This window comes from Chlorogloeopsis fritschii PCC 6912, from assembly GCF_000317285.1.
GTDB classification, from domain to species: domain Bacteria; phylum Cyanobacteriota; class Cyanobacteriia; order Cyanobacteriales; family Nostocaceae; genus Chlorogloeopsis; species Chlorogloeopsis fritschii.
Map to the genome: position 1 here is coordinate 1 of NZ_AJLN01000143.1, position 57101 is coordinate 57101.

A 57101-nucleotide genomic window follows, 5' to 3' on the forward strand; every position below is an offset into this window, starting at 1 on the left:
ACTATGCATAAATATTTAGCCATTTTGCAACACGACTGAAATCGCTGTATTCCTTAATTTTTCCCTGTTTCCCGTTAAGAGTTCTCCTCTTGCCTAAATAGATAATTTATTTTGCACGACTACTTATGCGATCGCTCAACCTTTTTTAGATTATTCTATAAATAGTTGGTATTTAGTTGGTATGAACGAATGGGATGGAGTATGAGAGAGTGGGGGAGTAAAGCAGAAGGGCTTCAGGGGAGAATTCTTCTCCTTGTCCCCGTGTCCCACCTTCCTCTTCAAGTGTCCCCAGTCCCTCATCCCTAGATTTTGCAACAAATTCTCATTTTCTGTCTGTAAAGGTTGCTTGAAGTGCTTTAAATAAAGGCTTCTCTCATTCCAAGTTCTATTTAACTCTCCAAAAATTAAAAAAAATTAAATTGCATTTTCTATCAAAAAAAAAGTGATATGTTGGATACAGAATTGAATTTCGCAATTTTCTGGGGTAGAGTCCGTAACCTACTCCAGATTTCCAAAAGTAAAAAGCGCTCCAAAATTATTAATCTAGGCGGTTTGAGAGGGGTCTTTGAGTACAACGCTTTGCAAGCTAAAAAAAATGTAAATTGATTTAAAAGCCTTACCAGAACTGGCTTGAATCTGAGTACAAAAACACTTGCCCCCTTCTCCATAAATACTTGTACTTCTACCCCAAAATACTAGTGCCCCTACCCAAAAAAAAATTTCCAATTCTTTTAATCCTTTAGGAATCTGGATTTCATATTTTGAGTACAAACTTAATAAATCTAATAAATCTTATCCTGGTTGCACGTTAAGGTTTATTTCCTACGACTGATATAAAACATATATCGCCAATCACTTGACGCACCAATCAAGGAGCGATGAGTGAGTGGAGGGATGAGATAGCACCATGCCCCTGTGAAATCGGAGTCGCGGCTGTAGGCGTTGTCTTCCACCCACATCTTGTGCAGACACACACCAGCCGAGAAAACTTGGGTTTATAGCCTACCCCGAACCCCGGTAGGCAGCGCTCAAAACAGACGCGGCTTCCATTCCTAGCTCATTAAACAGTAGTATTCCCATCACCGACCCCTTGCAAAGCGAAATTCAATGACACCACCTTCTACAGGAATTGTCAACTCCCCAGTTACGGAAATCAGATCTGAAGTAAAATCTAAAGGTTGCGGCCCATGCAGCAGTGGTTCCACCGTGGAAGTGGACGAAAGACTACAAGAACGTATAGCCAAGCATCCCTGCTATAGTGAAGAAGCCCATCATCATTATGCGAGGATGCACGTTGCGGTAGCTCCTGCCTGCAACATTCAATGTAACTACTGCAATCGCAAATATGACTGTGCCAACGAAAGTCGTCCAGGGGTAGTTAGCGAGTTGCTAACACCGGAAGAAGCCGCACACAAAGTACTAGTGATTGCAGGCAAAATTCCCCAAATGACAGTTTTGGGGATAGCAGGGCCAGGCGATCCATTAGCAAATCCAGAAAAGACTTTTCGTACCTTTGAGTTGATTGCAGACAAAGCACCTGACATTAAGCTTTGTTTATCAACCAACGGTTTAATGCTTCCCGAATATATCGATCGCATTAAACAACTAAATATAGATCACGTCACCATCACTATTAACATGGTTGACCCGGAAATCGGGGCAATGATCTATCCTTGGGTTCACTACAAGCGCAAGCGTTACAGAGGCATTGAAGGAGTAAAAATTCTGCACGAAAAGCAGATGGAAGGATTGCAAGCCCTTCAAGAAGCCGATATTTTGTGCAAAGTGAACTCCGTGATGATTCCGGGGATTAACGACCAACACCTCGCAGAAGTGAACAAGGTAATTCGCTCCAAAGGCGCATTTTTGCACAACATCATGCCGCTGATTTCTGCTCCAGAACACGGTACCCACTTCGGACTTACTGGTCAGCGCGGGCCTACCCCCAGAGAACTGAAAGCAGTACAAGACAAATGCTCTGGTAACATGAAGATGATGCGCCACTGTCGTCAGTGTCGTGCCGATGCGGTAGGATTATTGGGAGAAGACCGCAGCCAAGAATTTACTAAAGATAAATTCTTGGAAATGGCTCCAGAGTATGACTTGCAAAAGCGTCAAGAAGTTCACGCAGGTATTGAGAAATTTAGAGAAGAACTCAAAGCAGCCAAAGAGTCTGTAGAGACAAGCCATAGCGTGTCTGTACAAAACAACGTGAAAATTATGGTTGCAGTAGCTACAAAAGGCGGCGGATTAGTAAATCAGCACTTCGGTCATGCCAAAGAATTCCAGGTATACGAAGTGGATGGCAAACAAGTGCAGTATGTTGGTCATCGCAGAATAGACCACTATTGCCAAGGTGGCTATGGAGAGACAGCTACTCTTGAAAACATCATCGAAGCGATCGCCGATTGCAAAGCCGTATTAGTTGCCAAGATTGGCGAATGCCCCAAGGAAAAATTGCACGCTGCTGGCATACAAACAGTGGAAACCTACGATGCGATAGAAAAAGTCGCTCTGGAATATTACCAGCAATACGTGCAGGAAGTAGTTAGTTGTTAGTAGTTATTAGTTAGTAGTTATTAGATAGTTGTTGGTAATTAGTCAAATTTCCACTAACCACTATCCACTAACTACTATCATTACCAAATAATTATCTAGCACTCATTACCCAATACCCTATCCTCAATTTGCTCTCTTTTATGGAGGATCATCATGGTTTACCAAATAACCAGCGAGTGCATTTCCTGTAAGCTTTGTCAGTCTGTATGTCCAACCGGCGCAATCAAAATGGTTGACAATCGTCTTTGGATTGACCCCGATCTTTGTACAAACTGCGTTGATAGCATCTATACCGTGCCTCAGTGTAAAGCTAGTTGTCCAACAGGTAATGGCTGCGTTAAAGTCACAACTGATTACTGGGAAAACTGGTTCAACACTTATAATCGCCTAGTCGCAAAATTAAATAAAAAACCAGATTATTGGGAGAATTGGTATAAACTATATTCCCAAAAATTTTCCGAACAATTACAAAAGCATCAGCAACAAATGGCGTAAATGTAGGGGCTAGGGACTAGGGACTAGGGGCTAGGAAATACTTATGAATTGTTCCCTCACTCTCCCCTTCCCTATTCTTCTTCGCCTTGATCGCACTGTTAGCTAAAAGAAAAATCTAAAGTTTTTGGCTCTTGTTATAGAGAATTGGAGCAATGCAAAAGAATTGTATTTATCTCGACAATAATGCCACCACTAAAGTAGATCCAGAAGTTGTAGAGGCAATGCTGCCATACTTGACGGATTATTATGGCAATCCTTCTAGTATGCACAGCTTTGGTGGACAAGTTGGCAAAGTAGTCAACCAAGCAAGAGAACAAGTAGCAGCCCTACTTGGTGCCGACGAATCAGAAGTGATTTTTACAAGTGGTGGTACGGAGGGAGATAACGCCGCGATTCGAGCCGCACTGTTGGCACAACCGCAAAAGCGACACATCATCACCACTCAAGTCGAACACCCTGCGGTACTGACTTTATGCAAGCAACTGGAAAATCAAGGTTACACCGTTACTTATTTATCGGTAAATAGTCAGGGACAGTTGGATCTCAATGAACTTGAAGCATCGCTGACTGGTAACACCGCCCTGGTGTCGATTATGTATGCGAACAACGAAACTGGTGTGGTATTCCCAATTGAACAAATTGGGATGCGAGTGAAAGAGCATGGTGCTCTCTTCCACGTCGATGCGGTGCAAGCAGTCGGTAAAATACCGATGAATATGAAGGCTAGCACCATTGATATGTTAACCATGTCCGGTCATAAAATTCATGCACCTAAAGGCATTGGTGCCTTATATGTGCGACGTGGTGTTAGATTCCGTCCCCTGCTCATCGGTGGCGGACAAGAACGCGGACGCCGTTCGGGAACACCAAATGTACCGGGAATTGTCGGTTTAGGTAAAGCAGCAGAATTAGAATTGCTACATATAGAAGAAGCAACTGCTAGAGAAAAGAAACTGCGCGATCGCCTAGAGCAAACTATCATCGCCACAATTCCCGACTGTGAAGTTAACGGTCATTCTACGCAGAGATTGCCCAACACCACCAATATCGGTTTCAAGTATATCGAAGGTGAAGCAATTCTCCTCCACCTGAACAAACACGGCATCTGTGCTTCGTCTGGTTCTGCTTGTAGCTCTGGCTCTCTAGAACCTTCCCACGTGCTGCGGTCAATGGGTATACCTTACACAATTTTGCACGGCTCGATTCGCTTCAGCCTTTCTCGCTACACTACAAACGCTGAAATAGATACTGTGCTGGAGGTAATGCCCGGTATTGTCGAGCATCTGCGTGCCCTCTCACCCTTTAAGAGTGATGAAGCTGCTTGGCTGCAAGAGCAAGAGCAAGCAGTAATAGGGGCTAGGGGCTAGGGACTAGGGGTTAGAAAGAGGAGGGGGAGACAAGGGGAATGTAAATGAAAATTTCTCCCAATCCCCCGATACCCGATCCCCAATACCCAATACCCAATCCAAAATCCAAAACTTGTACTGAGCTTGTCGAAGTATCTAAAATCCAAAATAGGCTATGTGGGACTACACAGATAAGGTATTGGACTTGTTCTACAATCCCAAACATCAGGGAGTAATAGAAGACAAGGATGAACCAGGAGTTAAAGTTGCTGTTGGTGACGTAGGTAGCATTGCTTGCGGAGATGCTCTCAGACTGCACCTCAAAGTTGAGCAAGACACCGAAACAATCCTCGACGCTCGCTTTCAAACCTTTGGTTGTACCAGTGCGATCGCTTCTTCTGAAGCTCTAATCGAGCTAATTCAGGGTAAAACCTTAGATGAAGCTCTAAAAGTTACTAATAAAGATATTGCCAGCCATCTTGGCGGACTGCCAGAAGCAAAGATGCACTGCTCGGTAATGGGACAAGAAGCGCTCTTATCAGCTATTTATAATTACCGGGGTATCAAGCGAGAAGCTCATGACGATGATGACGAAGGAGCGCTAGTTTGCACCTGCTTTGGCATCAGCGAGTCAAAAATCCGGCGCGTAATTATTGAAAATAACCTTACTACTGCCGAAGATGTAACAAACTACGTCAAAGCAGGTGGCGGATGCGGTTCTTGTTTGGCAAATATCGATGATATTATTGCATCCGTGCAACAACAAGCAGTTACCCCTGTCAGTGCTTCCCCCAATACCAATGGGCAGACATCAGTAAACAAATTGACATCAGTGCAAAAAATTGCTCTTATTCAAAGAGTACTAGATGAAGAAGTCAGACCCGTTTTGATTGCCGACGGGGGAGATGTAGAACTGTACGACGTAGAAGGCGATCGCGTCAAGGTTATTCTCCAAGGTGCTTGTGGTTCTTGTTCAAGCAGCACCGCCACACTCAAGATTGCGATCGAATCCAGATTGCGCGATCGCGTCAGCCAAGACATTGTCGTTGAAGCGGTTTAGTTAATAGTTACTAGTCATTGGTTATTGGTCATTAGCAAATAACAAAGGACAAATATGCTGAACATTCCAACTATTTTTGTGGTAGAGCGATCGCCACCATAACCACTGGCGACGTTCTATCAAGCGGTCACTGCTGACCCAATCAACGTGAACCTCTAAAACAAATTCTCGATTACCCACTAAACCAATAGCAGGAGAAAAATTAATCATGACTGAGAATATCAGACAGATCGCATTCTACGGTAAAGGCGGTATCGGTAAATCTACCACCTCCCAAAATACCCTAGCTGCGATGGCAGAAATGGGTCAGCGCATTATGATCGTAGGTTGTGACCCCAAAGCTGACTCTACCCGTTTGATGCTGCACAGCAAAGCTCAAACCACCGTGTTACACCTCGCCGCAGAGCGCGGCGCAGTAGAAGACTTAGAACTAGAAGAAGTAATGCTCACCGGTTTCCGTGGCGTGAAATGCGTGGAGTCTGGTGGCCCTGAGCCTGGTGTAGGTTGCGCTGGTCGTGGTATCATCACCGCTATCAACTTCTTGGAAGAAAACGGTGCTTACCAAGACTTAGACTTCGTATCCTACGACGTATTGGGTGACGTTGTCTGCGGTGGTTTCGCTATGCCTATCCGTGAAGGTAAAGCACAAGAAATCTACATCGTTACCTCCGGTGAAATGATGGCGATGTACGCTGCTAACAACATCGCTCGCGGTATTCTCAAGTATGCTCACTCTGGTGGTGTGCGCTTGGGTGGTTTGATTTGTAACAGCCGTAAAGTTGACCGTGAAGCCGAATTGATCGAAAACCTGGCTGAAAGACTCAACACCCAGATGATTCACTTCGTACCTCGTGACAACATCGTTCAACACGCAGAATTGCGTCGTATGACCGTTAACGAGTACGCACCCGACAGCAACCAATCTCAAGAATACCGCGCACTAGCTAAGAAGATCATCAACAACGATAAACTCACCATTCCCACACCAATGGAAATGGACGACCTAGAAGCATTGTTGATTGAGTACGGTATCCTCGACGACGATACCAAGCACGCAGAAATCATCGGTAAGCCTGCTGAAGCTACCAGCAAATAACTGATGCCGTAATCAGGAGATAAGGAAAGTGTGAAGTGTGAAGTATGAAGTATGAAATTCTCCCTTCATTTCAGCCTTCAGCCTTCAACCTTCATCCTTCTCCTCCCCCTCCTCTTCTCTATCCTTCTATTTCCCGATCCGTTAAGAGTAATCGAGGCAGACTATGACACCTCCAGAAAACAAGAATATTGTAGAAGAACACAAAGAACTAATTAAAGAAGTTCTCCAAGCCTATCCCGAAAAATCTCGCAAAAAGCGCGAAAAACACCTCAACGTCCACGAAGAAGGTAAGGCTGATTGCGGCGTTAAGTCTAACATCAAATCTGTTCCTGGTGTAATGACCGCTCGTGGTTGTGCCTACGCAGGTTCTAAGGGTGTGGTTTGGGGCCCGATTAAGGACATGATCCACATCAGCCACGGGCCTGTTGGTTGTGGTTACTGGTCTTGGTCTGGTCGTCGTAACTACTACGTTGGTGTAACTGGTGTCGATTCCTTCGGTACTATGCACTTCACCTCCGACTTCCAAGAGCGGGATATCGTCTTTGGTGGTGACAAAAAACTCACCAAACTCATCGAAGAAATTGAAGAACTCTTCCCCCTCAACCGTGGTATCTCAATTCAATCTGAATGTCCCATTGGTTTAATCGGGGATGACATCGAAGCTGTTGCGAAGAAGAGTGCCAAACAGATTGGTAAACCCGTAGTACCTCTGCGTTGTGAAGGTTTCCGTGGCGTTTCCCAGTCTCTTGGTCACCACATCGCTAACGACGCTATCCGTGACTGGATCTTCCCCCAATTTGACAAAGCTAAGAAAGAAAACAAAATTGACTTCGAGCCAGGCCCTTATGATGTAGCACTGATCGGTGACTACAACATCGGTGGTGACGCTTGGGCAAGCCGGATGTTGTTAGAAGAAATGGGCTTGCGTGTTGTTGCCCAGTGGTCTGGTGATGGTACTCTTAACGAGTTGATCCAAGGGCCAGCAGCTAAGTTAGTTCTCATCCACTGCTACCGCTCGATGAACTACATCTGCCGTAGCTTGGAAGAAGCCTATGGTATGCCTTGGATGGAATTCAACTTCTTTGGCCCGACCAAGATTGCTGCATCTCTGCGTGAGATTGCTGCTAAATTTGACTCCAAGATCCAAGAAAATGCCGAGAAGGTGATCGCTAAGTACACATCGGCAATGAATGCGATCGTCGAGAAGTATCGTCCTCGCCTTGAAGGCAATACAGTTATGCTGTATGTTGGCGGTCTGCGTCCTCGTCACGTTGTTCCCGCTTTTGAAGACCTGGGGATCAAAGTTATTGGTACTGGCTACGAATTCGCTCACAACGACGACTATAAGCGCACAACCCACTACATCGACAACGCCACTATCATCTACGACGACGTTACCGCATACGAATTTGAAGAGTTCGTGAAAGCGAAGAAACCCGATTTGATCGCCTCTGGTATCAAAGAGAAGTACGTGTTCCAGAAGATGGGCTTGCCCTTCCGTCAAATGCACTCTTGGGATTACTCCGGACTTGGCGATAGTGTGCAGATGTCCAGTAGGATAAGGTTTTTTAGCAGTGGGAGAAAAATGAGTCTACTTTTAGCCTAAATACAGGTTGTAGGGTTATTTAGGAACAATATATTTTTTATCTTTAAGAGAATATAACTCTTATCTGGTCTGGTTTTTGGGATTTGGTTAAATTTTAGTGAAATTAAAATTGTTAATTAAAAAACTATTTTAAATGACGTTTTTTAGATTAAATGGGGCGATCGCATAAATTCCAAAAAAACAATTATTTAGGTTATTTGAAATAAATGTACGTTGTTATATTACTGGAGAGATACGATAGATAAGCTCGCCTCCCAAGATGAAGTTAAAAAAATTTAGTAACGTGGATCGTAGTCATCCCTCCAATCTCCGCCCAGATACAGGCCACCATACTCTAATGAGTTGCCATGATCAGTTAATGAAGATATATCATTAGAGTACTTAAATCCAAGCTTTTCCCGCCATGCTTGAAGTACTTCATATTCCATATTGCCATCGAAGTATAAAATCCTAGCTGCTTCAAGAAAAGAATCCACAAGTTGTTTATGAGTCGCTAATAATCTTTCATCTGGTTGGTTTAACAAGTGAAGAATAGTGTCTGGAACTTGTATCAGTTTGTTAAACTGTGACTGATTTAACTTAAAGACTTGGCTATTGACCTCTACATCATATTCATTATTGGAATTAGCAATTAATTTTCCTATTACACCTGTCCTTGGAGATGCGAAATGATTGCCAACTGTAGCTGAGTTCATAGTATTTGCTTAAAAATAGAGCATGGTAAGTTTAATTGCGCTAAAAAGTGAATATCTGCCAAATATTCATTAATACTAGATGCTGTTTGCTTTTGCAGTTCTAAAACTTTTTAAGTTTCAGTGTAGTTCAGCAAATGTATGCTTATGAAGAGAATACCCAGAAACTGCTGCTGTACAATCACCAAATTATACTGAAACTTTCTAGATAACCTTATCAATTGTTCATGTGATGGAATAAAATTACCACTGTAGGCGATCGCACTTAGCACTCAAAAACTAATTAAACTGCCCAATCCTCAATTAACAATCCCTGTGCTTTGCTGAAATCTTGATGATTGCGTGTTAATAAAATTAATTTACGGGATAGAGCGATCGCAATTAAATAAAGCTTGGCTTCAAGCAATACCCTCTAAATGTAGATTTAGCGATGGCTAAGTTTTTTACCGTGTCTGCAACAGCAAGTAGATGAAGGCGATCGCTTAAAGAAAACTATTCTCTCTAACCAAATTGCCGCGACCGCAAAGCCAGTTGATTTTCCGGCTGCACAAGGGCCTAGTAAATGTTCTTTGCCATTCAAACGCAGTTCGTTTGCTTTTTTGAGTCCTGATTTTGTGACCTTATGCAGACCATTCAGTGCATCCTGTACGCGATGTACCCAATTGCCGCCAATTTTTTGATCCAATTCTTCTGCAATGCTAATTAAATCATTAAAAGGGATGGCGATCGCTCTAGCAGAAATTCTCTGCCGTAATGTCAGATCAATGTTGTGTAATGAACGCAACCCACATTCTGCTAATTGTTCATTAATTCGGACTGAGCGTGGTTTATTATTGCTGTCAATAATGATATAGTCGCCTGCGGGTGCAGGTCTATACTCAGTGCGTCTTTTGAGCGGAGCGGGATTTTGGAGAAAATTTCCATAGGCATTAAATCTATCAGGCGCACATGAAACACCCCTATGAATTGGTCTATCTTGTTGATCAAGGTCGTATCCACGTACTCTATAAAAAGCTGGAGCGTTTAGATATTTGTCTAAAAAATCTTGCCATACTGCCTGACTGCGAATATGCCGAAGATATCCCCGCAATCGGCTAATCAGTTTTTTCTTTGGCTGTAGGGAGTTGACAGGGATTCCTTGAAGCAAGTATCCAAAATCCTTTGCAGATATGCCTGGAAATTTTGTTTCAATAGCATAAAGAGCTAATTCGATACGTACAAAATCCGCAAACCTCAACCAAACATCTTGCGGCTGATCTCGCTGAAGTTGCTGCCATGTCTCCTTAAATTGGTCTTGATAAAGTTGTGAGTACCACCCTGAATCCTTCATTTAGCAATGTCTCCTTTGATACGAGTTAGCAACTCTGTTGCCCATAAAACTGGCACATTAGGCTTTAGGTTGACTTGCAACACATGACGGTAGTGTTGAGAATCTCGCCAAGGTGGTAAAACAAAATAGGCTTCATCCCAAGCTGGTTCAGACGGAATAGTATCGGTATTTAATCTGCGTGCCAGTTGTTTTGCACTACGAGCATCTTTTACATCTATCGCTAAAACTTTACCTGCAACTTCAATGCGCAAATCATAAGCATCATCACCAGGCCGCAACTGGGGCTGCAATCCCAACTTTATCAATTCATCAAACAGCCACAGTTCCGCCAGCCCCGGTCGCACAATATACATTGCTGCACCGTGATTAACTCGATAAATCTCTTTAGCATTTTCTGGTGGTGTCCAAGGACTACACATAGAACGACCACATTTTTCCGGCTCATATTGACGACCACACTTTTTACATAAATTAAGACTATGAGCCACAGGGCAAATTTCATAAAACTTTTCTAGATGAAGAAAATGATTTATTTGCAAATATTGAACCTGTACCTATAAGTGATAAACTAACAACTACTTTAGAAGAAACAACAGAGTTAGCATTGGCAATTAACACAGAAAAAGCTCGCTCTGAAATGATTATTACGCCTATATTGCAGGAGGTAAGGCGTAAGGCTAATTATCAAATTAGTTTATTTTATGGTATGGATTTTAATGTTGATGCTGAGAGAGGATTGAATGGTTATTGTGATTTTGTAATCAGTCGTTCTAAAGAACAGTTAACCATTAATGCGCCTGTCATGATTATTGTTGAAGCTAAAAATGAAAATATTAAAGGTGGCTTAGGTCAATATATGGCAGCTATGTTGGCAGCGCAAATATTTCATGAACAAGAAGAAAATGAAATTAAAACTATTTATGGTGCGGTTACTACTGGAGATATTTGGAAATTTTTGAAGTTGGAAGGTACTTATTTATTTATTGATTTAAATAATTATTACATCAAAGAATTAAATAAGATTATAGGGATTTTATATCAAGGAATCCAAGGTTGAAATCAAGCGATCACCTGTATAATTCCTTAATTATATACTTATCTGCTTTCTTTGAGGATAAGGTTTTAAATAAGTATACCTACGCTTACTTAAATGTTCCGCTAGTTCAACTAGCCTACTTTGTACGTTATTAGGAAATGAGTCAAATGGATTTGGACATTCTACTAAAGCAAGAAACTGCTCACAAAGTTTTATACTTTGCCGACATTGATACTTAATTTCTTTTGCCTCCACTAATTTTTCAAATGTTAATGCTTCGCTAAGAATCAGTGTACTTATATAAACTGCAAAAAATGTAGATTGTAAAGTATTCGAGGCTTGCCAGTATGAGTAATAAATATCATCTTTACGATAGCTACCAGAGGCAATCATATTGGGATGAGTATGCTCACTCAAAAATGGGAATATAACTGTATGTACTTCTTTATCAAACTTATAATTACTTCCGTTCACTAAAGTTGACATACCTATACCATAATTTGATATCTCACCAGTTTCAGAATTTATGACTTGGTTAGACATCTTATTTCTTTTTTTAGAAACAGGATGTTTAAATCGTCCTGTATAAAGACCAATCTTTTTTTGTACAAAGTCATCTATCCTTTCAGGATTTTTAAGCACATATACAATGTGTAAATAGCTTTCATAAACGCTGCGTAAAAGAATCATCGCATCTTCAGGCAATCTATTATCAAGTAGTAATGAGACAGCCATCAATGATTTACACGCCTTTGTAAAACAGTAGAAAACGTAATCATGTACAACTATCTCTTGCGAAAAATCATTTTCAACGATCGCATCTACTGTACCATATTCAAATACTATTTCTTGAAAGAGACAAATTTGCAAACTAAGTCGTCGTTTAAAGGCTGTTAATAATCTAGTCAAAGCTTGTTGTTCTTGTTCAGTCATTATATTTTTTTACGATTATGGAATTTCATCCAAAATTCATTGCAATAAGATGAATATAATCGCTAATAGCTGGATTAATCCTAAGAGGATTAATTTTTTGATGACGAATACTTGCACCACCTATTGAAAGCCGACGTGAAAGATAATAAAGATAGATTGTGTCTGAGAAAAGAATCGATTTCAGTTTCACTAGCATTTTTACAAATTAGAAAATCAGCTTTGCTAGATCGTCTTCTGTAAAGTTATGGGGATCAACTTTGTATTCCTTTGGTGGATAATCACCTTCAAGAGCATTAGCGAAGCGCATAATATCTGAAATAGTTGATTATTTCAGTATTAGTACATTTGTATTTAATTGAATTAATCGCTAAACTGTTTTTTATAAGTGTTCATAATTTTATATAATTGTATACTACAGTTTATATTGCGTTACGCTCCTTACTAGAGCGATCGCCTCTGGAAGGACTTTTTTTACTCCAGCAACTTTATCTTTGTTCTATTAAGGCGATCGCATTGCTTTTACTCTAATAACCAAGCAAAGACAGACTCCACACTCAAATTTAAATTATTAGCAAATGATAGAACTGGAAGTTTTTGCTGTGGTTGGTCAAAAACTTCTGGTTGCTGCTTTGGTAGATAGACAAAAATTGTTTGTTCATCTGGGTCAATTAACCAGCCCATTTGAGTACCATGATTCAAACAATGAAGAATATTTTTCGTCACTTTTGTCTGACTTTGTTCAGGAGATAAAATTTCAATTGTCCAGTCTGGAGCTACCAGAAAAGTGTTGGAAACTTCTCCGTTTTCGTCACGTGCTATTCTTTCCCATGTAAACACAGACACATCTGGAACTATTGAGCGTCCACCAAATGTACAACGCAATTCTGAAAATGCCCGTGCAATCCGTTGAGGTTTAAGAATTACGTTGACGGTAGTAGAAAACTCAGTTTGAATTGCGCTATGCTTCCCTTTTGGCATTGGTTTTTGAATAATTTTACCGTCAATATATTCGCTAGCAGGTTTAGTTTCTGGTAGTTTTAGAAACTCTTCCAACGTTATGGGTTTAGATGGAGTTTGTACCATTAGGACTTCCTCATTAAAGGGAGTTAGATTGGCTTTGTGCCCATTCTATATTGATAGTAATAGTATTGATAATTATATCAAATTGTCGCGCTAATACTTTCACTGCGCGATCGCCTCGTAATTGCTGCTATAATTTCCACACCAGTTATTGCAGCAATAAATACCTCATTTTTGAGAGTCGGATCAAATAAACCCAAGATCCAAGCTGATCCAGTTTCACTGATATAACGCTGGGAGCATCCCAGTTTTTTGCAAAGAGGGCGAAAATCAGTCAGGATAAGTAAGACGAGTGTATTTACTTACCGATGACTCCAGAACAAAAGCAAGCTCTTCAAGAACATATTCAGGCGATCGCTTTTTTTCAACCTCATCATTCTCTACTTAATATCAAATCTTGATCAATTTCACCAATATAATCTAGCCAATCAGAGTTTAAACATATTTCACTCTAATTACCTATATTATATTTTTAGCTTTTCAGGGCAAACATTCATGTTTACCATTATTAGGTTTTTAGTTTTAATACAGGTTGATTAAATGGTTTAGGATTTTTGTTTTGTTTGTATTGTTGTGTAAATTCTATGAAATCATTTTCCAGTAGTAACATAATACATATAACAAACTGGATTTTCTTCCATATACAAACTTAAAGAATAAATATGTTTTTTTAATTCTATCAAGTCTTTAATTTCCTGACCTGTAGCTCTAGATGGCTTATCTTTGAAAAAGTCTCTTACCCCATGAATAAACTTACTTATATGTCCCAAATCAAATTTGCTAGATGTTTTTGTCTGTATAAAAACAAATTTTGTATCTAATCTGTTTAATACTTTTTTTAAATCATTTATTTCTTCAGTAGAAGAAGCTAAATTATCATTAACCATGATAGCTAGACCATCGATACTGTTATCCCCTCCGCCACCAATGCTTATATCCTCGCAGTGGCTTCTGCTTTTGTTTTAGCATCCATATTTTGTTCAATTATTATCTATTTTAAACAATGATATTTAGCATTACTACAAAATTAACACCGTAAATTTACTTAATTTGCGGTGAGTTTACTGAATTGAGAATTTGGATACACGCATTTTTTCTATAAGCTAGGCTCTTGAATCTTATCTAGCTTCTCAAAAGATAGATTTGATTTTCTATAATAAAAAATACTCGTAACCATCTATTAATTACGCATTATAATTATTAACTATGCTTATAAAGTAACTCCATTTTTAACTTTTCAATCTCTAATTTCAATTTTTCATTCTCCATCCTCAACCTAGCATTCTCCTCTCTAATCACCTCAATTTCATTCCTCTTAGTTAAAGCCTGATTAATCGCTAACTTCCGCATATCCAAAGAGAACCAACGCTGATAAGTTTGCGTGTGAACTTGTACACTATGCCCTAAATTATCAGCCGCCGCTTTAATTGGTATTCCTAAAATATGGGCTCGAATTGCCCAGGCGTGACGTAAATCATAAGGTTTAAAATCTAATCCAATTTTACGGAACCACCAACTAACTCGTTGTGTTAATGCTGTTATGTCTGCATGATTACTTTTATCTTTTTTACTAATTGCTGTTGCCAACATTTCTAAATATTTAGGGTTTCTTAAATCAAACTCATCAATCCATTCTTTATGTAACGGTAATGCTTGTCTTTCCCCGGTTTTACAATCTTTATGTACCTTCCATGTCAAGTCTGCATTCTCTGGACTTAACCACCAATCAATGTCAGGATTAATAAAAATTTCCCTTGGACGTAAACCAAAAACTGCTAACATTCCATACGTCCAGCGCCAAAGCTGCCAGCTATCTTTCACATCTTGATTGACTTGACTGCCTCTGGTATTGAGATATTCTTCAAATTTGTTAATTCCTGATAATATTTCTGCATCTGTCGGGATGTTGCGAGAATTACGATCAGGCATTCTAGAATATTTAGACAAATCAATTGCTATATTGAATGTCTGGCAAAATGCAGATATGGCTCTGGCTGCATTATATCTAGCCCATTCTTTATCAATTCGTTCAATGGAACTGATCAAATTTTCCGCAGTTGCTAAATCTTGAGGATTAGTATATCGCTGGGTACGAGAAAAATAATAGAAAAAAGTATGTTCACTTTTAGTCGTACGTTTATGGGTTTTAAAATACTCTTCTGCAAATGTTTCTAATAACTCACCTATTGTTTTTAAATCTTTTTTAATTGCTTCCTTCGCTAAATATTTATCGTTCCATTCAAAGGTTTTACGAGCAATTAACTTACCTAATTCGTAAGCTTCCTCCTCTGCTGTCTTGAGTCCATCTAGATTAGCAGGAATATTCAAACTGAGATTGTATTGCTTCCTCCCAGTTCGTCTTGTGTCCTTATCTCCCGGTTTAATTGGTAACGTCGCCCGTAATTGCAGACTTCCGTTCGATTCCCTAATTGTTACTTTTGTCTTTGCAGACTTCAAACGCAGATTTACCTTCTCTAATTCTTGCAGTACTTTTGCTCTCATATGCTCCCTTTGTTGCTTTGCTTGCAGACTTGAGCCAAGAAAACTGCCGTCGGTAGATGACAGTAGCTCTAAGTCTGCAAAGGCTTGCTGATACTTGTCTTTATCCTGATTTTGCATCGCTGTGGTATTAGCCTATATTTAGCCTAAAAATTTATTTGTCATCAGCAAACAATGTTTATGATTAACACTGCTTACTACAAACATTAAGCTCTTGAAAGCCATTAAACCACAAAAAGGATTACTCCGGCCCTTACCACGGTTATGACGGCTTCGCCATCTTCGCTCGCGACATGGATTTGGCTCTCAACAGCCCCACTTGGAGCTTAGTTGGCGCTCCTTGGAAAAAGTCCGTAGCTAAGGCTAACGCTGCCTAATTCAAAGGGAAATAGATGGATAGCCTGGGGTTTATACCCCAGCTACAAAGGGAAGAATGATGAATGCTGAATGCTGGATGGAATAATTTGTTTCATTCATTATTCATCATTCACCACTCGTAACTCCCTGCGGGATTCAACCCCTCGGCTATCCCTACACCGCTTACCCACCATCACCCATTCAGCAAGCAACAGAGAGATACACAAATGCCACAGAATCCCGAAAAAATCGTAGATCACGTACAACTATTTCAACAGCCAGAGTACCAAGAACTCTTCAAGAACAAGCACGAGCAGTTTGAAGGCGCACACTCACCAGAAGAAGTTCAACGGGTTTCTGAATGGACAAAAGGCTGGGAGTACCGTGAAAAGAACTTTGCCCGTCAAGCATTAACTGTCAACCCTGCTAAAGGTTGCCAACCCGTAGGCGCTATCTTTGCTGCTGTCGGTTTTGAAGGCACCTTACCTTTTGTTCAAGGTTCTCAAGGTTGCGTTGCTTACTTCCGTACTCACCTCAGCCGCCACTACAAAGAGCCATTCTCAGCTGTATCTTCCTCTATGACTGAAGATGCAGCCGTGTTCGGTGGTTTGAACAACATGATCGAAGGCTTGCAAGTTTCTTACCAACTTTATAAGCCCAAGATGATTGCTGTCTGCACCACTTGTATGGCAGAAGTTATCGGTGATGACTTGGGTGCTTTTATCACCAATGCTAAAAATGCTGGTTCTATTCCCCAAGACTTCCCCGTACCCTTTGCTCACACCCCTAGCTTCGTTGGCTCCCACACCACTGGCTATGACAACATGATGAAGGGGATTCTGTCCAATTTGACAGAAGGCAAGAAGAAGGACAAAACCAACGGGAAAATTAACTTTATCCCTGGTTTTGATACTTATGTTGGTAACAACCGCGAATTAAAGCGGATGTTAGGCTTAATGGGTATTGATTACACTATTTTAGCGGACAACAGTGACTACTTAGATGCTCCCAACACTGGTGAGTATGATATGTACCCAGGTGGTACAAAGCTGGAAGACGCAGCTGATTCTTGCAACGCTGAAGCAACTGTTGCTCTACAACGCTATACCACCACTAAGACTCGTGAATACATCGAGACTAAGTGGAAACAACAAACCAAAGTCCTGCGCCCATTTGGTGTCAAGGGTACTGACGAGTTCTTAATGACTCTGTCTGAAATGACTGGTAAGCCCATTCCTCAAGAATTAGAAGATGAGCGCGGTCGTTTAGTTGACGCCATGACTGATTCCTACGCGTGGATTCATGGCAAGAAGTTCGCTATCTACGGTGACCCAGATTTAATCTATAGCGTCACCAGTTTCTTGTTAGAATTGGGTGCTGAACCAGTACACATCCTCTGCAACAACGGTGACGAGGAATTCAAGAAAGAAATGGAAGCAATCCTCAGCGCTAGCCCCTTCGGTAAGCAAGCAACTGTCTGGATTCAAAAAGACTTATGGCATCTACGCAGCTTACTGTTCACTGAGCCTGTAGATTTCTTCGTCGGTAACTCCTACGGTAAGTACCTGTGGCGCGATACCAAGATTCCAATGGTACGGATTGGTTATCCTCTCTTCGATCGCCACCACTTACACCGCTATCCCACCCTTGGCTACCAAGGTGGTCTGAACCTACTCAACTGGGTTGTTAACACCATCCTTGATGAGTTGGATCGCAGCAGCAATATTGCAGGTAAGACCGATATCTCCTTCGACTTGATTCGTTAAAAATCTCATCAACTTGCAGCGTGCTAATGAAGGAATAGGGACTGGGGACTAGGGGCTAGGAGCTAGGGAATAGGGCAAGGGGCATAGGAAAAATACAATTCCCAATGCCCAATCCCCGATCCCCGATACCCAATTCCTTCTTTCTTTGAAATTATTACCCAATTTGCTAAAGATGGCTTCTGTAAATCACACTCACAATCACCCTAATTTTCATCCACCAAACTATCAAAAATCTGGTGGTTTTGATATTCTATATCCATTGCGTCGATTCGTGGATAATATTCAGGTAAAAAACTATCGTCTTGCTCATCTAATTTGCCAGATAATTCCTTGCTGTTGCCCCTTTGAACGGAGTATTAAAATGTTTGGGTATACATTTGATATTCCTGCGCTGTGCAAGCTCAATCCGTTATATGACAATTTTGTAGGATTACGTTTTCGTGCCTTATCTTACCTCAGCGATGAATGTGGAGAAGATGTCACGAAATACATTTGCTAGTAGTTACATATTACTCATTATTCAATACTCATTATCGATTACTAATTAGTTATTAGTCATTAGTTATTAGTTATTAGTCATTAGCAAATTACAAATGACCAATAACAAAAACAAATGACCAATGACAAATGACCAAGGACAAATAACAAATTTCATCCAGCGCGAGGAAACAGATGAGAATCACCCAAGGCAAAATCAATGAGCTGCTCTCTGAATCAGGATGTGAGCACAATCAGCATACACATGGAGATAAGAAAAATAAAACTTGCAAACAACAAGCTCAACCTGGGGCTGCTCAAGGGGGCTGTTCCTTTGATGGTGCAATGATTGCCCTAGTACCGATTACTGATGCTGCTCATTTAGTCCACGGGCCGATCGCCTGCGCTGGCAATTCCTGGGGTAGTCGTGGTAGTCTCTCTTCTGGCCCTCAACTTTACAAGTTTGGCTTTACTACCGATTTAAGTGAAAATGATGTAATTTTTGGGGGTGAAAAAAAGCTCTACAAAGCTATCCTAGATATTCACCAACGCTATCAACCAGCAGCAGTATTTGTTTATTCCACCTGTGTCACCGCTTTAATTGGTGAAGATATGGATGCAGTTTGCCAAGCTGCTGCCAAAAAAATTGGCGTCCCTGTTATTCCCGTCAATTCTCCTGGTTTTGTAGGTAGTAAAAATCTTGGTAACCGCATTGCTGGTGAAGTATTGTTGGAACACGTTGTCGGTACTGCTGAACCTGAATACACTACGCCCTATGATATCAACCTCATCGGTGAATATAATATCGCCGGTGAAATGTGGAATGTGCTACCACTGTTCAAGAAATTAGGCATCCGTGTTTTGGCAAAAATGACAGGTGATTCTCGCTACGAAGAAATCTGTTATGCCCACCGCGCCAAGCTCAACGTTATGATTTGCTCCAAAGCCTTGATTAACATGGCGAGAAAAATGAAGGAGCGTTACGGCATTCCCTACATTGAGGAGTCTTTCTACGGTGTGGAGGACATGAACCGTTGCCTGCGGAACATTGCCGCGCAATTAGGTGACCCAGATCTACAGGAACGCACGGAAAAGCTAATTGCTGAAGAAACTGCGGCACTGCAAGAAAAACTAGCTCCCTATCGCGCCCGTCTGAAAGGCAAGCGCGTTGTTCTTTATACCGGGGGCGTGAAGAGCTGGTCAATTATCTCAGCAGCGAAAGACTTAGGAATGGAAGTTGTTGCTACCAGTACTAAAAAAAGTACGGAAGAAGATAAAGCCCGCATCAAAGAGTTGCTGGGTCAAGATGGCATTACGCTGGAAAAGGGCAACCCCCAAGAAATACTGCGGGTAATTAATGAAACAAAAGCTGAGATGTTAGTTGCTGGTGGTCGTAATCAATACACTGCTCTCAAAGCTCGGATTCCTTTTTTGGATATCAATCAGGAACGCCATCACGCCTATGCAGGTTATGTGGGGATGGTAGAAATGGCACGTGAGTTAGATGAAGCCCTTTACAGTCCCGTGTGGGAGCAAGTACGTAAACCTGCACCTTGGGAAGAGGACGCAGCAAATAAGGACACGGGGACACGGGGACACTGGGACACGGGGAATATCTCCGCGTCTCCGTTTCTGCGCGTCTCCGTGTCGCCTGAAATTCACCTCCCCCTCTCCGCTTCTTTCGAGGAGGAAGTTTAATGGCGACTGTTGTTGTTCCCAATAAACCAGTTGTAGTTAATCCTCTCAAACAAAGTCAAACTTTGGGTGCAGCCCTTGCCTTTTTGGGGCTGAAAGGAATGATGCCTTTACTCCACGGTTCCCAAGGGTGTACTGCTTTCGCTAAAGTGATATTGGTGCGGCATTTTAGGGAGGCTATTCCCCTCTCGACCACAGCAATGACCGAAGTCACCACAATTTTAGGTGGTGAGGAGAATGTTGAAGAGGCAATCTTAACTCTGGTGCAAAAGTCACAGCCAGAAATTATCGGTTTGTGTACGACCGGACTGACGGAAACCAGAGGGGATGATATGGAAGGTATTCTCAAGGATTTTCGCAAACGTCATCCAGAATTGGATGAATTGCCAATTATCTTGGTTTCCTCTCCAGATTTTAAAGGTGCATTACAAGATGGCTTTGCCGCTGCGGTGGAAAGCACAGTCAAAGAGATTCCCCTACCAGGTGAGAAAAAGACACAGCAAATCACTATTTTGATGAGTTCTGCCTTTGCACCAGGGGATGTGCAACAGGTGAAAGAGATTGTCACCGCCTTTGGATTTACACCAATTATCGTACCTGACCTTTCCGCTTCTTTGGATGGTCACTTAGATGATTCTTACAGTCCGATTACAGGCGGTGGCACAACTCTGGTACAACTGCATAAAGTTGGCAGTTCTGTTTTCACCTTGGCATTGGGCGAAAGTATGCGGAATGCAGCGAAAATTCTGCAACATCGCTTCGGCACGCCCTTTGAGGTATTTACAGAACTGACAGGGTTAGAACCAACAGATAGATTTTTGCAATTTCTGGCGGAATTGAGCGGTAGTAGCGTACCAGAAAAATATCGCCGCCAACGTCGCCAGTTACAAGATGCCATGCTAGACACTCACTTTTATTTTGGACGCAAACGAGTGTCTCTAGCGTTGGAACCAGATTTATTATGGTCAACAGTTTGTTTCTTGCAATCGATGGGGGCAGAAATACAAGCAGCTGTGACGACAACGCGATCGCCTTTACTAGAAAAACTCCCCATTGATAAAGTCACTATCGGTGATTTGGAAGATTTTGAGCAACTTGCAGCAGGATCTGACTTACTAATTGGCAACTCTCACATCGCAGCGATCGCCAAACGACTTGGCATCCCTCTTTATCGCCAGGGAATTCCCATTTTTGACCGTTTAGGTAATGGTCAATTTACCAAAGTGGGTTATAAAGGCACGATCCAAATGTTATTTGACATTGGCAACCTCTTTTTAGAAGCAGAGGAAGCAAGTATCAAAGATACTAACATCTACGGTGATTGGTAATGGGGGCTAGGGACTAGGGGCTAGGGACTAGGGATTAGGGACTAGGGGCTAGGGATTAGGGATTAGGGGCTAGGGACTGGAGACTAGGAATAAAGAGAAGAGATCCTAATACCCAATCCCCAGTACCTAATACCCAATCCCCAATACCCAGTACCCAATCACCAAAGGCTAGCCCCTAATGTAGGAGAAAGAAAATGAAAATAGCCTTCACAACTAACGACCGAGTTCATATTAATGCTCATTTTGGCTGGGCTAAAACTATTGATATTTATGAGATATCATCAGAGGGATTTCAGTTTGTAGAAACTTTAAACTTTGGTGGAAATCTCAAAGAAGATGGGAACGAAGATAAATTAGTTCCTAAATTGAATGCACTTGTTGACTGCACAATTGTTTATGTATCAGCAATTGGCGGAAATGCTGCTGCACGTTTAATTAAGAAAGGTGTTACTCCAGTTAAAGCACGAACTGAGCAAGAAAAAATTACTGATGTTCTGGAAAACCTAGTCAGAACTTTGCAGGGGAGTCCTCCACCTTGGTTGCGTAAAGCCCTACAGCAAAAATCTCGCAGCTTTGAAGATGAATTAGAGGAGGAAGCAACGGTATGAGCGCAACTAATAGTGTAAATGGAACAGCGACAACAGAAGTTTTAAAATCACCTTTCTTGAAAGCGATCGTGCAACAAATCCGCGGACAAGATAGCTATGGAGTATATCGCAATTGGTCGGATGAGTTGATACTCAAACCTTTTGTTGTTACTAAACAAAAGAAACGCGAAATTTCTGTTGAGGGTGAAGTAGATCCGATTACTGTAGCAAGAATTATGGCATTTTATCGAGCTGTTGCAGCCCGGATTGAACAAGAAACTGGTCTTTTATCTCAGGTTGTAGTTGATTTAAGCCATGAGGGTTTTGGCTGGGCATTAGTTTTTTCTGGTCGTTTATTACTGGCTGTAAAAACATTGCGAGATGCTCATCGCTTTGGTTTTGAATCGCTAGAAAAAGTGGCAGAAGAAGGAGAAAAGTTAGTACAAAAAGGTATGGAATTAGCTCAACGTTTTCCGGAAGTAGGAAGATTGTAATTAATTAGTCATTAGTCATTGGTCATTAGTCATTAGTAATTAATGGCGAATGACAAATGACGAATTTGACTATTGTATTCACAATGCTTAGTAAATATCAAATGACAATTGAAGAACTCAAAACTCAAATCAAACGCCTCAATAGCAAGGCAGGGCAAATGAAAATGGATCTGCACGATTTAGCAGAGGGACTGCCAACAGATTACGAAAAACTTATGGATGTTGCTACTGCAACTTATAAAATTTATTGTCAGCTAGATGAATTAAAGCAACAACTGAAACAAATGGAGCAAAAAAAATGAGCGAAGATTGGAATAAGTTCCAAAAGCTCACAGAAGCAGAGGAATATTTTGATTTTTTTCAATTACCTTATGACCAAAAGGTTGTGAATGTAAATCGCCTGCATATTCTCAAAAAATTCTCCCAATATATTCAAGAAATTGATGAGAATTATACTGACCTTAGTCTCGAAGATAAGTTAAGTAAATATTGTGAGGCGCTGCAAAAGGCTTATCAGGTTTTTATCGAATCTACACCTCAAGAACAAAAGCTGTTCAAAGTGTTTAACCAGAAGCCTAAAAATGTAATTACGCTGACAGAAATCACTTCTGATTAGGAGGTAAAAAGTGATAGACCTAACGCCTACCGAGTTAGAACGTTACCGTCGCCAAATAATGCTCCCCAATTTTGGCGAAGTTGCACAAAAGCGCCTGAAGTCAGCGACTGTTCTGGTGACAGGTGTGGGGGGATTAGGCGGTACGGCAGCGCTCTACCTAGCAGTAGCAGGCGTTGGGCGGCTGATCCTAGTTCGGGGTGGCGATCTGCGACTTGATGATATGAATCGTCAAATTTTGATGACGCATGATTGGGTTGGTAAGCCAAGGGTTTTTAAGGCAAAGCAAACTTTAGAAGCAATCAATCCTGATGTCAAGGTAGAAGCAGTTCATGAATATGTCACCCCGGAGAATGTGGATGTTTTGGTGCAATCTGCAGATATGGCGCTTGACTGCGCCCATAATTTTACGGAGCGCGATTTGTTGAATGAAGCTTGCGTGCGCTGGCGTAAACCAATGGTGGAAGCAGCGATGGATGGGATGGAAGCTTATCTAACTACGATTATTCCCGGTGTGACACCTTGTTTATCTTGCCTATTTCCCGAAAAACCAGATTGGGATCGGCGCGGATTTTCAGTGTTAGGTGCCGTATCTGGAACTCTCGCTTGTCTGTCAGCATTGGAAGCAATCAAGCTGATCACTGGATTTAGTCAACCTCTCCTATCGCAACTGTTGACAATAGATCTTGCTCGCATGGAATTTGCCAAGCGCCATTCTTATCGCGATCGCTCTTGCCCGGTGTGTGGTAATAATGCACCTTGGAGATACTTGCAATCAAAATCTACAGTCATTAGTCAGTAGGGGCGGGTTTAGCCCTCACTCTCTGCGAGCTAAAACCGCCCGTACATTAGTCATTGGTTATTAGTTATTAGTTAATAGTTGATAGTTGATTGGAAAAACCTATAGACAACTACTAACAAAGGACAAATGACGAATGACAAAGGACAAATTTTCAATAGTCAGGAGGTCAAATGTCTGTTACTTTGACAGAAAAAGCAGAATTTCGATTGCGAGCATTCTTAGCAGGTTCTGCTCCCGATGCCAATGACGCAACTAAAGGCATCCGCATCTCTGTTAAAGATGGTGGTTGCAGTGGTTACGAATATGCAATGGATGTCACTAGTAAGCCCAAAGCAGATGATCTAGTGATCCAGCAAGGTAAGATAACCATTTATGTTGATGCTGAAAGTGCGCCTCTATTAGAAGGGATTGTCATCGATTTTATTGATGGCGTGATGGAAAGCGGCTTCAAGTTTATCAACCCCAATGCAACTGAAACCTGTGGGTGCGGCAAGTCATTCAAAACAAGTGATTGTTCGTCTGCGGGTGTACCTTGCAGTTAATAGCTAATAGCTAATGGTTAATGGCTAATAGCAATCAACAACTTTATTGAGGAGAACACAAAAATGGCAACCTACCAAGTTAGATTAATCAACAAAAAAGAAGATCTTGACGCTACAATCGAAGTTGATGAAGAGACTACTATCCTAGAAGCAGCAGAGGAAAATGGAATTGAGTTGCCATTCTCTTGTCACTCTGGTTCTTGCTCTAGCTGCGTCGGTAAGGTAGTTGAAGGTGAAATCGATCAATCTGAGCAAATCTTCCTTGATGACGATCAGGTTTCCAAAGGCTTCGCTTTACTTTGCGTAACCTATCCACGTTCTAATTGTACAATTAAGACCCATCAAGAACCTTATCTTGTCTAAAGTTTTTATTTTTTCTCCCCTTCATTTTCTCTTTTTCTAGCTCATCTTGAAGTTATAGCTTTTATAGAGCTATGACTTCTTATTTCTATGTTTAGAACTCAATACACTTACAGTTAAAGTACAACCTTAAATAATTAATTATTTTTTATATTTTAGCTTTCTTTCTTTAAATATAACCTATTTTTGTAATTGGTTTAACGTTTTTTTATTTTTATTTTATAAATAATTAAGTAAGCAATATTTTGATGTATTGACAGTTCATATTTTATTAATGGCATTGGCACAGTCAATAGCTAAATAATATAGTTCCTTTGTTATCAAAGTAGAAAATAAACGCTTGATACTTAATCGAAAATTTGCCTGCTGCGTTTACGTCCAGATTGTTAATGGGTAATCAGATATTTTTCAAAATTGAGGCATTGGTAACAATATGATAGGGAACACTGTCACGCGCCGCTATCAGAATTTTTTAGAAATTGTTCAGAGTTACTATCAACTCACAAAGCCCCGAATTATTCCCCTATTGCTGATTACCACAACTGCTAGTATGTCTATTGCATCTAGGGGAAAATTAGATTTGATATTGCTACTATTCACCTTAGCTGGCGGTACTTTTGCTGCTGCTAGTGCCCAGACATTTAATTGCGTTTATGATCGCGACATTGATTATGAAATGGAACGCACGCGCCACCGCCCTTTACCTTCCGGGCGGGTACAGCCTACTCATGCTTTAATATTTGCGATCGCCTTAGCTTGTATTTCCTTCACGTTGCTGGCAGCCTTTGTGAATTTGCTTAGTGCTGTGCTGGCAATGTCCGGTATTTTGTTTTATGTGGGCGTCTATACTCATTTACTCAAACGCCATACATCTCTCAATATTGTGATTGGTGGGGCTGCTGGGGCAATTCCAACGTTAGTGGGTTGGGCAGCAGTTACAGATAGTGTAAGCTGGACAGCATGGCTTTTATTTGCGATCGTTTTTTTATGGACACCTCCTCATTTTTGGGCGCTGGCATTAATGATTAGCGAAGATTATGCCAAGGTGGGTGTGCCGATGCTGCCAGTAGTTGCTGATAATATTACCGCCGCTCGCCAAATATGGGTGTACACTTTACTACTGATTCCCAGCACATTTTTATTACTAGAACCTCTCAACGTAATGGGTGCAATTTATGGCAGCACAACCTTTATACTGGGGGCTATTTTTATCAAAAAAGCTTGGGCACTTTTACACAATTCAGAGGATAAACAATTAGCGCGATCGCTTTTTCTTTATTCGATTCTCTACATGATGTTACTTTGTGCCGCAATGGTGATTGATAGCTTTCCTATCACCCATAAGTTAATTGAGGTAATTTTAGGTTTTTTGGTTAGTAGATAGTGAAAAACAAGATCCCCGACTTCTCAAAGAAGTCGGAGATCTGTGTCTTGAGTACAACACAATCAATTTTTAATCAACAGCAACCATCACATCTGTTGCTTTAATAACAGCATAAGCTTCTTTTCCTTCTGATAATTGAAGACTGTCAGCTGAGGCTTTTGTGATAACTGAGGTAACTTCTACTCCTGGTGCAATTTCTAAAGTGACTTCAGTATTAACGGAACCTGGTACAACTTTTTTAACAGTAGCTTTTAGAGCGTTACGAGCACTGACTTTCATATTCTAAATTTACTAATTTTGACACGCTCATGCTATCACAAGAAAATTATTTTTATATAATACATTATGTTTATTTTCAGATTTTGTTTATACTTATTCAAGTATTTTTTATAATTTCCGGCTGTAAATGTATCAATTATGTCAGAATCAAAACATTACAAACCAGAAAATGAAGATTTTGAGCGCAAGTGGCTAGCCTACTATCAAGCTGTTGAAGGGCGTCCACCACGAGACACTCTACTGACAGCGTTAGATTCTTTTGATAAAGAAAATATAGGTACTTCTAAGCCTTATTTCGCAGTCGACTTAGGGTGTGGAGAAGGAAGAGATACTGTCGAATTATTACGTCGTGGTTGGCGGGTATTAGCAATTGATGGACAACAAGAAGCCATTACTCGTTTGTTAAATCATCCTGACATTGATTCACAACTTTTACAAACCCGCGTTCTGCGTTTTGAAAATTTAACTTTACCAGAATCGGTAGATTTAGTAAATGCTAGTTTTTCACTACCTTTTTGTCCACCAGGATCTTTTCCGAAATTATGGAAAGTAATTGTTACATCTTTACGTTCTGGTGGTCGCTTTGCTGGTCAATTATTCGGAGAGCGTGATTCTTGGGCTATTTACACTTCTATTACTCATCATACCCGCAAACAAGTAGAACAGATGCTGGAAGGCTTTGAAATTGAAATATTAAACGAAGAAGATCATCCAGGTAAAACAGCGCTAGGAGAAGAAAAACACTGGCATATTTTTCACGTAGTAGCACGTAAATTATAATACTGTTGTTATGTTGAAAGATGCAGTTCCCCGACTTCTTTGAGAAGTCGGGGAACTTGTTTTGAATAAAACTATACCAATTTAATAAAACTGTGACAGCAAATGCATGAGTTGTTCTTAGCAACATGAGTGCGATCGCCACTAACATTCAAACTCACCTGAAAATAGAGTTGGGGGAACGGAAAACAGAGAAAGTCATATCTTGCACCCACGCTCTTGTCGCCAAGAAATAAATTTCTTGGCTAAAAGTTAAAGTCAGTTAAAACTGACTTTAAATATAAGCCTGGAACTTAAGTACCCTACGGGAAGCCGCCCTTTGGGCGTCTACCAGGCGTTTTAGGGGCGAGGTGCAAGATGTGAAGAAAGAAATATTTTCATTTCTTTGTTATGGATAGAGCTATTCTGTGGCTGAGTTCTGTATTTTAAGTTCTATTGATTATTGATATTTAATTGCAATTTGCTTGTTGTTTATTACTCTAATATAAAATTCATAAAAGATTTTCTTAGCTTATTAAAAGCAAAAAACACAAATATTTTGGATTATTTTAATATTCACTTTCTAGAGAATTTTGCAAAGTTTTATAACCAACTCCTTGTGCATCTTTTCTCCAAAGATAATATATAAATGTAGGCTAAATTGTTGCCTCAGAACCTAAACTTCAGCAGCGAAAAGCAGTTACATTCTCTGTAATTAATGTAGTTATAAATCTTGGCTAAACTAAAAATTGTGAGTAAATGTAAGATATATTCAAGGTAAAAATCACGGGAAAATGCGTAATTCTTCTCTCACTCAAAGCCAGATTTATTAAGACATGAAACGACATAATTTGAAGTTTCGTAATTGCTTTTTGAAATAGCGACTCTAATTCTCGCAATTCAGCCTAAGTTTCGATGAAGCGTGTATGCCGGAGGCATATGCAGTAAGGGAAGAATTGCAGCAATATAGAACCAATTTCCTTACAAAAAGGGAAAGGAGCAGGAATTATGAGAGCCAAACACATCATGACTCAAGATGTAGCTACCATTCGCGGTTCGGCTACTGTAGCAGAAGCAGTCAAACTCATGAGGCTCAAAGGATTACGATGCTTAATTGTTGAAGCTCGTCACGATGGAGATGCTTACGGTATTGTTACCGAGACTGATATTGTCTCCAAGGTGATTGCTCATGGGAAAGATCTCAAACAGGTACATATCTACGAAATTATGAGCAAGCCTTGCATAGTAGTCAATCCCGATCTTGATGTGGAATATGTAGCACGGCTATTTGCTAATACAGGTGTTTGGCGTGCGCCTGTTATCCAAGGTGAACTACTTGGTATTCTTTCCGTCACCGATATTATTATGAAAGGTGACTTCCTTGAAAAGCCCAAATTAGCATTCTTGCAAAAAGAACTCCAAAAAGCGATATCGAATGCTCGTTCAGTTTCTAGTAACTGTGGTGCTGATTCTAAAAAAGCTATTGAAGCTTGGGATTTGGTGGACGAACTTGAAGCAGAAGCTTGTTTTTATGGTGTTCCAAAACCAGAAAAATCAGCTAGAGAGCTATTCTCTGACGAACGGAAATTAGCAACTGTTAGTTAACAGCTTAAATAGGCAGGCGATACTACCTAATAATTGATAATGTAGTTGCAAGTTTTTAGAGAATGGTGGACAGCATCCACCATTTCTCTTTTTTGGCATTTTAATTTATTTATTTGAGAAGACTTATCAATATTAACTTTATCAATAACAGATAAACAATACAACAGCAAAAATGAGTCATTCTAAAGTAGTTTACGTACAGATTGCGAGAATTAATAGCAGAATATATGAAATCTTTTCTTGGAAAAAATGAGAATAATTATCTAAGCTTGGTTTAGAAATTAATTAATGTTAGTTTAAAGAGTTAGATTTTACTGATTAATAGTATCAAAAGATTCTTTTTTTTAATTAGTTATGTTTATTATAAATCTAGCTGGAGATACAAAACTGGAGCGTGAGATATTGCTTTGGAGATTGTGGACATTTTCTGAGTATAATTACTAGCTAAGTTTATGTTCACCACAGAAACTTAATATTTTTAATTTTGATAAACTCACTCTCAACAATGATTTAGGCTTTGAGAATAAAGAGTTTATCACAGCTTGTATAAACAAAGTAAGTCTAGCGCTTAAGGCTGAAATTTCCTTATTAGTTATGGAATTAACTATTTTCAGTTAAATTATGGTATCAAAGGCTATCAATAAACAGTTATACAGAAAAGTTTCCAAAAGTTACTAGAGTTTCCTCACCCGCGACTTGAAAGATTTCACGCAACTATGGATGTGAAATCAGTTCTATGTATAGAAATGAAACTCAAGATCTTTGAGAAACAAGGGCATACTTTATGTCGTAATTCATACAACATAAGCTGCGGAATCAAGAGAGAAAGAAATGACAAATTATTGCTTAAATCATGATGATTCACATCCGGCTCAACTAACCTCAGCGGATATTATATTGCGTCAGCAGCTAGAGAATTCCATTAGCACATATTTTTATGATGCTTGCGATCGCACTATACAAAATTTGTTATCTATTTGCCGTTGGTATGTAATTACCTGTGCCAATGCTATGACTTTGGTAATTGAATGCCCCGATCAAATTACTAACTGGCGTGTCTTACAAAAAATAGTACCAATGGCAACAGTACTGGGTGAAATTATTAACAGCGCGAAAATAAGGGTTTGTCCACCCGCTAATTTAGGAATACCTTTTGAAATGAGGGTAGATGAGCTATCAGTTTATCGAGAAGGGAATAGGTAATAGGGAACAGGGAACGGGGAACAGAGAACAGGAATTTATAGTAGTAGGTTATTTACTACTAACTACTGTACGGGCGGGTTTTGCCTATGATTTCTCTGCTAAACCGACGATCTATCTTTTAAACCCGCCCCTACTAATCACTATCTATCGATAATAGCTGTTATTTCTGCAAACACTAAATCAGCAGAATGTTTAACAGCAGGGCTTAATTCCCAACCAAAGTCAAGATTTGCCGCTTCAATTAGGTAAACTATTACCTCTTGGGGAAAGTCATTCTCAAAGATTTTTCTACCTGCGGCTAAAGCATGATCCCAACGAAAATCATGCAAATTATAACTGGGTTCCGGCAGTGCTTCTAGTTCTTTTCCAGGAACTTTAAATACCGCACCTGCTTCGGAACCTGTTGCACTTGCATCAATAATTATTAACTGTTTGCTACCTCTTGCTTGAAACATCACTTCCATGCCCGCAGTACCACAGTCATAGACTTGTACATGGGAATGAGGATATGCGGCAAGATATTGCTGTAGGCGTTGGGCAATTATTACGCCTATGGCATCGTCACTACGGTTAAGATTACCGCAACCAATAATAGTTAGCATTTATTGGTGGCAACTAAATATTTTTAGCGATCGCATCACATTTATTGTCAATTAAATTTAACGCAGAATTGGTAAATTCTTCTGGCTCCTGACTTCTGACTCTTGGTTTTTTCTTAATCCACAGGAATTTTACATGATTTAAATATCTCAGCCTAAAATATAGGTTATATTAGTATCCTATCGAAAAAGTTTTGAAATAAAAACAAAGACTAAAACCACAATATTAATTTAGTCGCAGCAAGATATCATATTATTTTTTTCTAAACTGTTTTATTGTCTACATTTTAAAAAATATTTTGTAACTGCAAATACAAATTATTAGTAATAAAAAGTTACTAGAATTACATTCTTGAAATTATAGTTTATTATTCACATTTAGAATTTAACATTTTGGTTAAAAAATACATTATTTACTTTTGTTAAAGAATATTATAAAAATGTGTTAATTGTTAAAATTAATGTAGAAATAGAAGCAAATTCATCCAATGCTACAACCAGTTGATTTTAGTTGAACCGAATTCCGCTGCACAGATATTTAGATATAGATATCGGTTATGAGTTGCTTGGATTGGATGTGAATCTTTGAGATTAGGCTTATATGCTGCACGTAAATATGCTTAGGAGAATTCTACTATGCTTGAGTTTTTTACGCGTCTGAACGACCACAATTTACCATATCCAGATACGATTCATCCCATCATTGTCCACTTTGTAATTGCGATGGTCTTGTTTGCTTTTATCTGTGATGTAATTGGCTATTTTACTAGCAATCACCGTCTTTTTGAGGTGAGTTGGTGGAATATGTTTCTCGCTACCATCGCTATTTTCGTCGCTATCATTTTTGGGCAATTTGAAGCTGGATTGGCAAAACCTTATGCTCTAGCCAAATCAGTATTGAGTATGCATACATTGATTGGCTGGTCGCTTTCAGGAATAATTGCTGCTATTACAGCTTGGCGTTATGTGATTCGCTTGCGCAACCCCTACAGGTTACCGATCGCATATTTGGGAATGGGGTTAGTTTTAGCTGTCATCGTTGGTATGCAAGTATATCTAGGCGATCAACTTGTTTGGGTGTATGGATTGCATACAGTACCAGTTGTTGAAGCAGTAAAGGATGGTATTTTGCGATGAACTCTGAACTGATTGAGCAATTAAAAGTACAATTAGGTGCAAATGGATTGCCTTACTCTCTTCCCATTCATCCCAACCTAGTTCACCTCACCTTGGGGCTGTTCATTATTGGAATTTTCTTTGATATTGTCGGTGTATTTTTCCCCTTGGAGAAATGGGTATTCAAGTTTTTAGCAATCCCTGTTGAACGTGCCAACTTCTTTGATGTTGGCTGGTACAATATGCTCGCTTCAGCCATTATCACCTTTTTTACAGTTGGTGCAGGCTTTTACGAAATCATGCTGGCAGAAGCACCACTAGATGTTAAGAGCGCCTGGGGAATGCAGGCAATGGAAACAATGCTCTGGCATGGTGTAGGTGGTGTTTTACTCTTAGCGCTGATTGTCGGGATGACAGTTTGGCGTGGATTCCAACGCTTCCTTTGGCGCAAACACGAAGATAGACAAGTACAGATGAGCTATCTATTTGTGGGAGTGGCAATCATGGCTGTAATGTATGTGCACGGCACATTGGGAGCGCAACTAGCTGCCGAGTTTGGGGTACACAATACCGCCGATCAATTGCTGCGAGTAGGCAGAGATTTGAACGCAATGCTCAAATAACCGAAAACAGTTAACAGTCAACAGTGAACTACTGATAACTGATAACTGGTAACTGATAACTGAATTTGTTGCTATGAAAATCCAGAAATTATTAAAGATTTTGACATTGATTACGAGTGCGATCGCGCTCACTACAACTAGTCTCTGGATCGGGAAGCAGGCTTACTCTTGGCTACCTCCAGAAGCTGCGGCTGAATCTCGACTAGTTGATGACTTGTTTAGCTTCTTGGTAACTCTAGGTGCATTCATCTTTTTGGGAGTCACCGGAACGCTAATGTATTCTATTATTTTCCATCGGGCGAAAAAGGGCGAGATTTGCGATGGCCCTCCTATTGAGGGTAATGTGACATTAGAAGTTGTCTGGACAGCAATCCCAATTCTACTCGTGTTTTGGATTGCCGGTTACAGCTACCAAATCTACGAACAAATGGGAATTCAAGGGCCAAATCATCTAATGCACTTGCATATGCCGATGGGAATGGAATCAGCTTATGCGGAACCAATAGAGGACAAGGGAACAAGGAGACAAGGAGACAAGGGGAATATTTTGGATAGTTTCTCTGCGTCTTTTGAAGTCGCGTCAAATTCAGAGCCTGTAGAACAAATAGATGTCCTTGCTAAACAATGGGCTTGGGTTTTCCATTACCCAGAAAAAAATGTCACCAGTACCGAACTACACTTACCTAGCGATCGCAGAGTACGTTTGGCATTGCAATCAGAGGATGTTCTACACGGCTTCTACGTTCCTGCCTTTCGACTCAAGCAAGATATAGTTCCTAACGAAACTATTAACTTTGAATTCACCCCAATTCGCTCTGGCAAATACCGACTCACAGATTCCCAATATAGCGGTACATACTTTGCAACCATGCAAGCGGATGTAGTGGTTGAATCACCAGAAGATTATCATCAATGGCTTGCCAAAGCTGCAACTCACAAACCATCTCCTGCATCCAATCAAGCCGCTTCTGAGTATGCCCAAGTAGTCAATCAATCATTCCCAACAGGCTGGGCGACAGTTGCCCCAGCAGAACCTCCTGTGGTTAATTATCCTGGTTAAAAGGAAACAAAGCGATGACGAACATTTCTATCGAAAGCATCGGTATCGCCAATGAGCAATCTCATCACGATATTCCAGACAATTGGAAGCGATACTTTAGCTTTAGCACCGATCACAAAGTCATTGGCATTCAGTACCTGGTGACTTCGTTCATATTCTTTCTTGTCGGTGGCATCTTTGCAATGGTGATTCGGGGAGAGTTAATGACCCCTGAATCAGATCTAGTTGATCGCACCATTTATAATGGTATGTTCACCATGCACGGCACAGTCATGCTGTTCCTGTGGACATTCCCGTCATTGGTTGGTCTTGCTAATTACCTCGTACCACTGATGATTGGCGCACGCGACATGGCTTTTCCTCGCCTCAACGCTGCCGCCTTTTGGATGGTGCCTGTAGTGGGAATTCTCTTAATGGCAAGCTTTTTTGTGCCTGGCGGCCCGGCACAAGCTGGCTGGTGGTCTTATCCTCCAGTCAGTCTGCAAAACCCCACAGGTAACTTGATTAACGGACAAGTAATTTGGCTGTTGGCGGTGGCAATATCCGGTGTCTCTTCGATTATGGGGGCAGTAAACTTTGTTACCACCATTGTCAAGATGCGCGCACCAGGCATGAGCTTTTTCCGGATGCCTCTGTTTGTTTGGGCAGTGTTTAGTGCTCAGATTATCCAACTTTTTGGACTACCTGCACTGACAGCAGGCGCGGTGATGCTGCTACTCGATCTCACAGTTGGCACAGGCTTTTTCGATCCAGCCAACGGTGGAAATCCAGTCATGTTCCAGCATTACTTCTGGTTCTACTCCCACCCTGCCGTTTATGTGATTATTCTGCCTATATTTGGCATTTTCTCGGAAATTTTCCCAGTTTATGCCCGCAAACCCCTATTTGGTTATAAAGTAGTTGCCGTATCGTCACTCTTGATTGCCGTAGTCAGTGCGATCGTTTGGGTACACCATATGTACGTCAGCGGTACTCCTGGCTGGATGCGGATGATTTTCATGTTGACAACGATGTTGGTATCCGTACCGACTGGGATTAAAGTCTTTGCTTGGGTGGCGACGATTTGGGGCGGTAGAATGCGCTTAACCACACCGATGCTATTTGCTCTCGGTGGATTGGTATTATTTGTCTTCGCTGGTATCGTAGGTATAATGCTTTCTTCCGTGCCTGTCGATGTTCACGTTAACAATACCTACTTTGTAGTTGGTCACTTTCACTACGTTCTTTACGGAACCGTGACGATGGGAATGTATGCCGCCATCTACCATTGGTTCCCAAAAATGACTGGACGGATGTACTACGAAGGCTTGGGCAAACTGCACTTCTGGTTAGCATTCATCGGTACTAACCTCAACTTCTTCCCCATGCATCCATTAGGATTGCAGGGTATGTTGCGTCGAGTCGCTTCCTACGCACCAGACGCAGGATATGAATTCTGGAATATTGTTGCTAGTGTTGGTGCATTCTTGTTGGGAATGTCCACACTGCCCTTTATTCTCAATATGATTGGAGCTTGGACAATTGGTGAGAAAGCACCAGATAATCCTTGGCAGGCAATTGGATTAGAATGGGAAGTCTCTTCACCACCTCCAGTAGAGAACTTTGAAGAAATTCCCGTTGTTGTCAGCGAACCCTATGGTTATGGAAAATCCGAACCACTGACAGCTAAAACTCACTAGCTTACTATTTGCATACTGAATATCTTGCACCATTCTCAATAGCCGTAAGGTGGGCACTGTCCCCAAGGTAAAAATAAGGGTTTGAGGAAAGTTAAGCAGTGCCCACCCTACAAAAATTACTTAGCGCTATTTTCTCTTTTTTTTCTTCGTGTCCTTTGTGTCCTTTGTGGTAGCCTGCGGCAAGCCGCTAACGCGTCTACATTAAATAAATTCGTGCACCACTTTTCACAACCCTTAACAAGGAGAACTTCACTAATGGACAGTTATATCATTTCGGAGGATTTGCAGCTACATCAAACAGAGCATAGCCACGACGAAGAAGGCAACAAAATGTTTGGCTTCATTGTCTTCTTGCTGTCTGAAAGTGTAATTTTCCTCAGCTTTTTTGCAGGATACATTGTCTACAAAACCACAACTCCCAATTGGTTGCCGCCCGGTGTTGAAGGGCTAGAAGTTGTAGCACCTGCAATTAATACAGCAGTTCTCGTTGCCAGTAGCTTTGTAATTTACTTTGCAGAACGCGCTCTCCAACGCCATAATCTCTGGGGTTTTCGCCTGTATTTGTTGGCGACTATGGCTATGGGCAGTTACTTTTTGTTTGGGCAAGCAGTTGAATGGAATAGCCTCGAATTTAGCTTAACTTCCGGTGCTTTCGGCGGGATGTTTTATCTACTCACTGGCTTCCACGGTTTGCACGTTCTTACTGGTATCTTGTTGCAGCTAATTATTTTTGTGCGTTCTTTCATTCCAGGTAACTACGATTCTGGACACTTTGGGGTAAATGCCACTTCCTTATTCTGGCACTTTGTTGATGTGATCTGGATTATTTTGTTTGTTCTTCTCTACGTTTGGCAGTAAACGCAAGCTCATTGAGAAATCTCTGTGATACAGAATAGGCGATCGCACTTGTTTTCTTCAGTGTCTTCTTTAGGATAGTGCGATCGCTTTTGAATTATTCTATTCTTCACTCCAAGCACTTAAAAATTCCACCTGATTTCGCATATCCTCTGCTGACTTAGCTGTAATTAATTTCAGAAGGCGGTACAAACGAATAAGGCTCATTTTTAAATCTGAGACTTCTTTACATGTAGTGCTGCTAACCGCTCATACTCCGCTTTTTCTTCTGCCAAATCAGCCTCAATTTCCTCTCGGTTTGCGTGATAGTACGTCAGTGCTGCATAAACTTGTACTAGTGTTAGATGATCCTTATCAGCAGCAATTTCTTCTGCACTGTAACCTTGCTTGTACAAAGCAGCTATACGGCGTACTGATGTACCTGTCCCTGCAATAATAGGACGCCCACCACGTAGTTTAGGATCTCTTGTAATCAGCGTGCCAATATCAGTGATAGTTGCCAAAATCTTTCTCCTCAGATATCTCACCTTTACATGGTCTAGGCTAGCATTTGTCTTAATATTATGAGAGCGATCGCTGTTTCTTCGGAGCCGATCCACTCAAAAAACAGATCCCCGACTTCTCACCAAAGTTGGGGATCTAAAAAGCGCATTTTAGTTATATGAACCGAGTAACAATGATGGAACCTGCAAGCGCTACAAACGGATGGGTTAACACAATCGATTCTAAAAATCCAGAAGTCATTGCCAAAGCATCTCGCATCATAGCAAATAATATTTATTGCACTTTATCTACTTGTTGTGCAGATGGTTCTCCTTGGGTATCGCCTTTGTTTTTTGCCTATGATGATAACTTGAATATCTATTGGAGTTCGGCAATCGTATCAAAGCATTCGCAGAACATATACAACAATGGCAGAGTCGCGATCGCTATTTTTAATTCGAGCGTTTCAGAAGGCACACCAGAAGGATTGTATTTGTATGGAACTGCATCTGAACTAAAGCGAGAAGAAACAGAAAAAGTGATGAAGCTACTTGTAAATCGGGCAAGAAGACAAGTGAATCGAACAATAGCAGATTATTTAGATGATTCACCCCGCAGGATTTATCAATTTCAACCTCAAGAAGTTTGGGTAAGTGGCGATCGCTTGCCTATTGATAATAGCAATGTATTAGTTGACACAAAAACTCAGGTAAATTTGTTAGAATTGCGAAACTCAAAATTGATTTAACCCATATTAATTAAAGATTGCAGCGCTATAAAAGCCCAATCTGTTAGCTGTACGTCGGATAACTGAGAAACCGAAGTAACTTCAGCCCTCAATCACTCATTGAGTGTGAGCCAGATTGATAGCTACTATTCCATTAGTCAGATGCGATCGCTACAGCAATGGTATAGTCTAACGCCTATGACAGGTTTCTTGACAAAAGATGCCAAGGCACAGTTTGGTAGACTGGTTGGTTTAGCCATAGCGCCAGATGGTTCGCTGTTATTCGCCGACGATACTAATGGCGTAATTTATCGCGTGTCCTACACAGGTACAAAACCATCGCCTCGTTAGCGATCGCAGCAAAATTACTTCACTCTCTACTCATGCAATTCTAGATTCTAGTCACTTTTTAATCACATTTACTTTCAACACTAAATATATAGCAGTTCTAAATGATTAGTGAGATATTGTGTTTGAATTATCTTTCTTTAGGTCTGATCTAATGATGTTTGTCACAAAAATTTTACAACTCAAATAGGATTGCTATACATACAATTTGTCCTCTACTAATTAATCACTACTTGAAAAAGGGAGGGATGATTATGGCAGGTCTTATTCTTACCTGGTTAGTCACTGCTGTGAGCTTTTTGATTATTTCTAGACTACCATTTTTGGGAATTGAAATAGATGGATTTGGCAAAGCAGCAATTACTGCCATAGTTTTTGGTATTCTTAATGCTATTTTGCTGCCAATTCTCACTTTTGTTCTTACCATTCATTATCCTAACCATAGGATTGTTTTTCTTTATTTTAAATGCCATCATTTTTGGCTTGGCAGCTGCGCTCGTACCAGGATTTAGGTTACGTTATGGATTTTGGAGTGCTTTATTAGGTTCAATCGCCCTAGCAATTATTAACTCAATTCTGCTGAGATTGGTAGCTCAATTTGCTTGAACAAAAGTAATATTTCTAGCAATTTTATAATTAAAAATTTCAAGTATGATGAAATCATTTTTTTTACGACCAATTATTTGGTTTTTCACAGGTATTTTATTAGTATCTACCCTGTTTGCTTGTCAACCTCAACAGGTAGCAGAGACGCCCACAACAAACACTACAGCTACTCCCATACAAACGACTGCACCTGTTACAGATACGCGTCCCATTGCTTTTTTAGATCGCCAACTTAGTGCAAATCCTGCCCAGTTGCCACCATTACCTTATCCCTATAACGCCCTAGAGAAAGCTATTGATGCAGAAACAATGAAACTGCATCATGACAGACATCATGCAACTTATGTCGAGAATCTCAATAATGCCTTAAACCAGTATCCTCAACTGCAAGATCGAAGCGTAGAAGCATTGCTGCGCGATCTCAATAGTGTACCTGAAGATATCCGCACAACAGTACGCAACAATGGCGGCGGTCACCTTAACCATACAATATTCTGGCAAATTATGAGTCCTCAAGGTGGCGTAGAACCAACAGGAGAAATTGCCCAAGAAATTAACCAAACCTTTGGCAGTTTTGAGGAATTTAGAAAACAGTTTAATGAAGCGGGAGGCGATCGCTTTGGTAGTGGTTGGGTTTGGCTAGTGCGCAATCCTCAAGGACAGTTGCAAATTACAAGTACACCTAATCAAGATAGCCCAATTACGGAAGGTTCTTATCCAATTATGGGTAATGATGTTTGGGAACATGCCTATTACCTCAGATACCAAAATCGCCGCGCTGAATATTTGAATAATTGGTGGAACGTCGTCAATTGGCAAGAAATCAATAGACGCGCCCAAGCTTCACGTCAACAGAGTTAAAAAAGGTGGCTTATGAGAAGTTTGTTAATGCATAGTCCGGTTGTCATTGCAGCTGGCTGGATTGGGGCATATTTGTTCATCACCCTCTTACCCTTATTAATTCTGCTCATCTATCCCCCACTAACAGGAGGAGGTGTTTGGACTGACTTTTCGGTTGCTTTGGGTTTCATTGCTTTGGCTATGATGGCATTGCAATTTGCTCTTACTGCCCGTATTAATCGTGTAGAAGCTTCCTACGGTATTGATATTATCCTCCAGTTTCACCGCTACATCTCGTTGGTAGCATTTGCATTCATTCTCATCCATCCGCTGATTTTGTTCATAGTCCAGCCAGAAACACTACAACTATTAAACGTTTTTACAGCGCCGTGGCGAGCTAGAATGGCCGTTACGGCAACTTTGGCGTTGATAGCACTAGTTGTTACTACTATCTGGCGACAGCAACTGAAGATACCTTACGAACCCTGGCGCACTTCTCATGGAGTTTTGGCAGTCTTAACAGTTGGTTTGGGATTAGGACACGCTATCGGTGTGGGTAATTACTTAGGACTGTTTTGGAAGGCTGTATTGTGGACAGCGATCGCTCTCGTCGCCCTGTGGTTGCTAGTTTATGTGCGTCTGGTGAAACCTTGGTTCATGCTCAAAAAACCATATCTAGTAGAGGAAGTACGACCCGAACGCGGTAATGTATGGACACTTGCACTAAGACCGAGAGGACACGAAGGTTTTCGCTTCCAACCCGGACAATTTGCCTGGATTACCCTCGACATATCTCCATTTCGGATGCGAGAACATCCCTTTTCCATGTCTTCTAGTGGAGAACACCCTGAGAAAATAGAGTTCAGTATCAAAGCTTTAGGAGACTTTACCAACACCATCAAAGACGTCAAACCAGGAACAAAAGCTTTTTTAGATGGGCCATACGGAGTATTTACCACAGATCGATATGAAGATTCAGCCGGTTTTGTTCTAATTGCTGGGGGTATCGGCATTACACCGATAATCAGTATGCTGGTAACTGCTGCCGAACGTAAAGATGATCGCCCCTACTTAGTAATTTATGCCAGCAAAACTTGGGATGATGTCACCTTTCGCGAAGAACTAGAAGATTTGAAGAAAAAGCTAGACTTAAATATCATCCATGTTCTAAGAGAACCACCCGAAGACTGGTCAGGAGAAAAAGGCTATGTAGACAAGGAACTTTTGGAGCGATACATACCCAAACGACGCGCCACACGGCAATACTTTATCTGTGCATCGCCCAAGATGATGGATCAAGTAGAATTAGCTTTACATGACCTTGGAGTTCCACCTACGAACATTCATATGGAACACTTCAATCTTGTTTAATTGAGTTCAGAACGGCGAATTGATGTCGAAGATATTCCCTAAATCAGAGATATTTATGTTAAACCCGCACATATAGTATTTAGTAGTAAATTTGCGCAACCAATAATAACTATGCGTTATAGCATCATGCTTCAAATTGTCACAGGCATCACCCTAATTTTACTTGGGGGTGGAGCTTTGTTCGCTTGGATACAAAACCGTCCCGTAGAAACTACAGAAGTAAATGGAAATAGAAATCTAACTACAATTTCCTCAGATTAGACAATGGCAAAGTATACACCTCATTTTGAACGCCAACATCTTTGTCGAGAACGCCTCATTGCGATTATCGCCCTAATCAACTTGGTGTTAGTTTTTTTTTAACGCTAGCTACCTATATGCACGGGATTTTTACCTACAAACTATCCCTGGACTTACCCGTTTTTACGATCCAATTAAGGGTATAAAACCTCATCCAGAAACTGTTAATTATCTAAAGCAGGTAGAAGCTTTAGAAGCACAGGTTGTGGCAACTGGATTGCAATCACCCCAAGTAGAAAATCAACTGGCACAAATGCGCCAAAGTAGTCTGCAAATAATTGAAGATAACCCATTTGCAGTAGGGAATAAAAGTAAAATTTTAGAAAAAGTTAAAGAAGAACTTCGACAAAGAACAGATGAAAACTTTGCTCGTGATGCTTTTACAACTTTTTGGAGTTCGGCTTACTTGCAGAGTAGAGGTTGGCAGCAAGAAATTAATTTTTGGAATTCTCAAATTCGCCCTTTAATTCAAACCAATTTCTATCGAGATATTAATAGATTTGGAAAATTTGTCGATTATTTTTGGCTACTCGACCTGTCATTTGTCATCGTATTTGCTCTCGATTTATTAACACGTATCCACTTTATTAAACGCCGTCATCCTGAAATAGGTTGGTTTCGAGCGCTATTGCGACGCTGGTATGATATTTTCTTGTTGTTGCCATTTTGGCGATGGCTGCGAGTAATTCCTGTAACAATTCGTCTTTATCAAACAGATTTATTAAATCTAGAACCTGTAAGAGCAGAAGCTCAACGTGATTTTGTCATCAGCTTTGCCGCAGAATTGACAGAAATGGTAGGTATTCAGGTAATCGATCAAATCCAAGCATCGATTCAACGCGGAGATGTAACCACCTGGTTGTTTCATCCTGAGTCTCGCCAACCTTATGTGCAGGTCAATAATACAAATGAAGTTCACGCACTCACTACCCGTCTAGTTAATGTTAGTGTTTATGATGTTCTTCCAAAAGTGCAACCAGACATTGAAGACTTATTGCACCATAGCATTACTAGCACTCTTAACCAATTGCCAGCTTGGCAACAATTGCAGTACTTTCCTGGTTTGAACAATTTCCCATCTCAACTAACAGAAAATTTGTCAAAATCCGTATCTCAAATCGCATACAAAAATTTGATTAATGTCATAGAAGATCCAGTTTTAGCAGAGATTACTTCCCGCTTAGGTAGTAATTTTCGTGAGGCGTTAGAAAAAGAGTTACAGAAAAAACACAATGTTCAGGAAATTCAAACTTTACTGATAGATTTACTGGAAGAAATCAAAATTAATTACGTTAAAGGCATTCAAGAAGTTGGAATTGAACAACTCATTGATGAGGCCGAGCAATTACATTACAGAATTAAATCTTACTCTAAGATAGCCTCTGGTTCTATTGTTAAGAAAAGCAACTAATAATGTTTAGTCTATAGGCAAGTTATTCGGATCAATGCCCTGAGATTGCAAAAAGGCTATGAGCTTTTCTTTTTGCTGACGCTCTTGTTCGGCGCGCTGACGCTCTTGTTCGGCGCGCTGGCGTTCTTGTTCAATCAATTCCACTGCCCACGGTAACAAATTACCTGTCCGCTCCCACCACCGCAACCAATAACCAGTTCGGGCTTCTTTTGTTCCTTGCCAAGTTCCCAAAAATAAGCCCATTGAATCAACCCAATGACGACCATTTTCATCTGGCAGTTTTAGTTCATAGCGTCTATTTTCTAGTTGATAAAATTCCAACAAACCAACCTTAGGGTCAAAAATTACATATATGGGAGCCTGCAAAATTTGCTCGTAAAAAAACCATTTTCCTGGTGGATAGGTTCGTTTTACCGAATATTCTTCCCCCTGATTATCAGATAAAAATTCCATCACCACCGCAGGCACATCCCCTTCTAAATTGGGGGTGTAGCTTTTGCGTTCTCCTAAAACTTGATTTACGCAAGGAACATAAAGCCAATCCGGTGCTTTAACAATAAATTGCCCATTTACAGTCGCGCAAAGACCAAAATTGGAAGCAATCAACATCTGGGGTTGGATGAAACCACTGATTTCTAAACTTTCACGCAAAGCACCAGCCAAAATTGGCTGACCTGTATTTTCCACTGGTTCATCCTCTAATTGAAAATCGTCGGGCAATGCTTCCCACGATATTACCAGTTCAGTTGGCGATTTAGTTGCACCAAGTTGGGTTGCCATAAAGACTGCCTTTGGTCGATTTGTTTTTATTTTATCGTTGTCAGTTGGTGTCATACTAATTCGTACAGGAAGCTTTGCTGCTGTATTCAAAAGGAAGTTTGGTATTACACCCAGTGAGTGTTTGTCAGGCAAAAAGAATATTTTTGGCGGATCGTGTCGTTTCGCAGATGTAATGCCGTTTTACACTAGACTTACCCAATAATACCTCTCTACACTAAGCCTGATTGCAATTATCTACATATCTCCGGCAAAATACTTCCCAAACCGTTCGCAATGTATGACTATTCTAAGCACTTTGCTCTCCTTATTTCCTGCTTTGGTAATATTAATGGCATTCATATCTTTCCTCTTTATTTGCTTTCTACCAAGTATATTTAGTGTTGCTGCTTTGTTTTTTTCTTTGTATGTATTTCCCTTGTTAGTATACAAAATACATGAAAAGTTTTACCCTCTTCAAGAAGGAATCAGCTATTTACTAGGTAAAAATTACTCTCCTTGGTGGGGCACTCATCAAATACAAATTATATATATTACCTTTCCGGCATTAGAGGCTGGATTGCGCCTCATTCCTGGTGCTTTTTCTTTCTGGCTAAGGTTGTGGGGAGCAAAAGTTGGTAAAAATGTTTATTGGACACCCCATCTCGAAATTGCCGATCGCTCGTTATTAGAAATAGGTGATAATGTAGTTTTTGGTCATAGAATCGGTATTTATTCCCATGTTATCAAACCTAAAAAACAAGACTTAATGTTGTATGTTAAAAAAGTAAAAATTGGCAGTAATGTGTTTTTGGGAGCTGGCTCTTATATTGGCCCTGGCGTGCAAATTGTAGATGAAAATTTTGTAGCTGCTGGTAGCTATTTGTATCCAAATCAAGTAGTGAAAAATATCTCAAACACGGTAACAGGGTTAGGGGAATAGGAAATAGAATATATGATTTATCATTATCTTCTAGTTGAGAGGGGTCTAAAACCCTTACTTGTCCCATATCGTACAGTCCGAAATTCTACGTGATTTGTGCTGGGATTGTAGAGAGTATATGTTGCTTCTCCTGGAGTCTTTCCAACGTTGCCTACCCCAATGATTTGACGTGGGGTGAGGTTGACTGTTTGGGGAGATGCTTTACTATCAAGGGTTGTAACTCTTGCGGTGATGGAACCTGCTTGCAGTTGATATTGAAAAGTTAAACCAGAACGACCGCAAAATAAATTATGAGCTTGCATTCGCATGAGGCGATCGCACATAATTATTGGAGAAGTTTCTGGGGTGAGTTCCTCATCTACAGATACCGTTGTGCCATGAATTAACAAACAATCCAGTTCAAAAAACCCAAAATCAAGGCTTCTGATCCATTGCACAGTTTGACGTGAGACACACTCCCACAGCAATTTAACGGTTTCTACTCCATATTTTGCCATCAACTCAGTGGGTTCACCGATTGCACCAAGCCCATGCAAAATCAAACACTGTTCTTCCCACCATCCTTTGCAAACCAAAGGTTCTAATTCTCCAAATTGGGGTTGACGTACAAGTTCTATCAACTGTTCAGATTCTCGTGTTGGCCCCACTATATCGCCAAGAATATATAATGCTTCAATTGAACGAATTTGACGCTGAATATCTGTCATTACTGCTTTATAAGCTGCCAAATTACCTTCAATTCCACTTAAAATTGCCCATTTAGTCATAAAAAAATAATTTGTTCTTACTAACCACTAACTACTGTACGGGCGGGTTTAGAAGATAAATTATCCGTTTGAACGGCAAGATTATCAACAAAACCCGCTCCTACTAACCCATCACCTAGTACAAATATGAGTAGGATCGTCAGCCCTTTCTGCATATTCCAAACCATGCGCTAAACGCCAAGCAAAAATTGCAGGTAAGCCCTTTTCAATAATTGCTGCACAAGTTTTTTGGTAATTATAGGGTATTTCTCTGAGTGTTACTTCTTGAGTATTAATATCATAAATTACATAAGTTGCATTTGGTCGTCCATGCCGTGGTTCTCCGACTGAACCAACGTTGACTATCTGCTTCATTGAAGCATAAAATTTTTTTTGCTGTTCTTCTTTTCCTTTACTTTTAATACTAATTTTTAAGTTGACTGCATCTAATATACGAACATAAGGTACATGAGTATGTCCACAAAATAGAACATCTGCACCTGTAGAAAGAACTCTTTCTAATGCTAAAAAAGCATCTACTTCTGGCAATAAATATTCATGGTTGCTATGGGGACTACCATGAACAAAAGTGAGATTGCCTTCACGTAAACTATAGGGTAATTCTGCTAAAAAATTGCGATTTTCTGAATTAATTTCTTTATTTGTCCACTCGTGAGCTAACTTGCCACGTTTTTCAGCTATTAATGACGGATAACTACACTCACAAGCATTTAAGCCCTCAACAATATCTTCATCCCAACAACCTACACAGGTGGGAATATTTAACGAGCGAATTTTTTCTACTACTTCATTAGGATAAGGGCCATAGCCAACTAAATCACCCACACAAAAGATTTTTTCAGCTTTTTGTTGATCGATATCTAGCAAAACGGCATCTAAGGCTTCGATATTGCCGTGAATACAGGATATGACTGCTATTTTCACGCTTTTGTCTCCTCTAATAGAGTTTCTTTTACCTGTTGTTGGTAATGCAAAATTGCAGCTTCAGATAAACAGCAATCTTCCAATGTTTGGCGCAAGGAAGCTTCATCTAAGTTATTTCCCAGCACTTCTAAACCACTGAAACTTTGGGGTATCCCATCCAAGTGACGAGGAAGATCTAATTCGAGAAAATCTGTGGAAGGAACACCCGCCACAAAATCAGCGTAAAGCGATCGCCCGTCAGGAACATTAAAAATTCCCTTAGCACGGGTAACTGTTCCATAAGCTCCGTGGGTGATTTCGTACCACAATTCGTGTAAACTGTCTTCGTCTATCACTTGACCTGTGCTGGATGCCCGCCATAATTTAGCTTGGGCAAAACTAGTTTGGGTGTCTGCACCAATAACTATCTCGTCAGCCCAAACATGGTACTCAGAATCTTGGAGGTGTGGCGGCACAAGGGCAACAGCGTGATAAGTTAGGTTGTCTAATATTTGCGCGATCGCACTCAATTCTAAATAAAAGCCAAGTTCAATATAGACAACATTTGCTACTGCTAAGTGCTTAAAAAACTCAACCTCTTGTCCATCGCCAAAAACTTTAACTTTGGGTAATTCCGTCGCTAGGCGCGTTTTATCGATAGGAACATTGCCCACACCAGGACTGAAATACACTATATTTTCATCACTAAAGCGAAATTTCTCGTCTTTATTAGCTAGCTGTTGGTAAATCCAGGTAGTTTTGCCACACCCAGCCAAGCCGGCAACAACAGTAATAATTGGATTACTCATAAATCAGACTCATAAATAATCATTGGCGATAAGTAATGTCAAAATCTTTGTACCAGACGCGATATATCGTGTCTGAGTATCCGGATTCATACCACGATTCAGCAATGCCAAATTTCTTAATGCCCAATACCTAGTCACCTATCCCCTGTCCCCTGTTCCCTGTCACCTATCCCCTATCCCTTATGCACTTCTAGGATGCGAAAGCGCGATTGTTGACTTCACAATTGCTGGAACAATCTTCTCACTCGCCATTCTCGCACCAGATAAATTTCGCGCAGTTGGCCCGACTTGTAAAGTTGCTAACCCACCCATTAAGAATAATTCACAACCCGGAACGCGCAAATATTCATCCAAAACTGGCAATCCCTTAACTATCTTAATTGGATATGCTTCCAAAACTTCTTGTAATAAGACCTCAGATGTAACATCAAATTTAGTGCCTGTAGAAAGCCAAATTCTACTATACTCATGCTGACTACTATCACTGCATTTGACTCGCCAAGTCTCACCCATCCACTCAGCCTGAATTACTTGACAGTTTTCATCAATCCTAAGATTACCGTTGCGTACTTCTCGTCGCAGTTGCATAGCGATCGCTGGTGTCATAGAACCGCCATTACGAGCTTCCAAAATCATCGCCAAGCGCTTCTCGTAATCTTGTTCTGCAAAAAATCCTTTCAAATATTTTGGCCCTAACCAACCTGGTTCGGCATCAAATAATTTTTGTTGTAACTGTCGCCGCATCATCAAGTGGACTTTCGCACCACGAGAAATAGCACCCACTGCTAAATGCCCGCTCGTTAAACCACCACCAACAATTAATACTCTTTCACCTGTTAGACATAATTTACGTAAATCCACTGAAGTTGAGTGGCAAATTCTATCGCGTGGATACTCCGGCTCTATCTGGGTTACCCAGTCGGGAATTTGCAATTTCCCGTTGCCCGTTGCCATTACTACCCGCCGCGCCGTAATTGATTGCCCATCTTGCAACCACAAGCGCAGACGGGGGCGCAAGGGATGAGGTAAAGGTTGAATACGTGTTACAGCCAGGGGAATCACCTGCTGTTGCAATGAAAAGCGGCAAATTACATCCTGACAAAAATCTTGGAATAACTGAGTTCCCGGCAAGTCGTAGGGAGGAAATAACTCACTAGAACGAGATTCAGCAAATTTACGCAACGCAAATGGGTTGGGATCGGGATGATGTACAGCTGGAGAACGTAAATGGGGGATTTCTAAAGCAGCAAATTGGCGCTGCCAGCGACTTATCCACTTGCCACTAGGGTCAAACACCAAAATTTTACCCCGCATAGTTTGCCGTTTTTGCAGTAAGTGGGTTACCAATGTTAAAGCATGAGGCCCAGCACCGATAATTGCTAAGTCAGTTTTAGTAGGTAAGGATGGTTGAGTGTCTTCCATCTTAATCAGATTATGATTATGATAATTATTATCATAATCATAGCCTTGATAAAATTGTAAAGCCAGTTCTCAGTCGTTACCTACTTTTGTTGTGTATGAGCAGTATTGGTGTAACATCTCGACTAACTCGCTATCAACAGAGCATTTTGGAATTTCTAGAAAAACTTGAGTCCCCAATTTCTGCTCAGGATTTGTACGTGCAACTGCGCTCATCTCATCAACGCTTGGGGTTGGCAACTGTTTATCGTGCGCTGGAAGTATTGAAGTTAAGGGGATTAGTACAAAGTCGTACCTCAGTTAAGGGTGAGTCTCAGTATAGCTTGGTGCAGCAACATCAGCACCATGTTGTATGTCTGCAATGCGGTAAGTCAATCCCCGTAGAGGCTTGTCCTGTTTGCGAACTAGAAACTCAATTACGTCAGTCTCTGTCGTTTAAGATTTACTATCACACCTTGGAGTTTTTTGGCTTGTGTGCGCCTTGTCAGTTGGAAGTTCCTCAATCTCTAGAATAAGGCTAGAGCTAATCGGATGCTAGACGAATTGAGTTCACACTTCTAAGTGACGATTTTGCATAATATCATGTCTGCTTAAAGACTTACTGTTTAGGCTGACGCACCAGACGCGGGGAGATTTTAATGATAAGTGATTAGCCGGACTTGACATAACATAAAAATCAATACCTGTCATTCTTATATCTCGTCATTGACAAGATATTTAAACAGAAGCTGCAACACTACAGCTGAGAAACTATGGAGTTCAAAGCAATGGAGATTGATGTAGCGATCGCAACGAAGTTTGTTCAATTAGTGCTGAACTGCATCAACCAGGAGTATCCACACAACAACGTTTTCTGGTTTGAAAGCGATGAAGATATTAAGCCACCACGCGAATTGACGCCAGCGTTTTATGGTTGTCTGGATTGGCATTCAGCCGTACATGGACATTGGTTACTTGCACGGTTAGCTCGTTATTTTCCTGAAGCTGAATTTCAGACGACCGCAAGGGAAGCACTGCAACAAACCCTTACTTCAGAAAAAATTCAAGGAGAGATTGCCCATTTGCAGCGATGCCCATTTTTTGAGTGCCCTTATGGGTTTTCATGGCTACTGCAACTTGCGATGGAATTAGACGAGTGGAGTGATGCCCAAGCGAAAGAATGGGTATCTGTCTTAGAGCCTTTAGAAACAGTGGTTGCAAGTAACTTTCATCGCTGGCTACAAAGACTTGAACTTCCCGATCGCACAGGAGGGCACTTTCACACTGCATTCCCGCTATGCCTAGCACTCGATTGGGCACGAAGCAAGAACAAGGAAAACCTTGTGAATCTGATCGACAATAAGGCACGACAATTTTATCTGGACGACAAAAATTATCCATTCCAATTTGAGCCGTTGGGCTATGATTTTGTTTCTCCCTGCCTTGCGGAAGCAGATTTGATGCGACGCATTCTCTCACCAGCAGATTTCACGAACTGGCTTACTGATTTTCTTCCACAATTACTCACAGAGGAAGTTGTACAATTGTTACAGCCTTTACAAGCAGCTAATCCCAACGACTATTTGCAATCTCATTTTCGGGGTTTAAACCTTAGTCGAGCGTGGATGCTTGAAGGTATTATCTCTGGCTTACCCGATAGTGATTCTCGGCTCGATAGGCTTCGTTCTATTGCTGTTTTACATCGTCAGTTTGGACTGGTAGATGTTGCGAGCGATCGTTATGCTACTAGTCATTGGTTAGGGACGTTTGCAATTTATCTCCTAACGGCGCGTGGATTATGTAGATAGATACTTCGAGTAGCTCCAGCGGTCGAATAGGACGTTGGAGCGGACAAGTGAAAGATCCTAGTGGTAAGTTCAAGGTAGTTGGTTGTCGCTCAACTGTGTCTTTATACTGCTCAAGCTATCAGTGAGAACGCAGTCGAGAAGTTATATGTAGGTGGCAAGATTAAAACTCTTGAATTGGCGACGCAGAAATTTAGAAATAATCATATAAGTATAATTTGACACAATCAAAACGCGCTTGCGTGTATTTGCTGAAATAACCAACGCAGAGGGTTTTTAGCTGGGTAGCCGCAATTTATAAGTGCCAAGTCTGAATAAAATTTAACTTTTATTCCTAATATCAAATTTACGTATTTTCTCACAATGTCATTTGGATTGCTATATGATAGAGCAAATCCAAATAGAAAATGTTTAAGTCTTAAATGAAAGTATTTTTCGACGTTAACCAATCTATCTTAGAAGCTCTTTTTGAGAGCTATAGTAAAAATGCAAAATTACTAATATCAAAAATCAGTCAAGATAAAAACTTAAGCCAATTTGACAGGTTTGATAAGAGGTTTAATATAACTTGGGGAATGAAAATTGAGTTTAATGATAATTTACGTATCACTAAAGAAGACACAAGAGCCTGCTATATGTTAATGCTCAAAATATCTGATTTATGGTTTGCCTTTGAACATTTAGTTAAGACAGCTTCTGAAGTAATTCCTAAAGATACGAATTTCCATAGCAAAGTTGATTTTTATCAAGAAAGTACGTTGGAAGCATTAGGTTTTAATCCAATTACGTCAAATTTTAATCAGTTGATGTATGGTAAAGTTTTGCATAGAGAAGCATGGAGACGTGAAGTTTATCATCTTCTTGCATATCTAAAAAATAACACTACAGGTGGAACACAAAAGTTAATTGAAGCAGCAATTATACTCATAAAAGATAATAATGCATTGCAGGCAAAGCACATCTTTTCAATAGCATACGGAATTAGAAATATCTACGTGCATGAAGGTGTATCGGCTGCACTTGGAAGTCGTAATTATCAAGTTAAAAGAGCTTTGTATTTAGTTGTATATGACATACTTGTTTTGTACTCATTGGCATTGGCAGACTCCTATTGTTGTAAAAAGTTAATTAACTACTCGGCTATTCGTCATTAATTAGCTCTGCTTGGTTAATGTCCGCAAAAGCAAATTCGCTGCTTCCACCAGTGAAGAGCAATCGGTAGCGATCGCCTCGGTTATAGATATCGGATTGCGCTAGTTCTACCGAGGCGTGGCTTAGAAAATGAAAGTTACCTAAATTTAGTGTTGTGCAGAATTAAGTTCATAAATTCCTCACGAGTGCGAGCATCGTCTGCAAACACACCTCGCATCGCGCTGGTAACAGTCCAAGAACCAGGTTTCTGCACGCCGCGCATTACCATGCACATATGAGTTGCTTCCAGTACCACTGCTACCCCTTGAGGTTTGAGTAATCCTTGCAGTGCATCTGCAATTTGTAGGGTAAGACGCTCTTGTACTTGCAATCGTCGCGCATACATTTCACAAATACGGGCTATCTTGGATAATCCAATTACTTTTCCATTCGGAATATATGCTACATGAGCACGACCGATAATCGGCAGAATATGATGCTCGCAGGAACTAAAAATATCGATATCCCGGACTAGCACCATTTCATTAGCATCTTCTGTGAAGACTGCACCATTGAGCAGTTCATCTAAAGATTCATGATATCCCTTGGTGAGAAACTGCAAAGCTTTGACTACTCTTTTAGGAGTGTCTTTTAAACCTTCGCGTTCTGGATCTTCTCCTAAGCCAAGTAGCAAAGTCCGCACAGCTTGCATCATTTCAGCTTCTGTTACTTTTGGCGTTTGCTGAGTAGATAATGATGACAATACTTCTGATGCAGAATTTAGTTCGGGAGGAATCGATAGAGTCATGTTTTGATTTTGTTGGAAGGTTTTTACTGGTGAAACTTTAGATTTACTAGTTGTTAAATTCCAAGTATTTTTACGAGGAATTAACAACTATTTTAATTATGTCAAACATTCATTGATAAGTGATAAAATTTTGCTAGTATCTAAATCTCGTCCAATTAAAACTAATTGATTTGTAGGTGTAGTTTTCCATTCATCTGCATCTAATTGATAGCGCGGCCCACTCAGTTGAAAAATGTGCCGTAAAGGACTGTCACTGAACCAAAGTATTCCTTTAGCACGAAAAATATTTTGTGGCAAATGTTCGGTGAGAAAAGTTTGAAATTTTTGGACATCAAAGGGGCGATCGCTTTGGAAAGATACAGAAACAAATCCATCATTTTCTAAATGGTTGGACTGATGCCCATGATGATGGTGATGGTGGTGGTGATGCTCGTGAGTATCTTCATGATGGTGATGCTCGTGAGTGTGTTCATGATGATGATGTTCATGGGTATCTTCCTCAATTTCGGAAGTATACTCATCTATTGGAGTCAGATTCACATCTAAAATTAAAGGCAATGGCACTTGACCATATTGAGTATGCAGGATTCTTGCTCCAGCTTTAATATCCTGAATATAAGCTTCTAATTCTTTTAACTTTTCTTGGGTTGCAAGATCAGTTTTATTTAGCAAAACTACATCCGCATAAGTTATCTGTTTTAAAGCTGCTTCACTTTCGTAATGGTTAGGAGTAAATGCTTCTGAATCTACCAGAGTGATGATAGAATCTACCCTAGTTAAATCTCTCAGTTCTGTCCCTAAAAAAGTGAGGATAATTGGCAGAGGATCGGCAACACCAGTAGTTTCAATCACAAGATAATCAATCCGGTCTTCTCGTTCTAAAACTCGATAGACAGCATCGACTAATCCATCGTTAATAGTACAACAAATACAGCCATTACTCAGTTCTACCATATCCTCATCCATAGATATGAGTAGCTGACTGTCTATATTAATATCACCAAATTCATTAACTAAAACAGCAACTTTTAAATTCTGCTTATTCTTGAGAATTTGATTGAGCAGCGTGGTTTTACCACTACCCAAAAATCCTGTAATTATAGTAACTGGCATTCCCCGCTTGGGAATATCGAGCATTTCAATGTTGGTTTGTGTTTCTGTTTGATAAATCATGGTTTTTGAGATCTATTTCGTGAACTTGAGTCAATTGCGTGTCTATGTGTGAATGAAACTCACACGGGTAAACTATGCTGTGCCAAAGAGTGGAATTACAAACGAAACCTATTTCTGTAACTAATTTGATCGCAGTCTTGATACTTAGATGTAGCTTTTGCACTGCTGTTGCCAAGATGTTTGTACAAAGCAGGTTCAAGCTTAAGTTGGACTGGATCGAGGAAGTAAGCATATACATTAACGATAATCGTTATCATAATAACCTAAAAAAAGTTTTTTGAGAGGTGATTGAGTATAGAGATTGATAAGACTGACTGTCAGGATTTACGCACAAGTTATGGAATAATAAACCGCAGAGAACGCTAGGGAACGGAGTCAAGAGGATTTGAGAGGGATTTTGCCTAAGTCCTAACTATTTGAAGGTGTGACGCGCGATCGCGTGATGAAGCGAATTGCTCCTGTAGAAGCAGGTGCGCCCAAATTATGGACTTTTATTCAAAGATTAGTTGAAGACTGTGTTGCGGCAGGTTATTTACAAGATACTCCCGTTGCCAACATGAATCATTAAATCACCGTTTGTTAAGGCGATCGCGCATACAAGCATACTCCTGTTTTAAGAATTACATTAGAATTACGTCCTTTACAGGAGTAGTTGCCATGCTGGAGGCAAGACAAATATTACAGGAGCGCTATCAACTTAAGCAAAAATTAGGACAAAATGCAGGGCGTCAGACATGGTTAGCTGAAGACTTAGCAACTGAGCCAAAGGAACCTGTGATTGTAAAGCTTTTAGCTTTTGGCGATCGCTTCCAATGGGAGGATCTCAAGCTTTTTGAGCGGGAAGCAGATGTACTCAAGAACTTGAGCCATCCCTGCATTCCCAAGTACCGCGATTATTTTTCTATTGATGATCGCATTCTCTGGTTTACTTTAGTTCAAGAATTTATTCCCGGTTCATCTCTTAAAGAATTATTAAATCAAGGAAGAAAATTTTCTGAACAAGAGGTGCGAAAATTTGCTACTGATGTATTGGAAATTCTCAATTATTTGCACTCCTTGATTCCACCTGTTCTCCACCGTGATATTAAACCAAGTAATTTGATTTTAGGTGAAGACAATCAAATTTATGTGGTTGACTTTGGGGCGGTACAAGATAAAGCCACTGCCCCAGGAGGCACATTTACAGTAGTTGGTACTTACGGATATACTCCTATAGAACAATTTGGTGGTAGAGCAGTTCCTGCTTCTGATATTTACGCTTTAGGAGCCTCCTTAATTCATCTGGTTACAGGTACTGCACCTGCTGATTTACCACAGCGAAATATGCGAATTCAGTTTAGCGATCGCACTAACTTAAGTCCTCAGTTTGTGCGTTGGCTAGAAGGAATGACAGAACCAGATGTTGAGCAAAGATTTAAAACAGCTACCCAAGCTTTAGAAGCTCTCAACAGTCGCCTTGTTTCTCAATCCTCATTTTTAGTTTCTCAACCCCACGGTAGCCGAGTTCAACTTAAGAAAACTGCCAGCCAATTAGAAATAAAAATTCCAGCTAGAGGGCTACAATTTTCAGATTCTTTTTTAATATTTTTTGTTACTGTTTGGTATGGTTTTCTGATAACTTCAGGTTTTGTTCTTTATCCTTTTTTATTACTTCATTGGATAGCTGGCTTATTTCCACTAACTTTGTTGATTTTGCCTGCTTTTGGGGAAGTGTACATTTATTTTAACCATGACTATTTTTTTATAGTGTGGAAATTATTTGGTCACCACTATCGACGACAGCAGGGAAATACTTCAGCTATTCATAATGTTTATATTAATAGAGAACCGATTTCTTCTAATAATAAACCTTTGATGTGTGTCACTGTTGAAGCTGGAACACAAAAATATAAGTTTGGTTCATTTAGTCCTGAGTTAGCTGATGCAGAACGTAAATGGTTGGTTCGAGAAATTAAAGAATGGTTAGGACTACAATAAACATTATCAATTGTTAAGAAATCTTTCATAAATTTAAGATCCCCGACTTCTTTAAGAAGTTGGGAATCTGTATTTTAGACTGTATTTAATTGTTAAGATATCAATACTTCGTAAAAAGGAAATATTTATTTCTTATATATGTAACTTAAACGGCTTTAAGCTGAAGTATATATGTTTTTGTATTAGATTATAATCCGTGTTAGGAAGTAAATATAAACTCTATTCAAGATACTTTGTAATGTATCGATTAATTTACATTTTTGGAGTTTTTTTATGCGACACCCATTTGATTTAGATATTTCGGAACTCAAATCTTTGAATTTAGAAATTGAAGACATCAGTAACGATGAAGCCGAGAAAGTTTCTGGTGGTGCTGATGCTACAACTTTAGCAGTGGGCGAGGAAGGTGGTGGTGAAGTTACAACCCTCGCCTTGGGTGAAGAAGGTGGTGAAATGACTACCGAAGCTTTTGGTGAAGAAGGAGGAGGGGGACAAGTTAGTACCAAAGCTTTAGGTGAAGAAGGGGGCATAATTATCACAAAGGCCTGGTTTGAACACGGTGGTTTTTGCTTTTGAACCATTTTAATTCTTTCCAAAGACCTTGTTTAAATTCCACTGTTATATGGGCTGAAAATCTTCATAAAATGTCTGGTTTGTGTTTTTCAGACTATGAAATTGCAGCATGATAAATCAAATGCTGCAATTTTATTAAATAAATATTTTCTAAATTTTTTAAGATGAATATTTTAATTTTGGGTAATGCTCAAGATGCCCATGCCTCAGCAATCAAAAATGCTCTGATGGAGGCGGGAGTAATGGCAGATTATTTAGATACGTCTTTATTCCCAACTCAATTACGCATATCGTGGAAACCAAATCAAACAGGACATTTAATATTGCCAGAAGGGCGCAGGCTAGAAATTGAAGATATCCATAGTGTTTACTGGCGGAATTTTTCTGGGGTTTCTGTGCCTCCTTTATACGATCGCCATCAGCAGCAAATAGCCATCAATGATTCAATGAGTACTTTGCGATCGCTCATGCAATCTTGTCAGCCACGTTGGGTAAATTCTTGGCAGGCATACCAATTTCACAAAGAAAAACCTCTCCAACTGAGCAAGGTGAAACAAATAGGAGTGACAATTCCCCAAACTCTGATTAGTAACGATCCAGAGGAAGTGATTAATTTTATCCAATCCTTAGATAAAGTAATATTTAAGCCTGTATATGGAGGCGCACACACCAAATTAGTAACAGCAGATCATCTAGAACCAGAACGATTGAGTTTAGCTCTGAGTTTTTCTCCTGTAACTATACAAGAATACGTTCCAGGCACTAATATTCGTAGCTATGTAATTGGTAAGTCAGTTTATACAGCTGAAATTCGCAGCAGCCAGTTAGACTTTCGAGAAGATGTGGAAGCTGAGTTAATTCCCATAGAATTGCCTGCTACGGTTCAACAACAATGTTTAGATATTGCTCAAGCATTGATGCTAGAGTGGACAGCCATTGATTGGCGTCGTAGGCATGACGGAGAATACTTTTTCCTAGAAGCAAATCCTAGCCCAATGTTTTTGCACTTTGAGCGGCAAACAAGATTTCCCATTACTCGTAAGTTAGTCGAACTGTTGATGCATTAGTAGTTAAGAAGGCAGATGGCAGATGGTAGAGGGCAGAAGGAAAGGATAAGGGAAAAGAATATGCTGATCCATTCTCGATGTCCCCGTGTCCCCCTGTCACCTTGTCCTGTTCATCTGTTCCCTGTAACCTGTACCCTGTTCCCTTCCGATCACATAAATCCTGCCGATTCATACAAGCGTTTGAGCATCGCCATAATCTTATCACCATAATCTAACTCTGCTGACCAGCGTCCTGATAGCTGATCTATTAAGGGAGCAACACCGCGTGTAACAAAGCGAAAGCGTGGATCTACGACTTCCTGTACTAAAGGTTCTAAACTAGCGTAAGCTTTTAAGTGTTGAATATGCGCCCTCACACCAACTCTGGCACTTTCAAAAGACGCTGCTTGTGTACCACCGCCAATAGTTCCTAAGCCTGCAAAATTATTTTGTTCGGGTTTGATGTCATTGCCAAATCGTAAAAACCCAGTTTCTACACACATTTGGCAGAAGGCAATGTCATAATTTACTCCTTCAATGGCAGCTTCTTCTCGATAGAGTTTCGCTATTTCAGGAAACTGTACTAAAGCATTTTCATTGTTGCTTTTGAGAAATATCTGTAACTGCACTTCTGAAGTATAACCCGGCGACATGATGCGATCGATTTGACCAGGACAAATTACTAAATTGGAGCGTAAGGTAACTGTACGAGTCGTATTATCCCAACTAACAGAAATATTAAAGTCCCGCAGTTCAATAGCTTTGACATAAACAACTCGTCGATAAGTGATGCGACGGACATTAGATGATTTCGACAGATCAATCCGCAAGCGATCTACTAAGTCAATCGGAATGTAAGCATTACCGTTAACGAGTATCCCTTGCTCGGCGTACTTTTGTCCGTTGATGTTGATATTAATGGGCGGAAACTTCGGTTCCTGTTCTTCTCCGGAGCCAGGATCGATAGTACGACTCCAAGCTGCTAGTGCATCAGCAATGCCAATGGCAAAGTCG

At 40.4% G+C, this 57101-nt stretch carries 63 protein-coding genes and 3 pseudogenes (1 of these 66 running past the window's edge); 44 read left to right on the forward strand and 22 right to left on the reverse strand.

From position 1 onward, the window contains the following. Positions 1 to 1107: 1107 nt before the first annotated feature. The 4 genes from nifB (at position 1108) to nifU (ending at position 5460) form a co-directional block, all read left to right on the forward strand. Positions 1108 to 2559 (forward strand): nitrogenase cofactor biosynthesis protein NifB, encoded by a 1452-nt coding sequence (gene nifB, locus UYC_RS0131575; protein WP_016872373.1) that lies wholly within the window; start codon positions 1108 to 1110, stop codon positions 2557 to 2559. 153 nt (positions 2560 to 2712) lie between these two features. Beyond that, positions 2713 to 3054 (forward strand): DUF362 domain-containing protein, encoded by a 342-nt coding sequence (locus UYC_RS0131580; RefSeq protein ID WP_016872372.1) that lies wholly within the window; start codon positions 2713 to 2715, stop codon positions 3052 to 3054. 152 nt (positions 3055 to 3206) lie between these two features. Then, positions 3207 to 4421 (forward strand): cysteine desulfurase NifS, encoded by a 1215-nt coding sequence (nifS, locus tag UYC_RS0131585; protein WP_016872371.1) that lies wholly within the window; start codon positions 3207 to 3209, stop codon positions 4419 to 4421. 154 nt (positions 4422 to 4575) lie between these two features. Beyond that, positions 4576 to 5460 carry a Fe-S cluster assembly protein NifU gene (gene nifU / locus UYC_RS0131590; RefSeq protein WP_016872370.1) on the forward strand — a complete coding sequence of 295 codons (885 nt, stop codon included), beginning with the start codon at positions 4576 to 4578 and terminating at the stop codon, positions 5458 to 5460. Positions 5461 to 5481: 21 nt separating this feature from the next. Here nifU and UYC_RS0131595 read toward each other — a convergent pair whose 3' ends face one another. Next, positions 5482 to 5670: a hypothetical protein gene (locus UYC_RS0131595; protein WP_016872369.1), complete on the reverse strand. Its 189-nt coding sequence runs from the start codon at positions 5668 to 5670 to the stop codon at positions 5482 to 5484. On the opposite strand from UYC_RS0131595, the gene nifH reads away from it, so the two are divergent. Then, the gene (nifH, locus tag UYC_RS0131600; protein WP_200862408.1) at positions 5666 to 6556 is read left to right on the forward strand and encodes a nitrogenase iron protein; all 891 of its coding nucleotides are present in this window, start codon (positions 5666 to 5668) and stop codon (positions 6554 to 6556) included. The genes UYC_RS0131595 and nifH overlap by 5 nt on opposite strands. A 163-nt stretch (positions 6557 to 6719) precedes the next feature. Then, positions 6720 to 8162 carry a nitrogenase molybdenum-iron protein alpha chain gene (gene nifD / locus UYC_RS0131605; protein WP_016872367.1) on the forward strand — a complete coding sequence of 481 codons (1443 nt, stop codon included), beginning with the start codon at positions 6720 to 6722 and terminating at the stop codon, positions 8160 to 8162. A 275-nt stretch (positions 8163 to 8437) separates the two neighbouring features. On the opposite strand, the gene UYC_RS0131610 is transcribed toward nifD, so the two are convergent. From UYC_RS0131610 to UYC_RS0131625, 4 genes are all read right to left on the reverse strand, one after another. Continuing rightward, complete coding sequence (locus UYC_RS0131610; protein WP_016872366.1) at positions 8438 to 8857, reverse strand: hypothetical protein; 420 nt, start codon at positions 8855 to 8857, stop codon at positions 8438 to 8440. A 280-nt stretch (positions 8858 to 9137) separates the two neighbouring features. Beyond that, a complete protein-coding gene (locus UYC_RS40090; RefSeq protein WP_016879798.1) occupies positions 9138 to 9260 on the reverse strand; it encodes a PIN domain-containing protein in 123 nt (40 codons plus the stop codon). 18 nt (positions 9261 to 9278) lie between these two features. After that, positions 9279 to 10184, reverse strand: coding sequence for a pPIWI_RE_Z domain-containing protein (locus UYC_RS0131620; protein ID WP_020372336.1), 906 nt, complete (start codon positions 10182 to 10184; stop codon positions 9279 to 9281). After that, positions 10181 to 10672: a restriction endonuclease-related protein gene (locus UYC_RS0131625; protein ID WP_235082848.1), complete on the reverse strand. Its 492-nt coding sequence runs from the start codon at positions 10670 to 10672 to the stop codon at positions 10181 to 10183. The genes UYC_RS0131620 and UYC_RS0131625 overlap by 4 nt, the downstream gene beginning before the upstream one ends. A 5-nt stretch (positions 10673 to 10677) precedes the next feature. Between UYC_RS0131625 and UYC_RS0131630 the strand changes: the two are divergent. After that, positions 10678 to 11241 (forward strand): annotated as a pseudogene (locus UYC_RS0131630) (hypothetical protein); the annotation flags it as partial. A 30-nt stretch (positions 11242 to 11271) separates the two neighbouring features. On the opposite strand, the gene UYC_RS0131635 reads toward UYC_RS0131630, so the two are convergent. Beyond that, positions 11272 to 12153, reverse strand: a complete 882-nt coding sequence (locus UYC_RS0131635) for a DUF5677 domain-containing protein (protein WP_016872363.1) — start codon at positions 12151 to 12153, stop codon at positions 11272 to 11274. Positions 12154 to 12558: 405 nt separating this feature from the next. On the opposite strand from UYC_RS0131635, the gene UYC_RS40095 reads away from it, so the two are divergent. Beyond that, positions 12559 to 12681, forward strand: coding sequence for a hypothetical protein (locus UYC_RS40095; RefSeq protein WP_268743973.1), 123 nt, complete (start codon positions 12559 to 12561; stop codon positions 12679 to 12681). On the opposite strand, the gene UYC_RS0131645 is transcribed toward UYC_RS40095, so the two are convergent. The 3 genes from UYC_RS0131645 to UYC_RS0131660 all read right to left on the reverse strand — a co-directional run bounded on the left by UYC_RS0131645 (position 12673) and on the right by UYC_RS0131660 (position 15852). Then, on the reverse strand, positions 12673 to 13236 hold the full coding sequence (locus UYC_RS0131645; protein WP_016872361.1) for a Uma2 family endonuclease: 564 nt from the start codon (positions 13234 to 13236) through the stop codon (positions 12673 to 12675). The genes UYC_RS40095 and UYC_RS0131645 overlap by 9 nt on opposite strands. 587 nt (positions 13237 to 13823) lie before the next feature. After that, complete coding sequence (locus UYC_RS0131655; RefSeq protein ID WP_016872359.1) at positions 13824 to 14120, reverse strand: hypothetical protein; 297 nt, start codon at positions 14118 to 14120, stop codon at positions 13824 to 13826. A gap of 313 nt (positions 14121 to 14433) precedes the next feature. After that, positions 14434 to 15852, reverse strand: coding sequence for a site-specific integrase (locus tag UYC_RS0131660; protein WP_016872358.1), 1419 nt, complete (start codon positions 15850 to 15852; stop codon positions 14434 to 14436). 110 nt (positions 15853 to 15962) lie between these two features. Here UYC_RS0131660 and UYC_RS40480 point away from each other — a divergent pair. The 13 genes and pseudogenes from UYC_RS40480 to UYC_RS0131720 all read left to right on the forward strand — a co-directional run. After that, a pseudogene (locus UYC_RS40480) lies at positions 15963 to 16109 on the forward strand (nitrogenase molybdenum-iron protein subunit alpha); the annotation flags it as partial. Between the two features lie 207 nt (positions 16110 to 16316). Beyond that, complete coding sequence (gene nifK / locus UYC_RS0131665; RefSeq protein WP_016872357.1) at positions 16317 to 17855, forward strand: nitrogenase molybdenum-iron protein subunit beta; 1539 nt, start codon at positions 16317 to 16319, stop codon at positions 17853 to 17855. A gap of 172 nt (positions 17856 to 18027) precedes the next feature. After that, positions 18028 to 18354 carry a Mo-dependent nitrogenase C-terminal domain-containing protein gene (locus UYC_RS0131670; protein WP_016879799.1) on the forward strand — a complete coding sequence of 109 codons (327 nt, stop codon included), beginning with the start codon at positions 18028 to 18030 and terminating at the stop codon, positions 18352 to 18354. Between the two features lie 173 nt (positions 18355 to 18527). Then, a complete protein-coding gene (nifE, locus tag UYC_RS0131675; RefSeq protein WP_016872356.1) occupies positions 18528 to 20030 on the forward strand; it encodes a nitrogenase iron-molybdenum cofactor biosynthesis protein NifE in 1503 nt (500 codons plus the stop codon). Continuing rightward, positions 20030 to 21355 (forward strand): nitrogenase iron-molybdenum cofactor biosynthesis protein NifN, encoded by a 1326-nt coding sequence (gene nifN, locus UYC_RS0131680; protein ID WP_016872355.1) that lies wholly within the window; start codon positions 20030 to 20032, stop codon positions 21353 to 21355. Before nifE ends, nifN begins: the two co-directional genes overlap by 1 nt. Positions 21356 to 21549: 194 nt before the next feature. Next, positions 21550 to 21963 (forward strand): nitrogen fixation protein NifX, encoded by a 414-nt coding sequence (gene nifX / locus UYC_RS0131685; RefSeq protein ID WP_016872354.1) that lies wholly within the window; start codon positions 21550 to 21552, stop codon positions 21961 to 21963. Next, entirely contained in the window at positions 21960 to 22436 is a 477-nt protein-coding gene (locus UYC_RS0131690) for a NifX-associated nitrogen fixation protein (RefSeq protein ID WP_016872353.1), read from the forward strand. The genes nifX and UYC_RS0131690 overlap by 4 nt, the downstream gene beginning before the upstream one ends. A gap of 101 nt (positions 22437 to 22537) precedes the next feature. Continuing rightward, positions 22538 to 22738, forward strand: a complete 201-nt coding sequence (locus tag UYC_RS0131695; protein WP_016872352.1) for a CCE_0567 family metalloprotein — start codon at positions 22538 to 22540, stop codon at positions 22736 to 22738. Next, the gene (nifW, locus tag UYC_RS0131700; RefSeq protein ID WP_016872351.1) at positions 22735 to 23052 is read left to right on the forward strand and encodes a nitrogenase-stabilizing/protective protein NifW; all 318 of its coding nucleotides are present in this window, start codon (positions 22735 to 22737) and stop codon (positions 23050 to 23052) included. Before UYC_RS0131695 ends, nifW begins: the two co-directional genes overlap by 4 nt. Before the next feature lie 10 nt (positions 23053 to 23062). Beyond that, positions 23063 to 23851, forward strand: a complete 789-nt coding sequence (locus UYC_RS0131705) for a HesA/MoeB/ThiF family protein (protein WP_016872350.1) — start codon at positions 23063 to 23065, stop codon at positions 23849 to 23851. 170 nt (positions 23852 to 24021) lie between these two features. Beyond that, the gene (locus tag UYC_RS0131710) at positions 24022 to 24393 is read left to right on the forward strand and encodes a HesB/IscA family protein (protein ID WP_016872349.1); all 372 of its coding nucleotides are present in this window, start codon (positions 24022 to 24024) and stop codon (positions 24391 to 24393) included. Between the two features lie 63 nt (positions 24394 to 24456). Beyond that, positions 24457 to 24756, forward strand: coding sequence for a 2Fe-2S iron-sulfur cluster-binding protein (locus UYC_RS0131715; RefSeq protein WP_016872348.1), 300 nt, complete (start codon positions 24457 to 24459; stop codon positions 24754 to 24756). Positions 24757 to 25186: 430 nt separating this feature from the next. Next, positions 25187 to 26137 carry a heme o synthase gene (locus tag UYC_RS0131720; RefSeq protein ID WP_016872347.1) on the forward strand — a complete coding sequence of 317 codons (951 nt, stop codon included), beginning with the start codon at positions 25187 to 25189 and terminating at the stop codon, positions 26135 to 26137. A gap of 69 nt (positions 26138 to 26206) precedes the next feature. On the opposite strand, the gene UYC_RS0131725 is transcribed toward UYC_RS0131720, so the two are convergent. Beyond that, positions 26207 to 26416, reverse strand: a complete 210-nt coding sequence (locus UYC_RS0131725; RefSeq protein WP_016872346.1) for a TOBE domain-containing protein — start codon at positions 26414 to 26416, stop codon at positions 26207 to 26209. 138 nt (positions 26417 to 26554) lie between these two features. On the opposite strand from UYC_RS0131725, the gene UYC_RS0131730 reads away from it, so the two are divergent. The 3 genes from UYC_RS0131730 (at position 26555) to UYC_RS0131740 (ending at position 29980) form a co-directional block, all read left to right on the forward strand. Beyond that, positions 26555 to 27196, forward strand: coding sequence for a class I SAM-dependent methyltransferase (locus tag UYC_RS0131730; protein WP_016872345.1), 642 nt, complete (start codon positions 26555 to 26557; stop codon positions 27194 to 27196). A 984-nt stretch (positions 27197 to 28180) separates the two neighbouring features. Beyond that, the gene (locus tag UYC_RS0131735) at positions 28181 to 28777 is read left to right on the forward strand and encodes a CBS domain-containing protein (protein WP_016879801.1); all 597 of its coding nucleotides are present in this window, start codon (positions 28181 to 28183) and stop codon (positions 28775 to 28777) included. A gap of 831 nt (positions 28778 to 29608) precedes the next feature. Continuing rightward, positions 29609 to 29980, forward strand: a complete 372-nt coding sequence (locus tag UYC_RS0131740; protein WP_016872343.1) for a hypothetical protein — start codon at positions 29609 to 29611, stop codon at positions 29978 to 29980. A gap of 140 nt (positions 29981 to 30120) precedes the next feature. On the opposite strand, the gene UYC_RS0131745 is transcribed toward UYC_RS0131740, so the two are convergent. Further along, entirely contained in the window at positions 30121 to 30582 is a 462-nt protein-coding gene (locus tag UYC_RS0131745; RefSeq protein WP_016872342.1) for a hydrogenase maturation protease, read from the reverse strand. 633 nt (positions 30583 to 31215) lie between these two features. On the opposite strand from UYC_RS0131745, the gene UYC_RS0131750 reads away from it, so the two are divergent. From UYC_RS0131750 to UYC_RS0131770, 5 genes are all read left to right on the forward strand, one after another. Beyond that, a complete protein-coding gene (locus tag UYC_RS0131750) occupies positions 31216 to 31716 on the forward strand; it encodes a DUF2231 domain-containing protein (protein WP_016872341.1) in 501 nt (166 codons plus the stop codon). Continuing rightward, positions 31713 to 32318, forward strand: coding sequence for a DUF2231 domain-containing protein (locus UYC_RS0131755; protein ID WP_016872340.1), 606 nt, complete (start codon positions 31713 to 31715; stop codon positions 32316 to 32318). Before UYC_RS0131750 ends, UYC_RS0131755 begins: the two co-directional genes overlap by 4 nt. A 73-nt stretch (positions 32319 to 32391) precedes the next feature. After that, the gene (locus tag UYC_RS0131760; protein WP_016872339.1) at positions 32392 to 33378 is read left to right on the forward strand and encodes a cytochrome c oxidase subunit II; all 987 of its coding nucleotides are present in this window, start codon (positions 32392 to 32394) and stop codon (positions 33376 to 33378) included. Between the two features lie 14 nt (positions 33379 to 33392). Continuing rightward, a complete protein-coding gene (gene ctaD, locus UYC_RS0131765; protein ID WP_016872338.1) occupies positions 33393 to 35057 on the forward strand; it encodes a cytochrome c oxidase subunit I in 1665 nt (554 codons plus the stop codon). Between the two features lie 255 nt (positions 35058 to 35312). Further along, the gene (locus UYC_RS0131770; RefSeq protein ID WP_016872337.1) at positions 35313 to 35915 is read left to right on the forward strand and encodes a cytochrome c oxidase subunit 3; all 603 of its coding nucleotides are present in this window, start codon (positions 35313 to 35315) and stop codon (positions 35913 to 35915) included. 206 nt (positions 35916 to 36121) lie between these two features. Here the strand turns inward: UYC_RS0131770 and UYC_RS0131780 are convergent, their stop codons facing one another. Then, on the reverse strand, positions 36122 to 36415 hold the full coding sequence (locus tag UYC_RS0131780) for a DUF433 domain-containing protein (protein WP_016872335.1): 294 nt from the start codon (positions 36413 to 36415) through the stop codon (positions 36122 to 36124). A 173-nt stretch (positions 36416 to 36588) separates the two neighbouring features. Between UYC_RS0131780 and UYC_RS0131785 the strand changes: the two genes are divergently transcribed. From UYC_RS0131785 to UYC_RS35905, 7 genes and pseudogenes are all read left to right on the forward strand, one after another. Next, positions 36589 to 37143: a pyridoxamine 5'-phosphate oxidase family protein gene (locus UYC_RS0131785; RefSeq protein ID WP_016879802.1), complete on the forward strand. Its 555-nt coding sequence runs from the start codon at positions 36589 to 36591 to the stop codon at positions 37141 to 37143. Between the two features lie 105 nt (positions 37144 to 37248). Beyond that, entirely contained in the window at positions 37249 to 37473 is a 225-nt protein-coding gene (locus UYC_RS38365; RefSeq protein WP_127011403.1) for a hypothetical protein, read from the forward strand. 251 nt (positions 37474 to 37724) lie between these two features. After that, positions 37725 to 38076 (forward strand): annotated as a pseudogene (locus UYC_RS35900) (phage holin family protein). 48 nt (positions 38077 to 38124) lie between these two features. Next, complete coding sequence (locus tag UYC_RS0131800) at positions 38125 to 38937, forward strand: superoxide dismutase (RefSeq protein WP_016872332.1); 813 nt, start codon at positions 38125 to 38127, stop codon at positions 38935 to 38937. 12 nt (positions 38938 to 38949) lie between these two features. Continuing rightward, positions 38950 to 40287 carry a ferredoxin reductase family protein gene (locus UYC_RS0131805; protein ID WP_026087293.1) on the forward strand — a complete coding sequence of 446 codons (1338 nt, stop codon included), beginning with the start codon at positions 38950 to 38952 and terminating at the stop codon, positions 40285 to 40287. A gap of 111 nt (positions 40288 to 40398) precedes the next feature. Next, complete coding sequence (locus tag UYC_RS39180; RefSeq protein WP_016872330.1) at positions 40399 to 40548, forward strand: hypothetical protein; 150 nt, start codon at positions 40399 to 40401, stop codon at positions 40546 to 40548. Positions 40549 to 40792: 244 nt separating this feature from the next. Then, positions 40793 to 41998, forward strand: a complete 1206-nt coding sequence (locus UYC_RS35905; RefSeq protein WP_016879803.1) for a hypothetical protein — start codon at positions 40793 to 40795, stop codon at positions 41996 to 41998. 6 nt (positions 41999 to 42004) lie between these two features. Here UYC_RS35905 and UYC_RS0131820 read toward each other — a convergent pair whose 3' ends face one another. After that, positions 42005 to 42778: a Uma2 family endonuclease gene (locus UYC_RS0131820; RefSeq protein WP_026087292.1), complete on the reverse strand. Its 774-nt coding sequence runs from the start codon at positions 42776 to 42778 to the stop codon at positions 42005 to 42007. A 277-nt stretch (positions 42779 to 43055) separates the two neighbouring features. On the opposite strand from UYC_RS0131820, the gene UYC_RS0131825 reads away from it, so the two are divergent. Then, a complete protein-coding gene (locus UYC_RS0131825) occupies positions 43056 to 43697 on the forward strand; it encodes an acyltransferase (protein WP_016872327.1) in 642 nt (213 codons plus the stop codon). A gap of 23 nt (positions 43698 to 43720) precedes the next feature. Here the strand turns inward: UYC_RS0131825 and UYC_RS0131830 are convergent, their stop codons facing one another. The 5 genes from UYC_RS0131830 to UYC_RS0131845 all read right to left on the reverse strand — a co-directional run bounded on the left by UYC_RS0131830 (position 43721) and on the right by UYC_RS0131845 (position 47598). Then, positions 43721 to 44464, reverse strand: coding sequence for a hypothetical protein (locus UYC_RS0131830; protein WP_016872326.1), 744 nt, complete (start codon positions 44462 to 44464; stop codon positions 43721 to 43723). Positions 44465 to 44575: 111 nt separating this feature from the next. Beyond that, positions 44576 to 45388, reverse strand: coding sequence for a metallophosphoesterase family protein (locus tag UYC_RS0131835; RefSeq protein WP_016872325.1), 813 nt, complete (start codon positions 45386 to 45388; stop codon positions 44576 to 44578). Beyond that, positions 45385 to 46176: a CobW C-terminal domain-containing protein gene (locus UYC_RS0131840; protein ID WP_016872324.1), complete on the reverse strand. Its 792-nt coding sequence runs from the start codon at positions 46174 to 46176 to the stop codon at positions 45385 to 45387. The genes UYC_RS0131835 and UYC_RS0131840 overlap by 4 nt, the downstream gene beginning before the upstream one ends. 9 nt (positions 46177 to 46185) lie before the next feature. After that, a complete protein-coding gene (locus UYC_RS40100; protein ID WP_268743972.1) occupies positions 46186 to 46314 on the reverse strand; it encodes a hypothetical protein in 129 nt (42 codons plus the stop codon). A gap of 42 nt (positions 46315 to 46356) precedes the next feature. After that, a complete protein-coding gene (locus tag UYC_RS0131845; protein WP_016872323.1) occupies positions 46357 to 47598 on the reverse strand; it encodes an FAD/NAD(P)-binding protein in 1242 nt (413 codons plus the stop codon). Positions 47599 to 47693: 95 nt separating this feature from the next. Between UYC_RS0131845 and UYC_RS0131850 the strand changes: the two genes are divergently transcribed. From UYC_RS0131850 to UYC_RS0131860, 3 genes are all read left to right on the forward strand, one after another. Beyond that, entirely contained in the window at positions 47694 to 48110 is a 417-nt protein-coding gene (locus UYC_RS0131850; protein WP_016872322.1) for a Fur family transcriptional regulator, read from the forward strand. 237 nt (positions 48111 to 48347) lie between these two features. Further along, positions 48348 to 49382 (forward strand): DUF2891 domain-containing protein, encoded by a 1035-nt coding sequence (locus tag UYC_RS0131855; RefSeq protein ID WP_016872321.1) that lies wholly within the window; start codon positions 48348 to 48350, stop codon positions 49380 to 49382. Positions 49383 to 49801: 419 nt separating this feature from the next. Continuing rightward, positions 49802 to 50533, forward strand: a complete 732-nt coding sequence (locus tag UYC_RS0131860; protein ID WP_016872320.1) for a hypothetical protein — start codon at positions 49802 to 49804, stop codon at positions 50531 to 50533. Between the two features lie 134 nt (positions 50534 to 50667). Here the strand turns inward: UYC_RS0131860 and folE are convergent, their stop codons facing one another. The 3 genes from folE to UYC_RS38370 all read right to left on the reverse strand — a co-directional run bounded on the left by folE (position 50668) and on the right by UYC_RS38370 (position 52748). Then, positions 50668 to 51318 carry a GTP cyclohydrolase I FolE gene (folE, locus tag UYC_RS0131865; protein ID WP_016872319.1) on the reverse strand — a complete coding sequence of 217 codons (651 nt, stop codon included), beginning with the start codon at positions 51316 to 51318 and terminating at the stop codon, positions 50668 to 50670. 96 nt (positions 51319 to 51414) lie between these two features. Further along, positions 51415 to 52491: a CobW family GTP-binding protein gene (locus tag UYC_RS0131870; RefSeq protein ID WP_016872318.1), complete on the reverse strand. Its 1077-nt coding sequence runs from the start codon at positions 52489 to 52491 to the stop codon at positions 51415 to 51417. Positions 52492 to 52586: 95 nt separating this feature from the next. Beyond that, entirely contained in the window at positions 52587 to 52748 is a 162-nt protein-coding gene (locus tag UYC_RS38370) for a hypothetical protein (protein ID WP_157171295.1), read from the reverse strand. A gap of 167 nt (positions 52749 to 52915) precedes the next feature. Here UYC_RS38370 and UYC_RS38375 point away from each other — a divergent pair, with 167 nt between their 5' ends. The 4 genes from UYC_RS38375 (at position 52916) to UYC_RS0131890 (ending at position 56108) form a co-directional block, all read left to right on the forward strand. Continuing rightward, the gene (locus tag UYC_RS38375; RefSeq protein WP_016872317.1) at positions 52916 to 53059 is read left to right on the forward strand and encodes a hypothetical protein; all 144 of its coding nucleotides are present in this window, start codon (positions 52916 to 52918) and stop codon (positions 53057 to 53059) included. Between the two features lie 89 nt (positions 53060 to 53148). Next, the gene (locus tag UYC_RS0131880; RefSeq protein ID WP_016872316.1) at positions 53149 to 54468 is read left to right on the forward strand and encodes a serine/threonine protein kinase; all 1320 of its coding nucleotides are present in this window, start codon (positions 53149 to 53151) and stop codon (positions 54466 to 54468) included. Positions 54469 to 54741: 273 nt separating this feature from the next. Next, a complete protein-coding gene (locus UYC_RS0131885) occupies positions 54742 to 55044 on the forward strand; it encodes a hypothetical protein (RefSeq protein WP_016872315.1) in 303 nt (100 codons plus the stop codon). A 161-nt stretch (positions 55045 to 55205) separates the two neighbouring features. Next, positions 55206 to 56108 (forward strand): MvdC/MvdD family ATP grasp protein, encoded by a 903-nt coding sequence (locus UYC_RS0131890; protein WP_016872314.1) that lies wholly within the window; start codon positions 55206 to 55208, stop codon positions 56106 to 56108. A gap of 149 nt (positions 56109 to 56257) precedes the next feature. On the opposite strand, the gene tftA is transcribed toward UYC_RS0131890, so the two are convergent. Continuing rightward, positions 56258 to 57101: the 3' portion of a hormogonium tapered terminus morphoprotein TftA gene (tftA, locus tag UYC_RS0131895; protein ID WP_016872313.1), read on the reverse strand. Its footprint extends 509 nt past the window's final position; only the last 844 of its 1353 coding nucleotides appear in the window; its start codon lies off the right edge, out of view; it ends in the stop codon at positions 56258 to 56260.

Excerpts from the sequence above, each read along its gene's own strand:
- UYC_RS0131720 (WP_016872347.1), top strand. The coding sequence starts at position 25,187 with ATGATAGGGAACACTGTCACGCGCCGCTATCAGAATTTTTTAGAAATT.
- nifB (WP_016872373.1), top strand. The coding sequence starts at position 1,108 with ATGACACCACCTTCTACAGGAATTGTCAACTCCCCAGTTACGGAAATC.
- nifD (WP_016872367.1), top strand. The coding sequence starts at position 6,720 with ATGACACCTCCAGAAAACAAGAATATTGTAGAAGAACACAAAGAACTA.
- UYC_RS39180 (WP_016872330.1), top strand. The coding sequence starts at position 40,399 with ATGCGTTATAGCATCATGCTTCAAATTGTCACAGGCATCACCCTAATT.
- UYC_RS0131740 (WP_016872343.1), top strand. The coding sequence starts at position 29,609 with ATGACAAATTATTGCTTAAATCATGATGATTCACATCCGGCTCAACTA.
- UYC_RS0131805 (WP_026087293.1), top strand. The coding sequence starts at position 38,950 with ATGAGAAGTTTGTTAATGCATAGTCCGGTTGTCATTGCAGCTGGCTGG.
- nifK (WP_016872357.1), top strand. The coding sequence starts at position 16,317 with ATGCCACAGAATCCCGAAAAAATCGTAGATCACGTACAACTATTTCAA.
- ctaD (WP_016872338.1), top strand. The coding sequence starts at position 33,393 with ATGACGAACATTTCTATCGAAAGCATCGGTATCGCCAATGAGCAATCT.
- UYC_RS0131800 (WP_016872332.1), top strand. The coding sequence starts at position 38,125 with ATGAAATCATTTTTTTTACGACCAATTATTTGGTTTTTCACAGGTATT.
- UYC_RS0131655 (WP_016872359.1), bottom strand. The coding sequence starts at position 14,120 with ATGGTTAATGATAATTTAGCTTCTTCTACTGAAGAAATAAATGATTTA.
- UYC_RS0131750 (WP_016872341.1), top strand. The coding sequence starts at position 31,216 with ATGCTTGAGTTTTTTACGCGTCTGAACGACCACAATTTACCATATCCA.
- nifN (WP_016872355.1), top strand. The coding sequence starts at position 20,030 with ATGGCGACTGTTGTTGTTCCCAATAAACCAGTTGTAGTTAATCCTCTC.
- UYC_RS0131845 (WP_016872323.1), bottom strand. The coding sequence starts at position 47,598 with ATGGAAGACACTCAACCATCCTTACCTACTAAAACTGACTTAGCAATT.
- UYC_RS0131745 (WP_016872342.1), bottom strand. The coding sequence starts at position 30,582 with ATGCTAACTATTATTGGTTGCGGTAATCTTAACCGTAGTGACGATGCC.
- UYC_RS0131860 (WP_016872320.1), top strand. The coding sequence starts at position 49,802 with ATGAAAGTATTTTTCGACGTTAACCAATCTATCTTAGAAGCTCTTTTT.
- UYC_RS0131660 (WP_016872358.1), bottom strand. The coding sequence starts at position 15,852 with ATGCAAAATCAGGATAAAGACAAGTATCAGCAAGCCTTTGCAGACTTA.
- UYC_RS0131885 (WP_016872315.1), top strand. The coding sequence starts at position 54,742 with ATGCGACACCCATTTGATTTAGATATTTCGGAACTCAAATCTTTGAAT.
- UYC_RS0131580 (WP_016872372.1), top strand. The coding sequence starts at position 2,713 with ATGGTTTACCAAATAACCAGCGAGTGCATTTCCTGTAAGCTTTGTCAG.
- UYC_RS0131870 (WP_016872318.1), bottom strand. The coding sequence starts at position 52,491 with ATGATTTATCAAACAGAAACACAAACCAACATTGAAATGCTCGATATT.
- nifE (WP_016872356.1), top strand. The coding sequence starts at position 18,528 with ATGAGAATCACCCAAGGCAAAATCAATGAGCTGCTCTCTGAATCAGGA.
- UYC_RS0131715 (WP_016872348.1), top strand. The coding sequence starts at position 24,457 with ATGGCAACCTACCAAGTTAGATTAATCAACAAAAAAGAAGATCTTGAC.
- UYC_RS0131610 (WP_016872366.1), bottom strand. The coding sequence starts at position 8,857 with ATGAACTCAGCTACAGTTGGCAATCATTTCGCATCTCCAAGGACAGGT.
- nifU (WP_016872370.1), top strand. The coding sequence starts at position 4,576 with ATGTGGGACTACACAGATAAGGTATTGGACTTGTTCTACAATCCCAAA.
- UYC_RS0131890 (WP_016872314.1), top strand. The coding sequence starts at position 55,206 with ATGAATATTTTAATTTTGGGTAATGCTCAAGATGCCCATGCCTCAGCA.
- UYC_RS38370 (WP_157171295.1), bottom strand. The coding sequence starts at position 52,748 with ATGATAACGATTATCGTTAATGTATATGCTTACTTCCTCGATCCAGTC.
- UYC_RS0131830 (WP_016872326.1), bottom strand. The coding sequence starts at position 44,464 with ATGACTAAATGGGCAATTTTAAGTGGAATTGAAGGTAATTTGGCAGCT.
- UYC_RS0131620 (WP_020372336.1), bottom strand. The coding sequence starts at position 10,184 with ATGAAGGATTCAGGGTGGTACTCACAACTTTATCAAGACCAATTTAAG.
- UYC_RS0131820 (WP_026087292.1), bottom strand. The coding sequence starts at position 42,778 with ATGGCAACCCAACTTGGTGCAACTAAATCGCCAACTGAACTGGTAATA.
- UYC_RS0131635 (WP_016872363.1), bottom strand. The coding sequence starts at position 12,153 with ATGACTGAACAAGAACAACAAGCTTTGACTAGATTATTAACAGCCTTT.
- UYC_RS0131755 (WP_016872340.1), top strand. The coding sequence starts at position 31,713 with ATGAACTCTGAACTGATTGAGCAATTAAAAGTACAATTAGGTGCAAAT.
- UYC_RS0131645 (WP_016872361.1), bottom strand. The coding sequence starts at position 13,236 with ATGGTACAAACTCCATCTAAACCCATAACGTTGGAAGAGTTTCTAAAA.
- folE (WP_016872319.1), bottom strand. The coding sequence starts at position 51,318 with ATGACTCTATCGATTCCTCCCGAACTAAATTCTGCATCAGAAGTATTG.
- nifS (WP_016872371.1), top strand. The coding sequence starts at position 3,207 with ATGCAAAAGAATTGTATTTATCTCGACAATAATGCCACCACTAAAGTA.
- nifX (WP_016872354.1), top strand. The coding sequence starts at position 21,550 with ATGAAAATAGCCTTCACAACTAACGACCGAGTTCATATTAATGCTCAT.
- UYC_RS0131785 (WP_016879802.1), top strand. The coding sequence starts at position 36,589 with ATGATGGAACCTGCAAGCGCTACAAACGGATGGGTTAACACAATCGAT.
- UYC_RS0131690 (WP_016872353.1), top strand. The coding sequence starts at position 21,960 with ATGAGCGCAACTAATAGTGTAAATGGAACAGCGACAACAGAAGTTTTA.
- UYC_RS0131730 (WP_016872345.1), top strand. The coding sequence starts at position 26,555 with ATGTCAGAATCAAAACATTACAAACCAGAAAATGAAGATTTTGAGCGC.
- UYC_RS0131670 (WP_016879799.1), top strand. The coding sequence starts at position 18,028 with ATGGCTTCTGTAAATCACACTCACAATCACCCTAATTTTCATCCACCA.
- UYC_RS0131710 (WP_016872349.1), top strand. The coding sequence starts at position 24,022 with ATGTCTGTTACTTTGACAGAAAAAGCAGAATTTCGATTGCGAGCATTC.
- UYC_RS0131770 (WP_016872337.1), top strand. The coding sequence starts at position 35,313 with ATGGACAGTTATATCATTTCGGAGGATTTGCAGCTACATCAAACAGAG.
- UYC_RS0131855 (WP_016872321.1), top strand. The coding sequence starts at position 48,348 with ATGGAGTTCAAAGCAATGGAGATTGATGTAGCGATCGCAACGAAGTTT.
- UYC_RS0131760 (WP_016872339.1), top strand. The coding sequence starts at position 32,392 with ATGAAAATCCAGAAATTATTAAAGATTTTGACATTGATTACGAGTGCG.
- nifW (WP_016872351.1), top strand. The coding sequence starts at position 22,735 with ATGAGCGAAGATTGGAATAAGTTCCAAAAGCTCACAGAAGCAGAGGAA.
- UYC_RS0131725 (WP_016872346.1), bottom strand. The coding sequence starts at position 26,416 with ATGAAAGTCAGTGCTCGTAACGCTCTAAAAGCTACTGTTAAAAAAGTT.
- UYC_RS0131840 (WP_016872324.1), bottom strand. The coding sequence starts at position 46,176 with ATGAGTAATCCAATTATTACTGTTGTTGCCGGCTTGGCTGGGTGTGGC.
- UYC_RS0131880 (WP_016872316.1), top strand. The coding sequence starts at position 53,149 with ATGCTGGAGGCAAGACAAATATTACAGGAGCGCTATCAACTTAAGCAA.
- UYC_RS0131735 (WP_016879801.1), top strand. The coding sequence starts at position 28,181 with ATGAGAGCCAAACACATCATGACTCAAGATGTAGCTACCATTCGCGGT.
- UYC_RS0131595 (WP_016872369.1), bottom strand. The coding sequence starts at position 5,670 with ATGATTAATTTTTCTCCTGCTATTGGTTTAGTGGGTAATCGAGAATTT.
- UYC_RS0131825 (WP_016872327.1), top strand. The coding sequence starts at position 43,056 with ATGACTATTCTAAGCACTTTGCTCTCCTTATTTCCTGCTTTGGTAATA.
- UYC_RS0131695 (WP_016872352.1), top strand. The coding sequence starts at position 22,538 with ATGACAATTGAAGAACTCAAAACTCAAATCAAACGCCTCAATAGCAAG.
- UYC_RS0131850 (WP_016872322.1), top strand. The coding sequence starts at position 47,694 with ATGAGCAGTATTGGTGTAACATCTCGACTAACTCGCTATCAACAGAGC.